Raw genomic sequence first — 53329 nt, forward strand, 5'->3', positions numbered from 1 at the left:
GCGGAAGCGCCCGCCGCGCCGCAGCCGCGCATCATCTCCGTGGGGCCTGGCGGCTTCCTGCGTCAGGGGCCGGGCGACCAGCAGGCGCCGATCCCCCCTGCCCCGCCGCGCCGCCTGGTTCCCGCCAAGCCCAGCCCGGACATTGCGGGCAAGACGTCGCTGCTGGACCTGACCGAGCGCATCTGCAAATGGCCGATGGGCCATCCGGGCGAGCCGGATTTCCATTTCTGCGGCGAAGCGGTGAACCCCGGCTTCCCCTATTGCGTCGAACATTGCGGCCGCGCCTATCAGGCGCAGTTGCCGCGCGGCACGCGCCGTCCGCCGCCGCCCCTGCCCTTCGGCGGGCCGCGGGTTCGCTGATTGCCCGGCATGAAAAAAGGGCCGCTCCAGTCAGGAGCGGCCCTTTTTCATTGGCCCCGCGCCGGGATGGGGCACCCGCATCAGACGATGGTCAGCCCGACGTCGAGGTTATTGCGCGTGGCGTTGGAATAGGGGCAGATCTGGTGCGCCGCCTCGACCAGCCTTTCCGCGTCGGCGCGCTCCACGCCCGGCAGGCTGATTTCCAGGTCGGCGGTGATGCCGAAGCCGCCCGCTGAGCGCGGGCCGATCCCGACCGTCGCGGTGACGCTGACATCCTGCGGCACGCGGATCTTCAACTGGCCGCCCGCGACCTTCAGCGCGCCGATGAAACAGGCCGAATAGCCCGATGCGAAAAGCTGTTCGGGGTTGGTGCCGTCGCCGCCGGGGCCGCCCAGTTCCTTGGGGGTGGACAGCTTCACGGCGAAACGGCCGTCTTCCGTGCGGGCTTCGCCGTCGCGGCCGCCGGTGGCCGTGGCGCGGGTGACATATTTCGCATCGATGGACATGGGCTTGCTCCTTTATATTCTGCGATAATGTTTATCGCGATAAATATCGAATAAGCGAGTCGCGCCCTCTTGTCCAGCATTTATTTATCGCGATATATATTTCCATGCCATGGAACCGGCAAAGGAGACACCTCATGCCCGCCGCCCTGCCTTTGGACGATCAACTCTGCTTCTCGCTCTATGCCGCCAGCATGGCCATCGGCCGCGCCTACAAGCCGATGCTGGACCGGCTGGGCATCACCTATCCGCAATATCTGGTGCTGCATGCCCTGTGGGAGCAGGACGGCCGCACCATCGGCCAGATCGCGGAGCGGCTGTCGCTCGAATCCAGCACGGTGACGCCGCTGGTCAAACGGCTGGAGGCGGGCGGCTTCCTGACCCGCGCCCGCAGCGCGACGGACGAGCGGCGCGTGGACGTGCGCCTGACGGAGCGGGGCGCGGCGATGCGGGAGGAATGCGGATGCCTGGGCGAGGCGCTGCTGGAACGGTCGGGCATGGACGGGGCGCAACTGGCCGACCTCAACGGGCGGGTGAAGCAATTATGGGGGGCGTTGCGCGATCCTCTGCCCTGACCTCCCTGCCATGACGAACGCGCGCTTGCGCCCGCCGCCCGCCTGCTTATAGCTTGCGTCCATGTCCGAAGACCTGTTCGCCGCCAATTCCTCCACCGCCCCGCAATATGACGCCTCCGCCATCGAAGTGCTGGAGGGGCTGGAGCCGGTGCGCCGCCGCCCCGGCATGTATATCGGCGGCACGGACGAGCGGGCGCTGCACCATCTGGCCAGCGAAGTGCTGGACAACAGCATGGATGAGGCGGTGGCGGGCCATGCCACGCGGATCGAGGTGCTGCTGGAGCCGGACAACAGGCTGACCATCACCGACAATGGCCGGGGCATCCCGGTCGATCCGCACCCCAAATTCCCGGGCAAGTCGGCGCTGGAGGTGATCCTGACCACGCTGCATTCGGGCGGCAAGTTCAGCGACAAGGCCTATGCGACGTCGGGCGGCCTGCACGGCGTCGGCATCAGCGTGGTGAACGCGCTGTCGATCAGCACGGTGGTCGAGGTGGCGCGCAACAAGGAATTGTTCCGCCAGAGCTTTACCCAGGGCCTGCCGAGCAGCGACCTTCAGAAGGTCGGCGCGGCGCCCAACCGGCGCGGCACGTCGGTCAGCTTCATTCCCGACACGGAGATTTTCGGGGAGCAGAAGTTCAAGCCGTCCCGCCTCTACCGGTTGGCGCGGTCCAAGGCCTATCTGTTCGCGGGCGTGGAAATCCGGTGGAAATGCGCGCCGGAACTGATCGCCGACGAGACCCCGGCGGAGGCTGTGTTCCAGTTTCCCGGCGGGCTGGCGGATCATCTGAAGGAACAGGTGGGCGACCGGGAATGCGCGACGAGCGCCTTCTTCTCCGGATCGCAGGATTTTCCCGACGCGGCGGGTCGGGTGGAATGGGCGGTGGCGTGGCCGCTCTGGTCGGACGGCTCCTATAGCTGGTATTGCAACACCATCCCCACGCCCGACGGCGGCACGCATGAGACCGGCCTGCGCGCCGCTTTGGTGAAGGGCATCCGCGCCTTTGGCGATCTGGTGGGGCAGAAGAAGGCGAAGGACATCACCGCCGACGACATCGTGACCTCTTCGGAGATCATGCTGTCGGTCTTCATCCGCGACCCGCAGTTCCAGAGCCAGACGAAGGACCGGCTGACCAGTCCGGAGGCGGCGCGGCTGGTCGAAAATGCGGTGCGCGACCATTTCGACCATTATCTGTCCGACCATATGGAGCGCGGCAAGGCGCTGCTCGCCTATGTGCTCGACCGGATGGACGAGCGGCTGAAGCGCAAGCAGGAGAAGGAGGTCAAGCGCAAGACCGCGACCAATTCGCGCAAGCTGCGCCTGCCGGGCAAGCTGACCGACTGTTCCAACGACGATCCGGAAGGGGCGGAGATTTTCCTGGTCGAGGGGGATTCGGCGGGCGGCTCCGCCAAGCAGGCGCGGGACCGCAAGACCCAGGCGATCCTGCCCCTGCGCGGCAAGATATTGAACGTGGCATCCGCCAATACCGCCAAGATCCTGGCCAATCAGGAGATTGCCGACATGATCCTGGCGCTGGGCTGCGGCACGCGCAAGGACTGCAATCCCGACAATCTGCGCTACGAACGCATCGTCATCATGACCGACGCCGATGTCGACGGAGCGCATATCGCGACGCTGCTGATGACCTTCTTCTTCCAGGAGATGCCGGAACTCGTGCGGCGGGGGCACCTCTATCTGGCGCAGCCGCCGCTCTATCGGCTGGTGGCGGGGGGCAAGAGCCTCTACGCCAGGGACGACGCGCATCGCGAGGAAATCCTGGCAAAGGAGTTCAAGGGCAAGAAGGTGGAGGTCAGCCGCTTCAAGGGGCTGGGCGAGATGAATCCCGGCCAGTTGCGCGAAACGACGATGGACCCTAAGACGCGCAGCCTGATCCGCGTAACGCTGCCCGACGATATCGAGGACCGGCAGCAGGTGCGCGAACTGGTCGAGCGGCTGATGGGCACCAATCCGGCGCATCGCTTTGCCTTCATTCAGGAGAATGCGGCGAATGTGGATGAGGAAAGCATCGACGCCTGAGAAGCGATTTACTTGAAAATCGCGGCGGCCGGATTTCGCGATCTACTTGAAAATCGCGACGACCGGATTTCGCGATTTACTCGAAAATCGCGGCGGCCGGATTTCGCGGTTTGACTGAAATGGCCCGGCAAAAAACTGCCGGCAATTTTTTGCCTACCGGCGCGTTAACCAGCGCGGGGCACCTGATGTTCAAATTTCGGCGCGATACCGGCAAGCATGTCAGGCTTCGCCCCGTCCTGTTGCACGGCCCCTTGCCGCACCGCGCTTCGCGCCGCCCCTGCCCTGCTGCTGGCAATCGCGAGCGGCCATGCCTTGGCTCAGGCTCCGCTGGCGGCGTTCCCGGACGCTTTCGGTCATAGCCGCGCCTATACGCCCGCCGAACGCATTTCCGCCAATCTCCTCGCCGGCGGCATGAGCCGTCTGGCGGCGATCAGCGCGCAGCAGGGCGGCGCGGCCAGTCCCGCGCCCTGGGCGACGCAACCGGCCGTTCCGGACGCTATCGTCAACGAAAGGCGCATCGGCGACTTCAGCGGCAAATTGCCCGGCTGGCGGTTGCAGGGCGTCCAGCTTTCCGTGGTGAGCTATCGCCAGCCGGAACTGGTGCCGGGCTTCATGCGGGGATTTTTGTCGGCGCCGACGGCTGCCGCTGTTCCGCAGGCGAGCGCCTTCGTCATGCCGGTTCGCCAGGTTCCCCCGCTTTCGGGCCAGGTCATGCCGCCGCGCAACGGCCAACCCGATGTGTTCGGATCGGTCGCCATGCCGATTTCCCGGACGCTGCTGGACGGCAAATGGGCCTCCGTTTCGGCGACGCTGCCCGGCAAGGGCGTGTGGAGCAGCATGTTGAACGCGGCGCGAGGATCGGCGGCGCAGCAGCAGGTCGAGATGATCAATAGCTGGGTCAACGGGCGGCTGCGCTTCGTGGACGACCGGCAGGGCGGCGACAATTGGGCGTCGGCGGCGCGGACGCTGCAAAACGGCGTCGGCGATTGCGAGGACTATGCCATCGCCAAGATGAAGCTGCTGGAGGCGGCCGGTTTCGACCGGCATGCGATGTTCCTGGTGATCGCCCGCGATCTGGTGCGGCAGGCGGACCATGCCGTGCTGGCGGTGCGGATCGGCGGGGAATTGATGATCCTGGACAATATGACCGACCGGGTGCTGCCTTCGTCCAGCGTTGGGGACTATCGGCCGATCATGAGCTTCAACGCCTTTGGGCGGTGGACCCATGGCTATCGGGTGACCACGCCCGCGAAGGTGCAGTTCGCGGCGCGGTGAGCGAGTCCTGGGTGGCGGGGCAAATTCGGGATGGTGGGGATGGGCATCCCATGACATTCCCCTCCCGTAAACGGGAGGGGCTAGGGGTGGGTGCGACCCCGGACTTGATCCGGGGGAGCTTCTGACCTAGCCGTTGCAAAACAACGCAGATGTTGCGCCGGCCCACCCCCTAACCCCCTCCCGCCTGCGGGAGGGGGAATGACGGCTAACCACCAAAATTACACGGAATTTTTCCACGCTCCTAGTTAATCGCGCTCCTGCCTGCACGTGAGCACAATTCCCATGGCGTGAAGGCTTACCGCTCCCGCAGCGCTTCTGAGCGCGCCTTCATGATGGGTTTCAGCAGATAGGCCAGCACCGACTTGCGGCCGGTCAGTATCTCCACGTCGCACACCATGCCGGGCGTGATCGGCAGCTTGTGCGCGCCCGTACCCAGCCAGGCGCGGTCCGTTTCCACGACCACGGTGAAATAGGCTTCGCGGGTCGCTTCGTCATAGACGCTGTCGGCGGAAACCTGCTGCACCGTGCCGGTCAGGCCGCCATAGATGGAGAAATCATAGGCCGTCACCTTCACCACGGCCCGGTCGCCGGTCTTGATGAAGGCGATGTCGTTGGGCTTCACCCGCGCCTCCACCAGCAGTTTGTCGCCGACGGGGACGATCTGCATGATCTTCTGACCCGGACTGACATAGCCGCCGATGGTCGTCACCTGCACGTCGTTCACCACGCCGTCGACGGGCGAGCGGATCTCCGCCCGCTGCGCCCGTCCCTTTGCGCCCCGAAGAGACTCGCTGTTGACGGCGATCTTCGCCTCCAACTGGCTACGCTCGTTGAGCGCGTCCTGACGGAACTGGTAATTCGCCTCCGACTGCTGCGCCTGCGCCTCGCGGATGGCGGCGGCGGCGCGGGAGGCCTGCTGCTGCGCGGCGTTCAGGCGGCCCTGCGCGTCCACCAGATCGCGACGGGCATCCAGCAATTCGGTCTGCGGGATGATCGATTTGGCGGCGAGCGGCTCCAGCATCGCCACCCGCTGGCGCGCCAGTTGTACGCTGCCGTCCAGGCTGTCGATGGTCGCCTGCGCCTCGCCCAGTTCGCGGCGGCGCTGGTCGACCTGGGCCGACAGCGCGTCCTGCTTGCTGCGCAGCGCCGACTGGCGGACGGCGGCGAGCGCCTGTTCCTGCGCGCATTCCGGCCCGCCGGTCGTACAGGCCGCGCCCTCGCCCGTGCCCTCCCGCTCCAGACGCCCGGCGCGGGCGGTCAGGGATCTCGTCTCCGCCTGAAGCTGGCCCAGTTCGGACGCCAGCATCGCATCGTCCAGCCGCACCAGAAGCTGGCCCTTGCTCACCTTCTGGCCGGATCGGACCAATATTTCCTCGATGGTGGTGGGTTCGGCGGACTGGATGACCTGCGCCTTGCTGGACGGGATCACCCTGCCCTGCCCGTGCGTCACCTCGTCCACCGGCGCGAGGCTGGCCCACATCAGGAAGACCAGCATGCCGCCGCCGCTGTAGAGAATGACCTGCTTGTTGCCCGGTTGTCCCCGCAGCCAGCCTATCCAGCGCGAAATCATGGTTGCACCCCTTGGAGATGATGGTCGTCCGCCGCCAGTGTGACCGGCGCGGCTTTTTGCTGGCGGGCGAGCATGTCGCTCAGCGCGCCGCCGCCTGTCGAAGGATCGGGGATGGAGAGTTTCCAGCCTTTGGTCGGGTCCATGCGGCCGCCCACGTCATTGGCCGCCCGCCGTTCGGGCAGGGCCGCGACCGGCGGATAGTCGATGGCCGGTTCGGCCGCCCTGGCGAAGCGCGACGGGTCGAAGGCGGGAATATGCTCGCCGCCCGCATAGCGGCCGGTGAACGCGCCGGGCATGCCCCAGCCGCCCGGCCAGCGGTAGAAGATATGCGCGCCGATCTGCGCCAGCTTCGCCAGATGCGGCGCCCAGCGCGGGAAGACATAGTCGGCATGATAATGGGTCGCGGTGCCGACTTCCTTCTCGACCCGGCCGGTCAGCGCGTCGGCGGCGATCCGCCTGGCCCGGTTCCAGAGGTCGGGCAGCGGACGGCGCGCCAGCGATCCGTCGCAGACGAAGCTGAACTGGCAGACCGAGGCGTCGAAGCGCTGGTAGACGACGCCGCACACCGTCTTGGCGAAGGCGGGATGGCGGACGCGGTTCAGCACCACCTGCGCGACGGCGCGCTGGCCGCTTTCGGGTTCGCGGGCGGCTTCATAATAGACGGCCTGCGTCAGGCATTGGAGGGCGCGATCATGGTCCTCGCCCACGGCCGCGAGGGCGCGGAAGGGCTTGGCCGCGCCGGTCGCGCCAGAGAAGCCGAGGCGCTGGTTTTCCTCGCGGGCCCGATCTCCCTCCAATGCGCCGCCTTCCGCCGCCGGGGCGGCTTGCTCCGTCATCTGGACCAGCGCCAGATATTGGCGGGGAATGGCGGGGGCGGATTCCACGATCTTAGCCTGAATGGCGGGCTGGGGTTGGTCGTGGTGCCACAAAACCGTCGCCGCGAAGGCTGCCGTCATCACAAGTCCTACGCCCATGATCGACGCACGCCGTACTCCTGCGAAAGCAGGAGTCCAGTTCCGCCGTCCGACCTGGGCTCCTGCCTTCGCAGGAGCACGTTGTGTTGAATGGGCAGGCCGTACTGCGCTCATTGCCCTGCCCCCCGCTGGAGCTGGCCGATGATCTCGTCACGCGGGCCGTCGGCCAGCACGACGCCCTGATCGATCACGATCAGCCGGTCCACGATCCGCAGCAGCGCATGGCGGTGGGTCGACACGATCAGCGTCTGGTCCGGCTCCAGCGCCTTTTCCAGATGGTCGATGAAGAGATTTTCGGTCTGGTTGTCCATCGCGCCGGTCGGCTCGTCCAGGAAGAGCAACTTCGCCGGTTCCACCAGCGCCCGCGCCATGACCAGGAAGCTGCGCTGCCCGCCCGAAAGGCGACTGCCGCGCTCCCCGATATGCAGGTCGAAACCCGCCGCGTCGCGCCCGAAGAAGCGGGACGCGCCCGACCGTTCCAGCGCCTCCAGCAGCTTTTCTTCGCTGGCTTCGCGAGCGCCGAGCAGCAGATTCTCCCGCACCGAACCGCTGAACAATTCGGCGTCCTGTCCGACATAGCGGAAGGCGGAGCGCAGTTCATGCGGATGATATTGGCGGCTGTCCACGTCATCGACGGTAAGCAGGCCCCCGGTGGGAGGATAGAGGCCGCAGATCACCCGGCCCAGCGTCGACTTGCCGGACGCGACGCGGCCGATGATGCCGATGCGCTCGCCCGGCTCGATGCGCAGGTCGATGCCCTTCAGGCTGGGCTGGCTGGCGCCCGGATAGGCGAATTCCAGGCCCTGCGCGACGATGGCGCCCTTGCGGATCCTGGGGATGATGCCCCGCGCCCCGTCCAGCCGCTCGTCGGGCTGGTCGATCAGCGTCTGGAGGCTGTCCAGCGTCGTCATCGCCTGCCGCGCCCGCACGATGACGAAGGCAAGCTGCCCCACCGGAGCGAGCGAACGCCCGGCCAGCATGACGATGGCGATGATCGCGCCCATCGAAATGTCGCCCGCCGCGAACATGTAGAAGCCGCCGATGACCAGCGCGATGCTCGTCACCTGTTGGCATAGCGCCGCCAGCGTGACGCTCTTGGAGGAGAGCCTGCGCAGCTTTTCCTGCGTGGCCGCGCTCATCCGGGCGTAGCGGCGCCAGCGTTCCAGCATCCGCCCCTCGGCGCGGCAGGCCTTCAGCGTCTCTATGCCGCCGATCGCTTCGACCAGCGCCGCGCTTTGCAGGCTGGAATCGGCCTGCGCGTCGCGGGACAGGCGGGCCATCGACCGTTGCAGGAACCAGCCCGCGCTCGCCATGATCGCCATCATGACGACTGGCACGATGGCCAGCCAGCCCCCCAGCAAAGCGATGATGGCGACGAAGAAGAAGAGGAAGGCGATGTCCACCACCAGCACCACCGTGGTGGAGGTGAAGAATTCGCGCACGGATTCGAATTCCGAAACCCGCCGCGCCAGCGCGCCGGTGCTGCCGGAACGGGCGGAAAGCGGCGTGTTCAGCACCTTTTCGAACAGGCGTTGCGACAGGCGTTCGTCGATTTCGCGACCGGCCTCGTCCACCAGTCTTGAACGCGCGATGCGCAGCGCGAAGTCGAGGCTGAAGGCCAGCATCACGCCGACGCCCAGCACCCACAGGCTGGAGGCCGCCTTGTTCGGAATGATCCGGTCATAGACGTTCATCGTGAACAGCGGCAGCGCGAAGGCGAGCAGGTTGATGATCGCCGCGGCCAGCATCACATAGCCGAAGCCGCCGCGGGCGCGCCACACTTCGCGCCAGAACCAGTGCTGGCGGGCGCGTTCGTCCCAGGGGCGTTCCTCCGCTCGTTCGCGGCCATGGTCGGCCATGACGACCAGCGCCTCGCCGGTGAAATAGCCCTCCAGATCGCTGAGCGGCGCCCAGACGGCCTCCTGCGCGTGCGGAAGCTGGACCAGCGCGTCGCCGCCCTTGATGTCCATGAGCAGCAGGAAGCGCCCGCCACGCAGCGGCAGGATGGCGGGCAGGTTGCCCGGCCGCCATTTGTCCAGCCGGCCCCGGACATGATCGCTCAAGAGGCCGATCTGGTCGAGCGCGGATTCCGCCTGATGAAAGGGCAGCCGCCCGGATTCATCGACGGCAAGCCCCGCGCGAAGGCTGACGATCCCCGGCGAGCGGTCGAAATGCCGCGCCGCATGGGCGATGCTTTCGACCAGCTCGTCGCCGGGCGCGCCCTGATGGTCCAGCCATTCGGCCAGACTGAGTGTGCTTCGTTCCAACATTGTTTACCCCGCGCCATCCCGGCTTCCGCCGGGATGACCCCCAATAATGAAACTCAGCCCGGATAGCGCCGCCGCTGCAATTCGGCGGGCGGCAGATCAGGGACATTATAGGTCTTCCGCGCTTCCGCCTTAGCGTCCGAAGGCGCGGCGAGACCCAGCGTGTCCAGCAGCGTGTTGGTGGCCGCCAGGATCTGATATTGCGCGAAAATCTCCGAGAAGCGGGCCGTTTCCGTCCGCACCTGCGTGTTGAAGCGGGTGTTCTGGCTGTCCAGCACGTCCAGCAGCGAACGCCGCCCGACATTGAACTGCTCGCGATAGGAGACGAGCAGCCCGTCGGACACCGTGCCCTGACGCGACAGGTCGGTCACGCGCTTCTTTTCCGTGTCCCAGCGGTTCCAGGCGGTGCGGACATCCTCCTCCGCCTCGCGCAGGCGCTGGCTGAGGCGGAAGCGCGCTTCGCTGGCACGGCGGGTCATTTCCTGGACCTTCGCCCGGTTGATGCCGCCATTATAGAGCTGCCAGCGCACGACCACCCGGCCCTGAACGTCGTTGGTGCTGCCCCGGAAGCCGTCCACATCCTCACCGATGCGGCCCGTTCCTTCCAGCGAGACCGTCGGCCCAAGCTCCGACTTCGCCTCGTCCACGACGGCGTGCGCCGCCTGGATGTCGGCTTCCGCCTCGCGCACCAGCGGATTGTGGGTGCGGGCAGCGGCGATGGCTTCATCCAGCGTCGGCGGCACGGCGCTCGTCACCGGATCGGGCATCACCACCTGATCGATGGACAGGCCGGTCAGCGTGCGGAAGGAAATGGCCGCATTGGTCATGTCCTGCTCCGCCTCGCTCTTGCGGACGAGGGCGGCTTGCAGCCTTTCCTCCGCCTGCTGCTGGTCGGCGATGCTGATCGAACCCTTGGAGACACCCTCGCCCAGATCGCCCAGCAGCTTGCGGTGGAAGGCGATATTGTCCTCCGCCGCCGCGACGACCCGCTGCTGGAGCATATAGTCCAGATATTGGCGAGTGACGTTCAGCGCCACGAATTGCGAGCGTTCGCCCACGCGCAGGGCAGCGCCATCGGTGCGGGCCGCCTGCCGCCGCTTTTCAGCGCTGCGATAGCCGGAATCCCAGACGGTCTGTTCCGCCCGGACGCTGGCTTCCAGCGGCCAGAGCGTCTGGTCGTCCAGGTTCAGCGCGCGGCGGGTGGCGTTTTCCAGGCGGCGGACGCCCGCCGACCCTTCGACGCTGACCCGGGGCAGATAGAGGCCCTTTGCCTGTTCGCGTTCGAATTCGATGGCCTGCTTGTTCTGGATCGCCTGGTTGATCTCCGGATGGCTGTCGATCGCCGCGGCGATGGCGCTCTTGAGATCCGTGGTCTGGGCCCAGCCCGTCGAAACCATGGCCGCCGCACAAAGGGCGATCAGGCTGCCGCATGTCTTGCGCATGATAGTCATGCCTTCCTCCCCTTAATTCGCGCTGGCGGTGATTTCGACCCGACGGTTCATCGGTTCGCGCACACCATCGGCGGTTTCGATCTTCAATTGGGTTTCGCCCAGGCCGGTGACGGTGATGGCGTCGGCGGACACGCCGCCCTGGCTCATCAGGCTGGCGACATTGCGCGCCCGGCGCAGCGACAGGCCGTCATTATAGCGGTTGCTGCCCGACGTGTCGGTATAGCCGGTGACGCCGAAGCGGGTCCAACCGCATTGCGCCGCCGTCTGCGTCAGCGTGGAGATGGTGCTGACGCCTTCGGGAAGCGGCGTATCCATGTTCCAGTCGAAGAAGATTGACACCGCCGGCGCCGTGCAGTCCAGCGCGGGTGGGGCTGAAGCTGCCGGCACCGGCGGCGGTGGCGGCGCCGAAAGGCGGGCCACAAAGTCGTCGCACTTGTTGATGCTGTCCGCATCCTTCGTGCCGGATTTGATGAAGCCGATGGCGATGCCGCACTGGTTCTTCGCCTCGACCGCGTAGGTCCAGCGGCTGTCCTGCGCGGCGCGCACGCTGGCGTCGCCAACGGCCTTGACCGCCGTGTCGTACCGGCTGGTCAGCGCGTCCCGCAATTCGGACTTGCCCAGTTGCAGCAAGGGCGAAGCAGGCGCCGCCCAGGCCGCTGTCGTCAGCATGACGGTCGCCAACCCGGCGGCCGCAGCCTTTCCAACTGCATTTCGCATATTCACTCTCCCCAAAATTCCCCGCGAGAAAATCGAATTGTCAGGCATGGGCGACCGCCATCGCTTCATGCGCGACCATCGCCGCTTCGAAGATGGCCGTGGCCGCCGCCAGATGCCCGCTGTCCACCGCATCGCCCGCGACCGGGTTCAGCAGGATGGGCGCCGCGGCATGCTCGCCACCCGGCAGGGCGGCCAGCAGCGCGTCGATGTTCGGCGCGTCATGGGCGCCCAGCGCTTCCTTCACGACATCGGCGGCGTTCGCTGCCGGAACTGCCTGCTGCGCGGCCAGGACCGCCGCCGCATTGCCGTCGAAGGCAGGAGGCAGGTCGATGGACTGGGCCAGCAGACCCTGATGACCGCTGAGGTCGGGCTGAGGCGCATCGGCCGTTTCGGCGGTCGAGACATGCGCATCGCCATCGGACAGGGTGGCATGGTCGGGCGCGGCCTCTTCAGCGGCGTGGCCGGTCGGCGCAGGCTGCTCATGGGTCGCCTGATCGTCGTTTGCGGCGAACGTAGTGGGCGCGCTTTCCTGCGTGGCGGCAGGCTCGGCCTCGACCGTGGCGGCCGGGGCGGTTTCCGTGACCGGCGCGGCGCTTTCGGTCGTGGTCGGCGCGGGTTGCTGTTCGGCCGGGGCCTCGGCCGCGCCTGCCACGGCGACCAGGCTGGCCGCGACCAGCGCCTGGTTGAAGCCGCTGGCGGTGCTTTCCGTCTTGCTGACGTCGCTTTCCTTGGCTCCCGTGGCGAACATGACGTCGCCGATGGTTCCCTTGGTGCCGTCGGTGCGGGTGAAGCTCGCTTCGCCCAGCACGGTGACGTCGCCATTGGCGGCGGCATAACCCTTGCCGTCGGCCGTCAGTTCGATGGAGGCGATGCCAAAATCGGCCAGCGACTTGAACTCGCCCGCATCGACCGCGCCATTGCCGTTCGCGTCCTGCCACACGCCGAATTCGGCGAATGCGGCATCCCTGGCATCGAACACGCCGTCGCCGTTGCTGTCATAGGCAAGGCGCAGACCCTCCAGGTCGCTCGCCGCATTGGGAGCGTCGTCCGCGAAGACGATGTCGTAGCCGGAACCCGTCACATGGGCGAGCAGCCCGTCGTCGGAGGAGACCCAGGCGGTCGCGACCTCGCCCTGGCCATAGTCGTGGGTCACGCCCGCCGACAGGCCGACGAATTCCAGCCCGTCGCCGTCCAGGTCGATGGCGACGGGGGGAACAGGCGCACCACCCTTGAAAGTCAGATCGATCGTCGTCGCGGCAGTCGAGCTGCTGACGACATCGCCATCCTTGTCCGTGACCGTGACCGCGAAGCTCAATATCTGGTCGTCGGGAATGACCTGCTTCGTCACGCTGAAGTTCTCGACGCGCGCCTGGTCCTTGTCGGCATAGTCGAAACGGACGACCATATGATCGAAGTCCAGCGAGGGATCGATATTCACATGCGCGATACCGCTCGCGTCCTTCGTCACCGTCAAGGTTCCGGACTGAAGCGCCGGGGCGCCGCCCGCCGGAGTGCTGCCGTTATAGGTGGACCAGCTTATCGTCACCGTCGACGTGTTCGGCTGGAAATTGACGTCGAAACCCAGCGATGCCGATTTCGGGCTGCTGAACAGGAAACCTTCATTGTCGTTGACGAGGTTGTTCGCGACGCCGAAGCCGTTGCCCGACGGGTTAATCGTCGATCCGTCGTTGGTGAACTGCTGAGCCGTCGTGGTTCCGTTGGCGAAAGACACGCCGTCGAAAATCTGACCGCCCGGCAAAGTGACCGTCGTATAATTGCCCGACGCGATATTGGTGAAGCTGAGCGGCGTTTCCACGACCGGCCGCGTCTCCAGCACATTGACGGTATAGTCGCCGGTCGTCTGGTCGATGCTGACGGTGAAATAGGGATGACCGTTGACGCTGGCGGTCACGGTTCCGGTGCCATCGCCCGAATAGGTGATGCCGGCAATGTTCGTGAGATGGGTCAGCGTGATGCTGCCGGCCTGATCCGCGCCATAGCTGAAACCGATGTGATTGCCGCTATAGGTTTGGACCGCATTGTTGACCGACAGGTCGGCGACGGAAGTCAGGGTCGGCGCATCATCCTTGAAGCTGATGGTCTGGCCGAAATTGATCTGCTGGCTCACCATGTCGCCGTCGCCATCCACCGCCGTCGCGGAGAGGGTGATCAGGCTGCCCACATCAAGGCCGATGGCTTGGTCGGGGCCGGTGTCGGGCGTATGCAGCACGGCGCGCTGCTGATCCAGCGTCACCGCGCCGAGCGCATCGACGGTCAGTTGGAAAACGACCGCCCCCCCGGCCGCATTGCCCGGACTGGTGCCTTCGCGGCCCACGACCTTGCCCGATTCCACGAACAGGTAAACGATATTGCCGGTGGCGGTATCGACGAGATTGGTGGCCGCGCCCTGTGCGCTGACGCCGAGCGAATAGCTGAGCGATCCCTTGCCGTCGGCGCCGTAAAGCGCCGTGAAATTGCCTGCGAAGTTGGCCGTGGCGTCGAGCGCCAGATTGCTTTCGTCGACAACCAGCGAACCCGCGGCAGGCAAGGTCGCCGTCACCGCCGGGCTGTCGTCGTCGATGGTGACGCTGATCGTCCCGCTGGCGCTTTCATTCTCGGCATCCGTCACGGTCACCGCGACGGTGAAGGACTGGTCGTCCTCGCTCGCCGGATCGCTGTGCTTGACGGGCGCGAGAAGTTCGAAGCGATAGGCGCCGCTGGCCACGTCGGTGATCTGCAGCGTGAAGACATTGTCCCCCGTCACCGCATCCTTGCCGGTCAGCATGTGGCTCGTGCCGTCCCATACCGTCTGGATCACATGGTTGGACAAGGTCCGCAGGCCCGTGTCGGCCACCGCGCCCAGCACGATATTGCCGGGGCCGTCATTGCCGAAGTTGAGTCCTGCCAGCGTCCCTGTCTTCACGATGTCCGCGCCGTCCACGTCGCCCGTCACCGGCTGGGTCACGCCGTTGGCGAGACCGTCCTCATCGACCGTGAAGGCCGCCGCCGCCGTGCCGATCGACGGCCCCGTGTCGGTCAGCAGGACCGAGAAGGTAGCCGAGGAAGCGTCCCCGTCGCCATCCTTGATGGTGTAGGTGAACGTCTCGCCGATGGAGGCGTAAGGCGCCGCGATATTGTGGTGCGACGTGTAGACGAGGTTGCCGCCGACTATGGAGATGGTGCCGCCCAGATTGCCGGGGCCGATCGCGATGGCGGGCGAGCCGGGGCCGTCCGCGCCGAAGACGTCATTGCCGAGCAGCCCGGCGACCGTGCCGACGACCACTCCATTCGCATTGTCGTCGACGATGGCCAACTGGCCGTCATTGACCGCTTGCGGCACGTCGTCCGAAACGGACAGGTTGACCGTCGCGGTGGCGCTGTCGCCGTCCTGATCGGACGCGACGACGCCGACGCTGCCCAGGGCGACGCTGTCGTCCAGGGCGATGTTCGGATGACTGTCGTAATTGTCGAGCAGCGTTGCCGTCACCTGCACATTGCCGCTTAGGCCCGCGCCGATGGAGGCGGGCGCCGTCAGCGTCAGCGCGACGATCTTGACGCCCGTGCCGACCGGGCCGTCCCAGCCCTCGATCAGCGTGTCGCTGACGCGGTCCCAGGTCAGGCCGCCGCCCAGAGCGGACAGGTCCGTGGCGAAGGCGAAGCCGGTCAGGGCGTCCGATCCGGCCGTGAAGCTGACGTTATCCTGCGCGAAATCCGGATTGCCGGCGCTGGTGCCGCCCGCCAGATTCTGGTCGTCCAGCGCCAGGCTGATCGGGTCGCCAGCGGTGGGGTTAACCCCGTCCGTGACCGTGATCGGCTGCACGGCGGTCGACTGGTCCCCGTCGCCGTCGGTGATGACGTAGGAGAAGCCCGCGCTGACGCCGCTGGCATTGTTGAGGTTGGTCGACGGGTTGAAGGTCCACGCGCCCGCCGCCGTGAAGGTATAGGCGCCGAAGGCCCCGCTGACGTTGGTCGTGCCCACCGCGTTGATCGCCGTCGTGACGCCGCCGATGGTGACGGAGGTCAGGGTCGCGCCGTCCGCGCCGGGCGTGTCGTTGGTCAGGACGTTGCCGCCGATGTCGGCGCCATCCTCCGCCACGCTCAGGCCAGCGTCGTCCGCCGCGGTCGGGACATCGTCCACCACGTCGATGGTGATCGTGCCGTTGGCGATATTGCCGGAGCCGTCGACCGCCTGATAGGTGAAGACCTCCGCGCCCGCGAATGTCAGCGGACCGTCATTCGCCGTCGGGCCGTCCACCGGCGAGGTCAGCGTGTAGGTGTAGCTGCCATTGGCGTTCAACTGAAGCTGGCCGTGGCTGCCGGTGGCGGAACTGGTCAGCGTGTAGCTGACCGCGCCCGCGACGTTGAGCTGGCCGGTCGCGGTTTCGGTGGGCTGGCCCGGCGCGCTGCCCGTGACGCTGCCCGCCGCGATGTCCGATCCGGTGATGCCGGTGTCCAGCGCGGCTTCGAAAACGGTCTTGGTCTGATTGTCCGGGGCCAGCGCGACATTGGCGACGTCGATGGTCAGCGTCGTGGTCGCCAGGTCGCCGTCCGCGTCGCGGATGGTGTAGACGAACATGTCCTGCTGATCGGCCGAGATGGCGTTGGGCGTCGCGTCATAGCGATAGCTGCCGTCGGCGAAGAGCGTCAGCGTGCCGTAATCGCCCGCGACCGCCGTGCCGACCTGGCCGCTGACGGGGCTGGACGGATCGCTGCCCTTGGCCACGCCGACCACGCCCGGCGCATAGCCGTCCGCGCCCGGCTGGTCATTGTCGAGCACGCCGTCGACTGCCGCGACGATCAGCGAGCCGCCCTCGCTCACCGAACCGCTGTCGGCCGCCGCGATGGGCGCGTCGTCCAGCACGGTCACGTTGATCGTGTCGGCTGGAGAGACGTCGCCGTCGCTGTCGGTCACGCGCACACCGAAGGCGTCGCCCGCCTTGGGGTCGGCCGCGCCGCTGATGCCGTCGCCGTCGCTGGTGACATTGTCGGGATGGGTCGGGTCGTTGACCGCCAGGGTGTAGCTGTAGCTGTAATGCCCCGCCCCGTCCGAGGTCACGGTCAGCGCGCCCGCAGCGCCCGCGACGACCACCGGCGTTCCCGCCGTCGCGCCGGTCACGTCGACCCAGGCGCCGTTCTTGTCCTGCACCTCGACCTTGGTCAGCGCGTCGCCGCCGGTCGCGATGGTCATGGAGCCGGTCGCGGTCTCGCTGTTCCCGGCCTGCTGCGTGCCGCCGGGCAGGCCCGCTTCGGACACGGTCATGTCGGTGACGCTGACGGTCGGCGTCGAATCCTGGAGCAGGTTGATCGTCACCGTGGCGGTGGACTTGTCGCCGTCGCCGTCGGTGATCGTGTAGGTGAAGCTGTCGCTGCCCTCCGCGCCCGCATTGGGGGTGTAGAGGAAGACGCCATTGCCCTGATAGACGACGGTGCCCTTGGCCGCGCCGCTCTCCAGCGCCACGCCGCTGGCGAGGTTGACGCCGTCCGCCCCGGCCACGTCATTGGCGAAGACGTCGATCGTCACCGCCGCATTTTCGGTAAGCTGGCCCGCGACGTCGTTCACCGCCGTGGGCACATCGTCGACCACCCGAATGTCCAGGCTGGCGCTGTCGGTCGACCCGTCCGTGTCGGTGACGACGACCGCGAAACTGTCCGTCAGGCTGCCGTCATTGACGCCGCTGTGCAGCAGCGTGTTGTCAGTGAGGACATAGCTGTAGCTGACGGTTCCGCCGATCACGTCGCCGTCCGCGCCCAGCGTCGGCGTGAAGCCGGTGATGCTGAGCGTGCCATAGGCGTTGGCGATGGTGACGCCGCCGATGAAGCCGCCCGCGCCGAAGATCGGCTGGCCGCCGACCGTGACGGTCGCCACGCCGTCCGGCGCGGACAGGGTGAAGCCGCCCGTCTGGGTCAGCGCCGCCGCATTTTCCGAACTGCCGCCCGGCAGGTCGTTTTCGAAGACGGTTTCCTCCGCCCCTTCGCCGTCCAGGCCGTTGATGGTGACGCCATCGTCGCTGCCCTGGATGGTGATGGTGATGGTCGCGGTGCGCGCATCGCCGTCGCCGTCGGTCAGCGTGTAGGTGAAGGTCTCGGTCAGGGTCTCGGTCTTGTCCAGGCCCTGGACCACGCCATTTTCATTATCCAGCGTATAGGCGTAGCTGCCGTTCGCCTGGATCACGAGCGATCCGTACAGCCCGGCCAGCGGTGCGCCGACGGTTCCGGCCGTCGCGCCGAAGGCGATGGCGCTGACCTGCGCGCCGTCGGCGCCCTGCACGTCGGCATTGCCGTCGGTGCCGTTGGCGTCGCTGCCGCCCGAGCCGGTGATGACGTTGCCGTCGGCCACCAGCGGGCCGTCCTCGCCCACCGAGTCCGTGTCGTTCGTCGCGGTCGGCACGTCGTCCAGGATGGTGATGGTCAGCGTGTCGGTCGCCGTGTCGCCGTCCACGTCGGTGACGGTGACGACGAAGCTGTCCGTCACGTCGTCGCCGTTCGTGTTGGTCGTCAGTTCATAGGTGTAGTCGATCTGGCCTTCGTTAAGGCCGGTGATCGTCAATATGCCCTTGTCGGTGGCGATGGTCGTTCCGATGACGACCGGCTGGCCGTTGATCGTCACGGTCGCCGGGCCGTCCGGCGCGGTGTAGGTGATGGTGCCGTCCGTCGTGTCGACGCCGCTGCCCGCATTGGACCCCATCGGGTTGACCAGGCCGGATTCGTCGACGATCGTGCCTTCGCCCACCTTCGGGATGGAGATGATCATGACATTGCTGTTCGCGATGTCGATCCGCAGCGTGGCGGTGGAGGTGTCGCCGTCGCCGTCGCGCAGCGTGTAGCTGAAGCTGTCGCTCACCCCGCCCGGCGTTCCGGCCGCGCGGACATAGACATAGCTGCCGTCGGCGTTCAGCGTCAGCGTGCCGTAAGCGCCCTCGAACGTGCCGGTGGTCGACACGACCGCGCCGTCCGCGCCCTTGACGTCGGCGCCCGCCGCGCCGGAGACGGTGCCCGCCCCGGTGATGACATTGCCGGTTTCCGGGCCATAGGTGCCTGCGGCAACGCCGTCGACATCATTGTTGGCGGTCGGCACGTCGTCCACGATCCGCACGTCGACCGAGGCGTTGGCGGCCGACCCGTTGCGGTCGGTCGCCACCACGGCGAAGCTCTGCAAGATGCTGTCCGCGCCCGCCGCGCCATGGCCCAGGCTGTTGTCGGTCAGCACGAAGCTGTAGGTGAAGGTTCCCGCTATGGGCACGCCGCCCTGCGTGGCGGTGGCGGTGAAGCCGGTGATGGTCAGCGTGCCGACCGGCGTCGTCACCACCTGCCCCGCGACGAAGGCGCCGTTCGCCAGCACCGACACGCCGCCGACGGTGACGCTCGACAGGCCGTCAGGGCCGTTGACGCCGAAGGAGCCGGTCTTGGTGAGGCCAGCCGCATCGGGCGAGCTGCCGTCCGACAGGTCGTTTTCCAGCAGCACGACTTCGGCGCCCTCGATCCCCGGCGCGCCGTTCAGGCCGGTGATGGTGACGCCGTCGTCCGCGCCGTTGATGGTGATGGTCAGCGTCGCCGTGGAGGTGTCGCCATCGGCATCGGTGATCGTGTAGCTGAAGCTGTCGGTCAGCGTCTGGCCGGGCACCAGGAACTGCACCGCCGCATTGCCGTTGGCCAGCGTGTAGCTGTAGGCGCCCGACGCGGCCAGCGTCAGCGTGCCGTAGCTGCCCTGGAAGCTGCCGGTGGTCGACACCACCGCGCCGTCCGCGCCCTGCACGTCGGCGACGCCGTCGGTCGCGTTCGCGTCGCTGCCGCCGCTGCCGGTCAGGACATTGCCGTCCGCGACCAGCGGGCCGTCCTCGGTCACGCTGTCGGCGTCGTTGACGGCGGTGGGCGCGTCATCCGCGATGGAGATGGTCAGGGTGGCGCTCGCCTGGTCGCCATCGCTGTCGGTGACGACGACGGTAAAGACTTCCGCAGGCGGCGCGCCGACCACATTGTCGCTCAGCACATAGCTGTAGCCGATGGCGGAAGGCGTGATCGAGGTGATGGTGAGGACGCCAAGCGGCGTCGTGACCGTCTGGCCGACCGTGGCGATCGCAACGCCGTTGATGGTGACGCCCGCCAGCCCGTCGGTGGCGGTGATGGCGATGGTGCCCGTGGTGCGCTCGCTATCGCTGGCGGCCGCCGAACCGGCAGGCTCGCTGCCGCGCGCAGGAAGGCCAGCTTCGCTCACCCCGGCCGTGGCGGCGGTGGCGCCGGCCGGCTGATTGGGGGTGATAATGGTGACCGCCGGTTCTTCATCATCCTGCGGCGCGATCGGCAGGATTTCCCGCGTTTCGGGCTGGGTGAACAGCAATTCGGTGGGCGGCAGCAGGTCGCCCAGGCCATGGGGATCGCCCACATTGCCGTCCGGGCCGATGAAATTGCCGCCGGAGCTGCGCGGCGGACCGGCGGCGGGCTGCGGCTCCTCCCCGATCAGCAGGGCCGCCAGGTTGACGGAGGGAATTTCGACGTCGCCCACGACCAGGCGCGGCATGACCACCGCGCCGTCCAGGATCACCATGTCGGTGCCGTCGGGCAGGTGGACGATCAGATTGCGTCCCGAAACCTCGATCTGGTTGATGTCGGTTCCGGCGGGCAGCACGACGGTGCCGTCGGGATTGGGCGCGACCGTCCGCACGACGTCCGCATGATGCATCTTGCCGGGATGGACCGCCTTGCCCTTCGCCTCCAGGGCGGCCGCTTCCGGATGAAGGGCCTGCTGATGGTCGACGGTGCCTTTGCTATCCCAATCGCGCTCGAAATCCATTGTCCATCCCACCTGTCGCCATGGGGGCATGGAAGGAGCGCGCAAAAGGCCTTGCCCCGAATGCATGTGCACGCGGACCTGTGCCTTCACCGACATTGCGGCAATCAGCGGATCAGCTATTGCCCCTAGTCACGTTCTCCCGCCGGCACGATCTCTTTTGCCAAGATCGACTGCCGCCCCGGATTAACCATCTGCTTTTGTGTTTTTACTGACCCGATAGCTGATCTTATTCGCCGCGCTGCTAAATGAGTCACGCAGAATCAAGTTTTGTTAACCATTTTAATGCGATAGACCCGAAAAAATAACTTAAGGATTATTACGAAGGATATAGTTTCGGAAATTCCGATATATCCTTGCACCTATGTTCAATTGGGATTTGGTTAACAAACAAGGCTTACGGCATATGCGACTCGGACGAGTCGACTGCCTGCCGGTTCATCCGAACCGCGTCGATGGAAATGAAATGCGACAAGAGGCATGGGGAAACGGGCGACCGGCTTGTTCAGCCAGCCGCCCGTCCGAATTGCGACCCATAGGCTTATCGTGCGGAGCCGTGCTTTCCTTTCCCCGGCTTCGTCCGGCCAGCCTGCGACCGGCGATAAGCTATGGAAAATCAACCCCCTCCGACGAGAATCACGAATAACCGCCGCATTATTTTAATCAATTGTCCCGACGACTTATATCCAAGGTTAATTTTTCGAGACCGGGCAAGAAAAAGCAAGGATATCCGCGATCAAGGGCGGTTTTCGTCTGTCGATTCCATTGCGGGAGGCGGCATTTTTTCCACATCATCCTCTTGCCGCACCGCTTCGGGAGGGGACGGCGGCGGCGCGGATGTAGCCAGTTTCGGCATGGCGGCGACGATCCGTTCCATGCGCTGGCTGCGCGCGCTGCCCGCGCCGGTGGTCCGCCGGAAGCTGCGCAGCGCATAATCGGCCAGCGGCCCCGCCGCGTCAGGGCGATTGCGCGCCACATAGAAATCGACCAGATTTTCCAGGGCAAGCTGGCTATTGGGATCATCCTCCCCCCGCGTCCGCAAATAGCTGTCGAAGACGCGCCGATACAGGCCTTCCGCCTCCCGGTAATGGCCGGTCGATTCCAGATGCAGCGCCAGGTCGTTGGCGGAAATCAGCGTGCGGGGATCGTCCGGGCCGAACAGATCGTCCGCCAGCGTCAGCCCCTTGCGCGCCGGATCGATGCCGTCCGCCGGCTTGCCCGATGCATAGGCCGCCTGGGACGCCGCCACCAGCTTGCGCCATTCCTTTTCCCGCGCCTCGGTGACGTCGGGCACATAGGGCGCCTGGGCATGCAAGGGCGGCGTCAGGCAGAGCAGCAAGGCGCTCCGCAATATCCAGCCCGTCCTGCCGCCGGTCATCGCCCATCCTCTCCGCGCTAAGCCCTACCGGTACAGGCTATGCGCGAGAGGATTAAGAAAGTGCAAGTGGCGTGGGGGCGGGTAGATGTGGAATGGGGGGAAGTTTTGGCCAATTCCCGTCATCAGTTTCCCGTCACCCCGGACTTGATCCGGGGTCCCGCTTTCCTTTCTGAGTGCCCGCCYCGTCCAAGGCAGCGGGACCCCGGATCAAGTCCGGGGTGACGAATAGGGGAATGACAGCTCTCCACCCCAATCGGGCGGTCTGACGGACCCGCAAGCCATGGCGGAACCCTATCCCGTCAGCGCCTCGACCAGCGCCTTGACCTTCTTCTGCCGCCATTGCGGCAAAGGCGCGATCAGCCAATAGGCCAGCGGCGAAGGCGCGGCGTCGCCCACTTGCCGGACCCGTCCCGCTGCAATATCCGCCTGCGCCAGCAGGAAGGGCACGCAGGCATGGCCGAAGCCGTTGGCCGCCGCCTCGATCGCCAGCCCCGCATCGGCCACGCGGATCGTCGCGGGCGCGTCTCCCTTGGGGCAGCCGGGCCATTCGATGTGGTGGTCGGGGCCGCCTTCGGCCGCTTCCACAGTGACGAAGGAGGCTTCGCCCAGCTTGATGCCCTCATTCTCGCCCGGCCCTTCGGCAAGGCGCAGGGCTATATCCAGATTGGCCTCGGTGAAATCCAGAGTCTCGTCCGCCGCGACCAGCGCGAACTTCAGGTCGGGCTGGCTGGCGGCATAGCCCGCCAGGCGCGGCTGGAGCCATTTGGCGGTGATGTCGCGGGGCGCGGCGATGGTGAGCGAGCTGCTGGACTGGCCCGCCTGCATGGCGCGCACAGCTTCCTCGAACTCCAGGAAACCGGCGCGCAGGGCGGCGAGGCCCGCCTCCGTTTCCGGCGTCAGTTCCAGACCCTTGGGCGTGCGGCGGAAGAGGACGACGCCCAGCAGATCCTCCAGCGCGCGTATCTGTTGCCCCACGGCGGCGGGCGTCACCGCCAGCTCGTCCGCGGCGCGGGTGAAGGACAGATGCCGCGCCGCCGCATCCAGCACGCGCAGGCCGTTGAGCGGCAAATGGGTACGCTTCATTCGGCCACCGCGGGCGCGATCAGCGCGAAGTGAGGGATGGCGATGTCGAACGTCTCGCCGCTGGCGCCGATCATGTGATAATGGCCCTTCATGGAGCCGGTCGGCGTGTTGAGCGGGCAGCCCGACACATAGTCATAGCTCTTGCCCGGCTGCACCACCGGCTGTTCCCCCACGACGCCGTCTCCGTCGACCCGATGCTGCGCGCCCCGCCCGTCGGTGATGATCCAGTGGCGGGTGAGCAGTTGCACCGGCTGATCCCCGTCATTCTCTATGCGGATATGATAGGCCCAGAACCATCGGCCCCGGTCCGGTTCCGACTGTTCGGGCAGGAAGGTGACGGCGACGTGCACGTTGATGTCGCGCGTCGTCGCGTGGAAGGGGAAAAGTGCGTTCACGGCTTAAGAAATGCGCCTTTCACCCCTGCCCCGTCAACGGCCTATCGACTTGAGGGCGCGATCCAGATCCCCGATCACGTCGTCCGGGTCTTCCAGGCCGACATTGAGGCGCAGCATATCCTCCGTTATGCCGACCTCCAGCCGCGCCGCTTCCGCCATGCCATAATGGGTGGTGGAGGCGGGGTGCGTCATCAGCGAGCGCGAATCGCCGATATTGTTGCTGATGTCGACCAGTTCCAGGCCGTTGAGCAGGCCATGCGCCTCCGCCCGGCCGCCGCCGACATAGAGGGAGAAGATGGGACCGGCCATCTCCATCTGCCTGGCGGCAAGGGCGTGCTGCGGGTGGCTTTCCAGGCCCGGATAGAGCACCTTCGCCACGCGGCCTTCCAGGAATTTCGCGACCTTCAGCGCATTCTCGCTCTGGCGGCGGATGCGCAGGTCCAGCGTCTCCAGCCCCTTCAGCACCACCCAGGCGTTGAACGCGCTCAGCGTCGGCCCGGTATTGCGGTGGAAGGGGAGCAGCGTGTTGAGGATGAAATCCTCCGTGCCGCAGATCGCGCCTGCGAGGACGCGGCCCTGCCCGTCCATCATCTTGGTCGCGCTATAGGCCACCACGTCCGCGCCGAACTCCATCGGCCGCTGGAGCGCGGGCGTGGCGAAGGCGTTGTCGACGACGCTGACGATGCCATGCGCCTTCGCGATGCCGCAGATGGTGGCCAGATCCGCAACGTCCATCGTCGGATTGGCCGGGGTCTCGAAGAAGAAGACCTTGGTGTTGGGACAGATCGCCGCTTCCCAGGCGACATTATCGGTCGCATCGACCGTCGTCGTCTCGATCCCGAACTTGGGCAGCAGCGTGTCGGTCAGCCAGCGGCAGGAGCCGAACAACGCCTTGCCCGCCACCACATGGTCGCCTGCCGACAACTGGCAGAGCAGCGCCGCCGTCATCGCCGCCATGCCGGTCGCGGTAGCGCGGCAGGCCTCCGCGCCCTCCAGCAGCGCGATGCGCTGCTCCAGCATCTCCACCGTGGGGTTTTGGAGGCGCGAATAGGTCATGCCCTGCTGCTCGCCCGCGAAGCGCGCCGCGGCATCCTCCGCCCGGTCGTAGCTGTAGCCGCTGGTCAGGAACAGCGCCTCCGACGTCTCGCCATATTCGGTGCGGGCGCTGCCGCCGCGCACGGCAAGCGTCGCGGGACGCCAGTTCCGGGTGATTTCGGGATTCTGCCCGCTCTTGCGCTTCATATTCCTACCCTCAGTTGAGCGCGGCCAGCACGGCGTCGCCCATTTCGACCGTGTTCATCGTCCCGCCCAGATCGAAGCTGCGCGCCCCATCGGCCAGCGCCTTGGCGACGGCGGCCTCGATACGGTCGGCCTGTTCCGGCAGGTTCAGCGAGTAACGCAGCATCATGCCCGCCGACAGGACCGTTGCCAGCGGATTGGCCTTGCCCTGCCCGGCGATGTCCGGCGCGGAGCCGTGGATCGGCTCGTACAGGCCCTGGTTGCTGTCGTTGAGCGTGGCCGACGCCAGCATGCCGATGGAACCCACGCACATGCTCGCCTGGTCGGACAGGATGTCGCCGAACATGTTGCCGGTGACGATGACGTCGAACTGGCCGGGATTGCGCACCAACTGCATCGCGGCATTGTCGACATACATGTGGCTCAATGCGACGTCAGGATAGTCCGCCGACACCTCTATCACCACGTCGCGCCAGAGCTGGCTCGTCTCCAGCACATTGGCCTTGTCCACCGAGCAAAGCTTGCCCCGGCGGGCGCGCGCCGCCTGGAAGCCCTGATGCGCGATCTTGCGCACCTGCTCCTCATTATAGCACATGATGTCATAGCCTTCGCGCAGACCCTCCGGCGTCTTGCGCATGCCCTTTTCGCCGAAATAGACGTCGCCGTTGGTCTCGCGCACGATCAGCAGGTCGATGGCGCTCGCCACCTCCTGCTTGAGCGCGGAGGCGTCGGCCAGTTCGGGGAAGACCTTGGCCGGGCGCAGGTTGGAGAAGAGGCCCAGTTCCTTGCGCAGGCCCAGTATCGCCTGTTCCGGGCGCAGGTGCCGTTCCAGCGAGTCGCAATCCGGATCGCCCACCGCGCCGAACAGGATCGCGTCGGCGCGCTTCGCCAGTTCCAGCGTTTCGGGCGGCAGCGGATGGCCCACCGCCTTGTAGGCCGCGCCGCCGACCAGCCCTTCCTCATAGCGGATGCCGGGGATCGCCAGCGCGTCCAGCACGCGCTTCGCCTGGGCGACGATCTCTGGACCGATACCGTCTCCGGGAAACAGGGCGATCAACATGGGGCAACTCCTTCAAACGCGTCGCCGCCCCTTATGAAGCCGCCGCCGCCAGCGCAAGCGTTTAGGCGACCGCTCTTTTGAGCCTGTCCACCAGCCGCTCCCGCGCCGCCAGCACATCGACGCGCCAATCGGTGAGGACGGAGCGTTCGAGGAAGAAGCCGGTCAGCCGCAAGCCGTCCAATATGGCGGGCCATTCCCCTGCCCCGCCCTCCAGCAGGAAAGCGGGCAAGGGCAGCAGCCGGTCCTCATAGCCGACGGCGCCCGCCCGGCTGACCGCCGCCGCGCTGCGCGGGGAGACATAGGCCAGATCGTCATTACCGCCGGTCGCCGCGCAACGGCCAAGGTCCAGCCCGAAGCCCAGTTCCGCCAGCAGCAGCAATTCGTAACGGATCAGCGCCGTGGCCCAGCCCCGCGCCGCCGGCGCCGCCTCCACCGCGCCCAGCACGCCGTCCAGCGCCTGATGGAGCGCGGGATAGGGCGTCCCTTCCGGCAAGGCGACCGCAGTGAGCGCGCAGGCCCAATCGATCGCCGCCGCCGGCAACGGCTCCGCCAGGAGCGGGGCGCGGCTGTGCTCCAGTTCGACGGTCAGTCCGGCCAGTTGCTCCTCCGTCCGGGCGCGGAACTCGGCCTTCACGGCATTGCCCGGCAACAGCACGGGGCGCAACCGGCGCGAGCGCCCGCCCCGCACATAGCCGGCGAGCAGGCCATGGCCAGGAGTCAGAAGACGCGCGATCGCCCCATGTTCGCCATGTGGGCGCAGCGCGCAGACCAGGGCCGGGGTGATCAGCGTCGCCATGCCCCTTTCATATCGGCCAACGGCCCGGCGCGCCATCCATGTCCGCTCGCAGCCGGACTGTCCCGAAATCGCGCAAAATCGCCGCGCAAGGCCCTGCGGCCCTTTCGATATAGGTTGCTTTTCCATCAGGTCATGCGCACAATTATCGATGGGGACTTGTCGGGGGACAAATTTCGCCATGTATCACATGCCCTTGGCGTCATCTTCCGCGATGGATCGCCTGGTGCTTTGGCTGGGACGTTCGCCGACGCTGGGTTTTGCCATATCCCGCGTCGCCTTTTCGGCTGCCGCGACCTGGCAGGTCGACGCGATGTTCAGCAACGAACCGGATTTCGCCCATACGGCCTTGCTGCTGAAGGCTGCCGTGTGGACGTGGACGGCGATCAGCATCGCGCAGAATTCGCTGACGCCGCCGCTCGGCCTGCTGCTTCGCCCGATTTTCCTGATATTCGACCTGATCGCCTTCCTGACGGTCATCGTGCTGTGCGAACCGTTGCAGATCGCGGCGCTGGGATGCCTGTTCTTCGTCGCATGGTCGGCGTCCGATCGGTTCGGGCGCGGGGCCGTCCTCATCCTGGGGGTGTGCCTGATCTTCGCCTTCATCGCGCGCGGCTATTATGAAAGCTGGGCTTCGGTCCGCCATGTGCCGGCGGTGGACCGCGCCACGGACAGCCTGACCATCGTCATCGGCTGCGTCATCGCGGCATCGATGTTGAGCATGAACATCCTGGAACGGCGACTGATAAGCTGGTCGGAACGGTTGCAGGGCGTCGGCCTGTCCTTCCAGAAGTCGCTGGCGCAATTCCTGGTCGAGCAAGTCTCCCAATTGATGAACTCCCGCTATTGCGCGTTCGTGTGGGAGATGATGGACGACACCGACGTCCATTGCGAACTGTGCGACGCCGATGGCGTGCGGCATGTCATCCTGCCGCAGAAGCAGATCGACGGCCTGTCGAACGTGACGCCGCGGGAGGCGCCCTTCCTCTATTCGACCCAGTCGCCGCGGCTGTTGCTGCGCAGCCGCCTGGGCATATTGCGGAACGAGCGCGCGGCGGACCTGACCGACAGCATATCGGACGTGTTCGGCCCCGGCCAGGGCGCCAGCATCCACATCCAGGCGGGCGAACTGCGCGGGCGGCTGTTCATCGGGACCAGCCATGGCTGGTCGCCCGCCGTGCTGTTGCGATGCCTGCGCATACAGGAGGGGATCGACCTTTTCCTGGAGCGGCATTTCTTCTTCCTCGCCTGGCGCCAGCGCACCTTCGCCGAGGCGCGCCAGGCGCTGAGCCGCGACCTGCACGACAGCGTGCTCCAGACGCTGGCGGCGCTGCGCGTCCGGCTGGCGACCACGATCCACGGCCTGTCGGACGCCGCCGTTCCGGACCAGTTGACGGAACTCAAGTCGATGGAGGAACTGGTGACGGCGGAACAGGCGCATCTGCGCCGGCTGCTCAGCCAGCAAAGCCCGGTGTCGGCCGAGACCGACGTCGACCTGGGCCGCGAAGTCGAACGCTGCTGCCGCTTCATCGCGCTGCAATGGGCGATCGATTGCCGCCTGCACCTGGTCGAACGCCCCATGACAGTATCGGCGGAAACCGCGGCGGAGATCGAATATCTGATCCGCGAAGCCGCCGCCAATGCGGTCAAGCACGCCAATGCGCGCCACATCACCGTATCCATCGCGCAGGTCGACGATGAAATATTGATCGCGTTGAAGGACAATCCCGGACCGCAGGCGGTCGCCCGCGAAAACTATACCGGCGACTTCGAACTCCAGTCGCAATCGATCATGAAGCGACTGGGCAAGATCGGCGGAACGGCGTATTTTCACAATCTCAGCATGAACTCGCTGATTTCGATCAGATTACCCTCCTCTCTACCAAGGTCTCCCATATGATGGCCCAGATAGCGATAGTCGACGATCATCCGATCTTCCTGGACGGCATGGCCCAGTTCCTGACCTCCCACGGCCATGACATATTATTTTGCGCCCGGTCGGTAGAAGAGGCGCTGGAACGGATGCAGGCGGAGGAACCCGACCTGCTGATCCTGGACGTCAGCATGAAAAGCGGCGGCGGCCTGGCGATCCTGTCAGCCATAAGGGGCAGCGGCAGCACGGTGCCGGTCATCTTCATGACCGTGCATATCCGCCCGGAACAGACGCTGGAAGCGATCAAGCTGGGCGTTGACGGCGTCGTGCTGAAGGACAGCGACCCCAACGAACTGCTGAGCTGCATCCAGCAGGTCATGAGCGGCAACAAGAGCATCGCCCCCTTCGTCATGGAGCAGGCGCTGGTGCACAGCATTTCCGCGCCCGCCAGCGAGGCCAATGCGCTCGCGGCGCTGACGGAACGGGAATTGGAGATCGCCGGTCTGATCCGCGCAGGCCTTCGCAACCGGGAGATAGCGAGCCGGTGCGGGCTGACAGAAGGCACCGTGAAGGTGCACCTGCACAGCATCTTCCAGAAGCTCAACATCAAGTCGCGCTCTGAACTGATCATCATGATGATGTCGATGGACAGCGAAATGCCCGCCATGGGGGTGGAGCATTAAAGGGGCTGTGGTGGATGATGGTTGGAAGCGGACGTTCCCCTGTTCGTCACCCCGGACCCTTCGACAAGCTCAGGACAGGCTTGATCGGGGGTTCCGCTTTTCCCTCTACACTGCACCTCGTCCAAGGCAGCGGGACCCCGGGTCAAGCCCGGGGTGACGGTGGGGCAAACTGGCCGAAATCAAGACAGCCTTATCTCTGGCGCAGGCCTTGGACGAAATCGGGCATATGGGCGATTCCGCTGGGATTCGGCCCGGCCATATAGAGCGCCATGATCGTCCCCAGCGCGATCGCAACGCCGTAGGGGATCGGCCCCTTCTTGTCGAACAGCGCGATGGACGAGCCTTCCCGCACGCTTTGCGGCACCAGCCGCCGGCCGGCCATCAGCACCAGCGCCAGCACGCCGCCGCCCACCGTGACATAGACCAGCCACGGAACCGCGCCCGCCCAGTCGAACCACAGCGCGCAGGCGCTCATCAGCTTGACGTCGCCGCCGCCCATGGCGCGCATGGCGAACAGGCCGCATCCAAGTGCAAACATGCCCAGGAAAACGGTGCCGTTACGCCAGATGTCATTTTCCCACCCCACCACAGCGACCCAGGCCGCATAAAGCCCGATGACCAACAGGGGGAAGATATTGGATATGCGCAGCCGGGCCATATCCTCCACCGCCGCCGCGACGAGGACGAGCGAAACGGCAAGCAGAACCAGATCCTTCATCATTTCCCCGCAGCCTTCATGCTGTCCAACGCGGCCGCGGCTTCGGGCACGAAGCTGTCGGCCTCGCTCACGGCGCGGCTGAGATAGGCCTGCGCCTTCGGCAGATCGCCCATCCGCATCGCCGCCTGTCCGGCATTGCTGAGCCGGCGCGCCCATTCGTCGGCGGTGTCGGCGGGCCGGCGGCTGATGTCCCGTCCCGCCATGACATAGGCCGTGTCGCCGTTGGCGATGATCCGCGCATCGTCCGGGGCGCTTTCGCGCGCTTTGTCGAAGATCGTCGCGGCCTTGCCGGCCTTGCCCTGCTTGAGCAGCGACAGTCCGTAATTGTTGAGAACCTGGGAAGGCTTGTCGGTGAGCTGGAACGCCCGTTCATAAGCGGCGTTGCTGAGCGCCCAGGACTCCGCCTGGTCATAGGCCACGCCGAGCGCGTTCCACGAGCGCCAGCGCCCCGCGCAATCGGCCACGGCCCGGCGCAACGGCTCCAGCGCCTCCTGCGCGCGGCCGAGGCGCAGCAGCGCGATCCCCCTGCCCTCCCCGACGCGGCAATCCCTGAGGCCGCCTTGCTCCAGCGCGGCGAAACGCGCCAGCGCTTCCTCATCGCGCCGCTTTTCCAGCGCCATGCGCGCATCCGCCATTTCCATCGCCTGCCGGTCGTCCGGTTGCGCGGCGGCGCGCCACTGGCCCAGCATCGCTTGCGCCTGGATGATCCGCCCGCCGTCCATGGCCTCTTCCACCAGCCGCGCATAATCCAGCGAGGACGGCATCGCCCCGGCGGTCGGCGCGGCGGTCGCCAGAAGCAGCGCCCAGATCATCCCCGCGTCCCCTTCCGGGCGGGCCGCGCCATGCTTTTCCACAGCCGTTCGAACAGCCCGTCGTGAGCGGGCCTTGTTTCTTCGCCCGCCGCGAATTCCGGCGGAGCCTTCGCATCCGGCGTGCCGACGGTGATGATCGGCGCCATCAGTTCGGGCCGGGCCTGCGTTTCGGCCACGGTGACGATCCGGGTTGTCAGTTGCGGATTGGCGCGGGGCGCGGACGCCCCCGCCTCCATCGTCCGCAACCGCACCTCGCCCAGCGAAACGCGCTCCAGTTCCATCCCGGCCATCGGCGCCGGGCGTCCGGCCGAAACGGCCGACGCCAGTTGCGCCAAGGTCGGGCGAGCGGCGACGGGCGCACCCGCCGGCGCTCCGCCCGACTGGGCAAGCAGCGCGTCGGCCTCGCCGTTCAGGCCTTGCGCCGACAGGCTCCGCGCGAAGTTGCGGGCGATGCGCGCATCCTCCGGCGCTCGCGACAGCGCCAGTTCGAAAAACTCCCGCGCCAGATCGTGCCGCCCCATGGCCGCATAGCTGATCGCGACGCCGTTCAGGCCATGCGCATCGGTCGGATCGTTGCGCACGGCGCGGCGGAAGGCGTCCAGCGCCAGCGCATATTCCCCCCGCGAAAACAAGAGGTCGCCCCGCGCCAGCGCATCCTGCGCCGGCGCGGCGGGCTGCCGATCGACCGGCCTGATCGAAAGCACGCCCTTTTGCGGCCCGCTGCACGCCGTCGTCGCAATGATGAGAGCGACTGCCACTGCCCCTTTGTTCATGGTCCCCCCTCCCCCTTTCCTAACGAGTCATGACCGGCAGGATGTCGCGCACAACCCGCACCACCGCCGGCAGCATCAGCACGCCGATCATCACCGGCAGCATGCAGGCGACCAGCGGCACCGACAGCAGCACCGGCAGGCGATGCGCCTTCTCTTCGGCCCGCATCCGCCGCTTTTCGCGCATCTCCGCGGCGTAGACGCGCAGGGTCTGCCCGATGCTCGATCCCAGTTGATCGGACTGGATCAGCAGCGTCGCGAAGGAGCGTATCTCATCCACGTCGACATCGTCGGCCATGCGCCGCAAGGCGTCCTGCCGGCTGCGCCCCGCGCGCAGTTCCAGAACGACCTTGCCCAGCGCCGCCGACACCAGCGGATGGGACAGCGCCAGTTCCCGGCCGACGCGATCCATCGCCGCCTCCAGGCCCAGGCCCGCCTCGACGCAGACCAGCATCAGGTCCAGCGCATCGGGAAAGCCGTGGACGATTTCTTCCTGCCGCCGCGAAGCCTTGGCCGAAATAAAGAGGTTGGGCATGTAAAGCCCCAGGACCGCCAGCAGCGATGCGACCATATAGAGGGTGAGCGCAGTGGGCGGTTCCGGATTGCCGAGCGATGTGATCACGAATATCGCGGGCAGGGCAAAGGTCAGCACAAGGCGAAAGAGAGTGAACAGCTTTGGCGCTTCCGGCGACATATAGCCGGCCGCGATCAGGCGCCGGCGCAGGTCCACATTGTTCGTGTCGACCAGCGAAACCCCCATCTTCTCGATGCGGTCGACCAGCTTCTTCCACTCGCTGCTGTTGCGTTCGCCGCGCAGCGTCTGGCTGCCATTCTGGGACGCCCCGCTTTCTCCCACCAGGTCGAGCCGGCTGCGCACCCGCGCGTTGCGCATCACGACTTCCGACAGGCCGAAGACCAGCGCGACGATGGCGATGAACAGAAAGCCGAGAATGAACGGCCGCAACTGGATCAAGAACGCGGAATTCAGCATCGCATCATACCTTCAGGTCGACCATGCGGCGTATCGTGAAGAAGCCGATCAGGTAGAGGACGATCAAGCCGACAAAGCCGATGATGAACATGCTGTCCTGCGCGACGTCCAGATAAAAGGCCGGATTGACCAGGAACAGGCCGACAAAGGCCAGGATCGGCAAGGCGGTCAGCATCACCGCCGTCATCCGCCCTCCGGAACTGAGCGCCCGGACCTTCATGAACAGGCTCGCCCGCTCGCGGATCACGGTCGAGAGATTTTCAAGGATCTCCGCAAGATTGCCCCCCGTCTCGCTCTGCACCGACAGGGAGATGACGAACATGTGCATCTCGTTCATGTCCCATCGTTCGGCCATGCGCTGCAACGCGTCGCGCAGGTCGGCGCCATAGGTGACTTCATCGACGACGATGCCGAATTCGCTGCCGATCGGATCGCGCATCTCCTTGGTCAAAAGGTCCAGCGCGGCGGCAATGGGATGCCCGGCGCGCAGGCCGCGGACGAAGGTGTCCAGCGCCACGGGAAACTGCTCCTCCATCTTCTTGCGTCGCCGCTGGGCGAGGCGCGTCAGCACCATCATCGGCAACGCAATGCCCAGCGCGCCCGCAAAGGCCAGCGCCATCACGAACATACCCGCGGTCAGGGCATAGCCCGCCGCCATTCCGCCCACCATCACCAGCAGGAACAGCGCGCTGGTCGCGATCAGCATCAGCGTCAGCACCGTGCGCGCCGGGAAGGTCAGGCCGGCGCCGTGCAGCACCCGCATCACCCCCAGCCCCGCCCGTCCGAACAGGGAGGAGCGGTCGAAGCTCACCGCCTCGTCGCTCCGCCGCAGCTTGGAAAGGACCGTGCTGCGCTCGAAACCCGCGGCGATCATCTTCAACCGCCGGTTCACCACGCGATCGGTCGTGGCGCGGGCGCGAAGCCAGCCTGCAATGCCCTCGATCGTCAGGATCACCGCCGCGAACAGCAGGACGAGGACGAAGACGCGGATGTAGAGCGGGTTCATCAGTGGATCACCGCATCGGGACGGAACAGTTCGGCCGGCAGGGCGATGCCCCGGTCGGCCAGTTCCCCCATGAATTTGGGTCGGATGCCGGTCGCCTCGAAATGGCCGCGCACCATGTTGTTCTCATCGCGGCCGGTCATCTTGAAGCGGAAGATTTCCTGCATGGTGATGACCTCCCCCTCCATGCCGGTGATTTCCGACAGGCTGAGCAGGCGGCGGCGCCCGTCGGCAAGGCGCCCCACCTGCACGATCACGTTCAGCGCCGAAGCGATCTGGGCGCGGGCGGAACGCGGCGAAATGTCGATGCCGCTCATGCCGATCATCTGCTCCACGCGGGACAGCGCGTCGCGCGGCGTGTTGGCGTGCACGGTCGTCATCGATCCGTCATGGCCGGTGTTCATCGCCTGGAGCATGTCGAACGCCTCCCCGGCGCGGACTTCGCCGACGATGATGCGGTCGGGCCGCATGCGCAGCGCATTCTTCACCAGGTCGCGCTGCGTGACTTCTCCCTTGCCCTCGATATTGGCGGGACGGGTTTCCAGCCGCGCGACGTGGCGCTGCTGCAATTGCAGTTCGGCCGAATCCTCGATGGTGACAATGCGCTCATGCTCGTCGATGGCGGCGGACATGGCGTTGAGCAGGGTCGTCTTGCCCGAACCCGTGCCGCCGGAAATCAGCACGTTGCGCCGCGCCGCCACCACCGCGGAGAGAACCTGCGCCATCGGCGCGGGCACGCTGCCCAGTTCGGTGAGGCGCGCCATGCTGATCGGCACCTTGGCGAACTTGCGGATGGAAAGCAGCGATCCATCGATGGCCAGCGGCGGAACCACGGCATTGACGCGGGAGCCATCCGCAAGGCGCGCGTCGACAAAGGGGGAGGATTCGTCGATCCGCCGTCCCACCGCCGCCACGATTTTCTGGATGATGCGCAGAAGATGCTTCTCATCCTTGAACCGGGTCGCGGTTTCGACCAGCCGGCCGTTGCGCTCCACGAAGACGATCTTGTGCCCGTTCACCAATATGTCGGTGATGCTATGGTCCTTGAGCAGCGGCTCAAGCGGCCCCAGTCCCAGCAGCTCATCCAATATGTCCGACACCAGCCGGCGGCGCTCTTCCAGATTGAGGGCATGCTTCTGCAGCGCGAGCTGCTCATGGACGATCTCGCCCACTTCGGCTTCCACCTGCGCCCGCGACATGGTTTCCAGCGCGGAAAGATTGATGATGTCGATCAGCTTCTGGTGCAGCGCCACCTTGAGTTCGGTATGCCGGTCCTCCTCCAGATGGGCGGCCTCGGTCTCTACCGGTCCCACCTCGTCCCTAGGGTCGCCGCGTTCGCCTTTTCGGATCTGCCACATCAGCCTTTCTCCGCCTGACCTTCGGCCTCAGCAGCCTGGATGCAGCAATCGACGATGTCCTGCATATCCTTGCAGATGCGGCTGCGCGCCTTCAGCTCCTGGATCAATACGCCCTGGTCCAGCGCCGAGCTGACCAGCGGGAAATCGTTGGCGATGCTGAGCTTCACCGGATGATCCAGCGCCGCCGCCGCATCCTCCAGACCGATGGCGCGGAAGAATTTCTTCTCCACGCGGTTGGCGACGACATGGATGCGCGCGGGATCGATGTCCTGATCGCGGAGCAGCGAAATCTGACGGCGCGCCTGCCGCAAGCTGGCGATGGTGAGTTCGCACACCAGAAACACGACCTGCGAACGCGCCACAAGCGACATCGACCAGTTGGTCCAGTTGCCCGGCAGGTCCAGATAGACCGTATCGAAACTGCGCTGCGCCAGTTCGACGATGCGGAAGACCTGATCGGCGTTTACCGCCTCGATCGGCATGATGTCCGCCGGCGCGGTCACGACCCTGAGGCCGGTCGAAGTTTCCACGGTGACGGTCCGCAACAGCTCATTGTCGACGCGGCTGCCCGCGTTGAGAAGGTCCGCCAGTGTCAGGGGCGAGGAAATCCCCAGGAAGGTGCCGGCATTGCCGAACTGTATGTCGAAGTCGAACAGGCAGACTTCGCCGCCGCCCTGCTTTTTTGAGCGGGCGTGAAGACTCGCCGCCTGCGTCGCGATGGTCGTCGCGCCGACGCCGCCGACGCTTTTGATGATGGAAACGATCTGGCCGGTCCTGACGTCGTCCTGGCGGCTGGCCGCGATGCGGCTGCGCAGATCGTCCAATATCGCCGCCAGGTCATGGGCGCGCAGCGGCAGTTCGATGACGTCGTTGATCCCGCTGCGCAGCAGGGCGCGCACGACCGCGATCTGCGCATCGCGCACCGCCGCCACCAGCATCAGCTTCGGATTGGCGGCGCGCAACCCGGCCAGCCGCGCCATGGATGCGTCATTGTCGGGCTGAACCTCTATGATGATCGCTTTGGCATCGGCGGCCAGTTGCGGCGGCACGGGCGCGCCGGCGGCGAGCATGGAGAGGGTGAGCGACTGGCCGGTCAGGCGGTCCCCCAATATGTCGGACGCCTGCACCTCCTGCTCCGACAGGATGAGATGAAGGCCCTCATCCCCGATATTGAGGGTCCAGCTCTCGGCGGGTTCCGCTGCGTTCGTCACGATGCCCACGATCTTGTCCCTCAATTTGATTTGGACCATTTGGAGCCTTGGCCGTCTTCCATAGTAAGGGCGGCGCTGAAGCTCGGAAGGGTAATGCTACCGTTAAAAAGCATGAATGTGATAGGAGTGAAGCTAAGATTTTGTAGCTTGACGGTTACTAAAGGTGCGACGCCTGAGCCGTTAGGATCACCAGCAAAACCTAAACCCACATTCCGATATTCGACCTCCACGTTCTCAGAACCAATCTGGGGAAGCATATCGTGCATTCTCGCGACCAAATCGTCGAATGCAGTTGTGTCTAGCGAAGGCTCCATGTCTTCACAGACAGTCCCTGTACAATCCGAGCAATTATTATCCTGCGTACAAATCAGATGATCGAAAACAAGGTTAGGGACCGCATTTCCCTGACCAACCCCACCCTTTGTAGTAAAGGGATAATCAAATAACCCATCGGAGATAAACTTGGTCACAACAGCATATCGAACCCCCGCTTGGGTCGCCTTTTCTGCTCTGTTCCATGTCCACATCAGCCGACCGACATCGAGCATCCCTAAAAGGAAAATCAACAGCAGCGGCAAAACCAGTGCAAACTCCGCGGCCGAACTGGCTCGCCGGTCAAGAGCAATACGGGATACTATCCGCATCATATGCCCATTACCGCAGATTGAGCTTCAGCATTCAACTTAATGGTCGAACTTGTGAAACCCAAATTATTGAATAATGAAACATAATCGAGTTCATTCACTTTGACGTGAACAACCGGAACATAATTAAGCCCTGTATAAATTCCGCCATATGGAGGGTCAACATTGCCTACTGCAATACAGTCATAACCAACATCAATTGCTGTTGCATCCGTCCACCCGCGTAATCTGGCTTCTCCATCGCTATTAATGATCCCGGTGCGAACCAAATTTTGAATTTGGTCCTCCATCACTGTATCAGTCAGCGGATTATCAGTGGACGCCGAGGTGCAATTATATTTGGCAAGATTCATTCGTGAAGCATAGCGAACACCGTCTCGTACGGCTTTGACTACCACGTGCTCGCTTAGAAAATAGTTTCCTAGTTCAAATGCACCGAACATAAGGATGATGAGAAATGGCGTAACTAGAGCCATTTCGGCAGCGGCAGCGCCTCTCCGACAGAAGACCGGTGCCATAAGCAAACGAAATAGCATAGAGCTACCGAATCAGGTACGGAACATCGCGGCGAATTACCTGCGCGCCCGTACTTTCATTACCAGAGACCTTATTATTGGAAACGACTTCAAGGTATATCTCGGTTCCATTTACGCCATTTCCACGATCAAATGCGGGTTCAACCAAAAACATATCTACCCACTTACTAATTTTGGCAGGTTTGGAATTTCCCGTGAGTTCGGCGCAATTGTCGACAACTGCGACGGTAAGAAGTCGCCTGTCTCTATCCGTATCCAACGCACCGGTCGAACATTGGGGAGCGCCATATTGGCGTAAGGTTCCACCGGCGCTAACATTGTTCGGCAGGTTACTTGGTGTGGCAGATTTCTGCTCCCAACGATACGTTTCGTATCGAGTGATCGTTTGCCAATTAGTTGGCCGAGTAGTGTTATGGTACTTGGTAAAATAATCCTGTCGCGCCCAATTACCGTCCCCTATCCGCTGGGCATTTTCGTCTGAACCCGGGCAAGCGTGACCGTAGCTGGTATAGTGGCAATTATCCCTCGGCAGACCCATTGCATCTATCGAGCCATCCGAATCCATAGTGGTCGTCGCATTCTGGCTTATATTGTAAACTTTTGGTGAAAACTGATGTGTCGGAAGTTGCCAGCCTTGATTATGCAACTTGCATCCGTTTTTGGAATTATCTGCACCTGATGGCCGAACCAAATCCTTGACTACATTCGATGCAGCGGGACACGATCCGTTGAAGCAGGCACCTAGCGTTGAGCCACCACCGCTACCGAAATTATAAATGTCGAAGCGGGTGTTGATAGCATCAAACGCCGGCGCGGTAACACCAGGATCCACGCCGTTTGTCTCAAGATTAAGACATTCGAGCGTTGGATTCTGATATGCTAGAGCCGACAGCAAATCTGGAGCACCTACGTCATCCTGCCCTACGTCGAGAAAGCCGAAATTTCCCGGCGACCATGAGCTACCTGACTGGCCTACGACCTTAATACCTACGCCTCTCAATGCGCCAAATCCAGTTACTGGGTCTTCGGCATTGAATTCCGTTCCAGACTTGGGATTGCAAATCATCAAGGGTGGCACTTTGCAGATAGCACGACCAAGTCCAGCGGTTGCAGTTCTGGAAACCAGACCGGAGCGAATCGCCGCCACGATAGGCGTCAGGGCATAAAATGCTTCCCGGCCGGCAACAGTGACCTTAACGACGCGGGCATTTTCATCAGCATCCTCGTCGCCAGGATCTATTTCGCCGACAAAATCATCCGCCGCTTGATCATAGCTTTCAAAAAACTCCAGGGTCGGCACTGTGACGGCAGTTCCAGCATCGCTGCCGTCATTCGAAAAACGTGTCCTGTTGGTAATCAGATCCTGTGCCGCTTTTGTCGCTCGCTCGATGGCATCCTCTTTTCCGTCAAGCTGAGTTACCGCCGCCAGAGCGGCCTGATCTGCTGCATTTTGCAGTTCCGTGTCCATTGCTGCCAATCGTGCATAATCAAATGCGATACCCCCTGCCGCTATCAGCGCAAAAAGCGACAGCGCGACCGTAGGCGCCACCGCACCTCCAGTAGCCTGCAACAAACTTCCCCGCCGGGCAGACATGATTTTCACTGCTCCTCCGAATCAATTGCTTCCACTACCGGAACCGCCGCCGGTGCCGCTGGTCGTGCGGATCGACTTCGGTTTCTTCACCTTGTCGGTGCGATAGCGTTCCACAGCCGCGGCTGAGCGCTGACCGTCGCCGCCCTCCACCAGCGCGCCTTCATATTGCGGATCAGGATTGATCACCTGCATCGCGTAATTGCTGCGCACCGCGCCGCCGAAGGTCGGGTCGTTCGCCGTGCAGCCCGCCAGCAGCGGCAACATCAGGGCGCTTCCAATATAAACAACGCGCATCGTCGGCCTCCTGCTCACAATTCATATCCGCTGGGCGCCTTGCCCGAAGCGGGCGCTTCCTTGGCCGGGGCCGGCGCATTCTTGGGCGCTTCCGGAGGCATCGCGTTGGGATCCAGCGGGTTGATGCCCACAGCCTTGTCCGTCCGTCCCATCAGGAAAAGGTCCAGTTCATGCGGCGGCTTCACGCGGTCGGTCGGCAAGACGACATCCTCAGCCCGCATCGGCTTCACCAGGCGCGGCGTCACGATGATGACCAGTTCGCTCTCATTCTTCTGGAAACCGCTGGACCGGAACAGCGCGCCGATGATCGGGATGGAGCCCAGGATCGGGAACTGCCGCACCGTGTCCTGAAAATCCTTGCGCAACAGCCCGGCCAGGGCGAAGGACTGCCCGTCGCGCAATTCCAGCGTGGTGCTCGCCCGGCGCGTTTGCAGGCCCGGAATGGTGAGGCCGTTGATCGTCACCGAAGCCGAAGGATCGATGGAACTGACCTCCGGTTCCACCACCAGATTGATGATGCCGTCCTCCAGCACCGTCGGCGTGAAGCCCAGGCTGACGCCGAAGGGCTTGAATTCGATGGTGATGGCGTTGCCGCCATTGCCGCCGCCGCTTCCGCCGATATTGCCCTGCGACACCGGGATCGGGAACTCGCCGCCCGCGAGGAAGGACGCCGTCTCGCCCGAAAGCGCCACCAGCGTCGGTTCCGCCAGCGTCGTCACAACGCCCTTGCGCTCCAGCGCGTCCAGCGCGGTGGTGATGTTGAGGCTGCCCACGGAATAATTCGCGGCGCCGATGCCGAAGCTGTCCAGGATCTTGCTCAGGTCCACGATGGGACGGCCATTGGTGTCGGAAAGGATCGCGGAGGATTGCGCCGCATTGCCGATGCCGCCCACAACCCTGCCGCTGTCGGACAGGAAGGCGGTGTTGATGCCGAACTGCTTGGCAGCACCCCGCGACATTTCGGAGAAGCGCACCTCCAGCATCACCTGCTGCGCCGCGCCGACGGACATCATGTTGACGACCTTGTCCCCGGCATAGGTCTTGGCGATCTGCACCGCCCGGTCGACCGCCGCCGCGCTGGACACGGTGCCGGTTAGCACCACCGAGTCATTGGATATGCGCGCGCCGATGGGCTGGCCGGGCAGCAGGTCCGACAATTGCCGCTTCAGCGTCACGACATCCGGTCCGACGGCGACGTCGACCACCGCGATCATCATGTTGCGGCTGTCGTAGAGGGTCAGGCTGGTCGTGCCCATCTTCTTGCCCAGCACATAGACCGAACGGTTGGTCATGGGCAGGACATCGGCGATTTCCGCATTGCCGACCAGCGCCTTGGCGAAGGGCCGGTCGACTGTCAGCACCTGGCTCTTGTTGAGCGGCACGTCGAGTTGACCGGCATGATTGGCGTTGCTGACGTTGAGGGAGGCGACCTGTGCCTGGGCCTGCATCGGCAGCAGCGACGCCCCGGCGCCCAGCGCCAGCAGGAACGCCAGCATGGGCAAGGACTTAGCGGGAACCATAGCGCTTCACCTCATAGCTGGTGCCGGTCGTGCCGCGCACGATTTCGACCGATGCGGTTGACGGCAGGGCGTTCATGTTCTTCGGCACGGCGCGGCGCGCCGGGCGGAAGGCGGAGGCGGGACGCGGCGGCAGATAGGCCATGTCGGCGACGCGGGCGCGGGGACCGGCATAGCCGCCGACATAGGCGCCGTCGCGCAAATCCTCTATCCCCACGGTCTGCACCGCCGGATTGGGCTTGTCGGTCAGGTTGCGCAGGACCAGCGTGAGCTGCCCCACCTGCTGGGCCAGGACCAGCTTCTGCGCGTCGACCTGGTTGACCTCCAGCGTGGCGGTCTTGCCGACGGCCGGGTCTTTCGACGTGTCGTTGGCGTTCTGGTCGATGGCGATGACGCGGGTGCCTTGCAACAGCACGTCGGTGATCTGCTGGCTGGCGCCGCCCATCGGGTCCTGGAGCGTGCGCGTCACGAAGACGTCGACCGTATCGCCTGGAAGCACGAAGCCGCCCGCGGCGGCCACATCGCTGACGCGGACGGCGACGGCGCGCATTTCCGGGGCGAGCACCGCCGACATGGTGGCGCGCCCTCCTTCTCCGGAGAGCTTGGAGGCCAGGATCGGCTCGCCCGGCTCGATCTGCCGGAGGACGACGCGGCCCTTGCCGAGCGAGGTCAGTTGGATGGGATCACGGAAAGCGCCGGGCGGCACCGAATTGGCGGGCCAGTCGACCACGCGGATTTTCTCTGCCGTGACCGCCGATCCGAAGGGCAGCGAGACGGTCGCCACTACGACCTTCGCCATTCCGCCTTCCGCCTGGGGCGCCTTTTCAGCGCTGGTCAGATAGGAGTTGGCGATGAAAACAGCCGCGAGGCCCAGCAATATCGCCAGGCCAAGGACTATGAGAGATCTGCGCTGCCCCACGACAACTCCCCCCGGAATTGAAGTTTACGGGAAGGCCAATCAGTAACCGGCCTTCCTATTTCATTGATTAGCAATTTGCTGCCGGAGCATTACCGGTGCCGACCGTCGCAACGCAATTGGTCGCCGCATTCATCGAGTTCTTGATCGCGCCGCCCAGATTCCAAGCAGCCAGTGCGATGCCGGTGCCGACAATCGCCAGGATCAACGCATATTCGGCGGCCGACGCACCACTTTCGTCAGCCCACAAATTTTTGAGAAAAGTCATGTCTTTTATCCCTATAGCTGTTGCTTAACAGGTCGGCGCCGTGTTCGTGCCCACCGTCTTGATGCAGTTGGTGGCAGTGTTCATCGAATTCTTGATCGCGCCGCCCAGGTTCCAGGCAGCCAGCGCAATACCGGTGCCGACAATCGCCAGGATCAACGCATATTCGGCAGCCGACGCACCACTTTCGTCAGCCCACAAGCTTTTCACAAAAGTCATCACTTTTACCCCTAGTAGCTGGGAGCAATTCCCAGTTGCTCTTGCACAGCTCCACGGTAGGGGCCTGTCCACCTCGCGACCCCGGCGTCGGTATGCTCCGATCGCCAGGCAGTTGGCAGTTCCCGTAGAACTTGCGATCAAATTGAAGCAAAGCTGATGCAAGTCAACATGGTAAAAAATATGTTTATTTATCAGTATCTTATGGCAATTTTTTGTTAACCTTTTCCTTCAACCAATTTCATTTCCATAAGTAAATGATAGTAGTTGCTGAATATATCTTTGGATATATGCTTTTAGGAAATTAGGGATTTTTGCCAAGTTTATTGAAATTTTTATTTTTTATATTTTTGATATTTGCAATAAATTCAAAAATATCAAGAATATTTCTGTATTTATATTTAAAATAATATAGGAATTACACCTGTTGCAACAGCGCTTATTTGAGCAGAATAGTTGCACTCGCAAAGCCGGATTACCCGTTCGGCTAATACCTTCGCTCTAGGCTATTCGGGACAGGCCCATCTCATGACTTGAACGGCGCCGCCGCCCGCATCTCTGGAAATCGTCGCGAATCAGCCACGACTCGGCTTGCAAAGCCCCGTAAACAAAGCGGTTTGCATCTGTCCCATTCAGGAACAATATCGAGCTTGCCACCCTGCCGCGGGGGAATTTGGCTTGGAAGGTCCAATGGAGATGTAAGCGCGCCGTGCTCCCCAAGAAGGCTGGCGCTTCTTGATAGCCCCGGTTCAAGCAATAGGAGGAGCCGCCCGGGACGGAACTCCTGCTTTCGCAGTAGCACGACCTGCCCCGGGGACGAGTTTAGAGGTCGCTTTCCATCCGAATTTCCGGCCTGAAGCCTGATCCCGCATGCCTAGCTCGCGCTCACCCGATGACGGAAGGTCAGATTTACGCGATCGGACAGCAGCAGATAGGGCAGCCAGATGGCTGCGCTGATCAGCACCTTCTTCACATTGCCCGTCAGCATGTTCAGCAACGCGGCATCTACGCCATGGGGCACATTGTCGATCCCGGCGACCAGATGCGCAATGCTGATCTGCGCCAGCAGATCGATGCCCCATACCATTACCAGGAAGCGCGGAAAGAGCGGCGCCAGCCGCAGCGCCATGGCGAAGGCGAACATGTAGAGGCTGGACAGGATCACCACGTCCGCCAGCATCACGCTGTACAGACCGACGAACCACGGCGGCGAATAGCTGCCCAGGGCGGGAATGGAGCCGAGAAATTCCAGCGTGCGCACCGGCACGTTCAGCGCGATCCCCACCAGCAGCGACGCCATCACGCCATAGAGGCCGAATTGCGACATCTCCCGCGCCTTCAGGCAGTCCACCTTGCGCCAGCGCCCGACCTGCGCCAGCCGAAAGGCAGGCTGGGCATGGATGCGTCCGGCCGGAAACAGCTTCAATCCCAGCAGCAGCGACCCGACGGGCGCACCGACGACCAGCAGGTAGGGCAGCAGGCCCGTCCCGCTTCCCCAGGGCGTTCCGCTGTAGGGCGTCGCGGGAAAGGCCAGGCGCAGGCCGCAGGCGAAGGCGGCGGCCATGATCCAGATGGCGACGATCCGCTCCAGATTGACCTGCATCGACAGCACGACGGCCACGCTCTTGCGGTAGAGACGGTCCCTCACCATTCGCACCATGGAACCGGACCTCCTCCGAACGCCAACCTCTCCGCGACTATCTGCGATGTTGGTAAACGCCAGGTAAATGCGCGGCCTGGGGAAAAGTTCTACGGCGCCGAACGGATATGGCGAGCCATCGGAAAAGATAAAGTCCGGCCGCCCCTCACTTGCGCGGAACGGTGATGCGGATGGTCGTGCGCCCGCCGATATTCTGGAGGAACACCTCCCCGCCCAACATCTGTATCCGCCGCATCAGCGACCGCGAAGGCACCGCCCCGCTCGACCCCAGCCGCGCCATGTTGGGGACGCCGTCGTCGCTGACCTGGAGGGCGATGCGGTTGCCGTCCGGCTCCAGCGCGAAATTCACCATGGTCGCCCCCGCATGGCGCACCGCATTGGCGACGATCTCCCGCACGGCGAAGCTCAGTTCCCGGCCGATCAGCGCGCTGGTCGCGCAATTGCCGTCCTCCACCTTCAACTCGCAACCTATGCCCCATTGCTCCCCCAGGGAGCGCACCACCATCGCCAGCGTTTCGGGCAGATAGGCGAAATCCTCCTCATCGGCTTCCGGATTGATGATCCAGCGGATCGTGGCGATCTGGTCCTTTGCGATGCGGTCGACATTCTGGATCACGGCGCGCGGCTCAACCTGCTGCCCGCCCAGCAGCGGCGCGATCTGGAAACGGATGCTGGCCAGCGCCTGCAGGACGCTGTCGTGCAGTTCGCGCTGCAACCGTTCCCGCTCCCGCGCGCCGGCGATGACATGGGCAAGGTCCAGGCTGTTGCGGACGGTCAGTTCCTCGCACGCGCTTTCGAAGACCCGCTGGGCGATGGCGACGCGGTCCTCATGGCAGGGATCGCCCAGGCGGGCCGCTCCCACCGCCTCGAAAGTCCCGATGGTCACCCTGACGGTCAGCAGCGTTTCGGCGTCCAGCAGCGACGTCCATGCCCGGCCGCCCGCGGACAATGGCCGCAGCACGGCTATTCCATCGGCCGACAGGGAAATCGACGCATGTCTCTTCCGGTCATGCCAGCCGGTCTCCGCCGTCAGCAGGTTGCCGAAACCCACTGACGGCATTTCCCGCGCCGCGCTGCTGGCGAAGCGCGGGGGCTCATGGCTGGCAAGGCGGAACAGCACCGCAACACCCTGCCCGCCGGTCGCAAGCCGCAGGGCATGGAGCAGGAACGGGCCGTGATCCCCGCCGGCGGGCGGCAGCTCGCCCTCCAGCAAGCGCCGGTCCCGTTCGAATTCCAGCAGCGTTTCCCGGCGCGGTCCCAGCAACACGCCGGTCACCAGGATCGCCACCGCCAGAAAGCAGGCGCGAAGCACGATCCGCTCCGCTTCGGGTTCCGAAGGCAGGGAAATGATCTGGTCGGCCCATGTGGTGCCGACCGCCACCAACCCGGCCATCAGGGCGACCAGCAGGTGCAGCCGCCGCCGCACGATCAACGCCACTTCGATGGCCACGAAGAAGCTGCCGGAAAAATAGGGGCTGTTGGACGGGTTGGTGACGACCAGCAGCGCCAGGAACAGCAGCGTGTCCAGATAGATGACCGGCCGCCTGATCCGCATGTCCGTCACCCAGGAACGCGACGACAGGAACACCGCGGCCAGCGCCAGCAACAGCATGAGCAGGATCAGCGCATGCTCCGCGATCTCCGCCCAGTGGCGGGCGCTGGAGAAGCCGAAGCTCACCACGGCATAGATGACGGCCAGCAACAGCCGGGTGAAATTGAGCGTCTGCCAGGGGCGCAGGGCCGACAGCGTCCGCGCGTCCCACCAGCTCAAGCGCATCGCGATTTCGCCCGGCCCATTCATCGCGTGACGCACATCCTTCATCCGGCCCGATGCATATTGTCTGGCGGGCCGCTCCTTATGGAAAGGAAATCATGCCCCGGTCAAATGGCGATGGTCAAACGGGGATGGCTCCGTTCGTCGCAGGGAATGCCCTGACGCCGATCAGCCGTGGAAATAGTCATAGACCTGCTGCGCCACAGCCTTGGAAACGCCCGGCGCCTTCAGCAGGTCTTCCAGCGCCGCGCTTTTCACCGCCTTGGCGGTTCCGAAGTGCATCAGCAGCGCCTTCTTGCGGGACGGGCCGATGCCCGGCACCTCGTCGAGCGAACTGACGGTGATCGCCTTGCTGCGCTTCTGCCGGTGCGCGCCGATGGCGAAGCGGTGCGCCTCGTCCCGCAGGCGCTGGAGGTAGAAGAGCACGGGATGGTTGAGCGGGAAACTGATCTCCCGCCCGTCAGGCATGTGGAAGACCTCCCGCCCTTCGCGCCCATGGTGCGGCCCCTTGGCGATGCCGATCATGCAGACATCCTCTATGCCCATATCCTCCAATATGGCGCGGGCGGCGGACAATTGCCCCTTGCCGCCGTCGATCAGCACCAGGTCCGGCCATTCGCCGCTGTCGCGATCCGGATCCTCCCGCGCCGCCCTGCCGAAGCGTCGCTCGAACATCTCGCGCATCATCGCGAAATCGTCCTGGGAGGTTTCGGGGTTCTTCATGTTGAACTTGCGATAGGCGTTCTTGCGGAAACCCTCCGGCCCCGCGACCACCATGGCGCCCAGCGCATGGCTGCCCTGGATATGGCTGTTGTCGTATATCTCTATCCGGTCGGGCACGCCCTCCAGGCCGAACGCCTCCACCATCTCCTCCAGCACCTTGGCCTGGGTGGTGGTTTCAGCGAGGCGGCGGTCGAGCGCCTCCACGGCATTGCGCTGCGCCTGTTTGATCAGGCGGGTGCGCTCGCCGCGCTGCGGCACCTCTATCCGGACCCTGGAGCCGATGCGTTCGGTGAGCGCCTGCGCCATCAGTTCGCATTCCGCCGGCGCGCGATCGGCAAGGATCAGCTTGGGCGGCGGCACCTCCTCGTAGAATTGCGCCATGAAGCTGGCCAGCACCTCATCCTCCGCCACTTCGGCGGTGTGGACGGGGAAGAAGCTGCGATGGCCCCAATTCTGCCCGCCCCGGATGAAGAAGGCCTGGATGCACATCGCACCGCCCCTGGCCGCGAGCGCGAAGATGTCCGCATCGCCCAGCCCTTCGGCATTGATCGCCTGGCTGCCCTGGATGAAGGTCAGCGCCTTCAGCCGGTCTCGCAGCACCGCCGCCTGCTCGAAATCCATGGCGTCGGATGCCGCCTGCATCGCCTCCCCCAGTTTCTTCTGCACGGCGGTCGACTTGCCGCCCAGGAAATCCTGCGCGTCCTTCACCAGTTCGCCATAGGCGGCGTCGTCGATCCTGCCCACGCAAGGCGCGGAACAGCGGCGGATCTGATAGAGCAGGCAGGGCCGCGAGCGATTGGCGAAGAAACTGTCGGTGCAGCTTCTCAGCAGGAACAGCTTTTGCAGCGCGTTGATGGTCCGCGTCACCGATCCGGCGCTGGCGAAGGGGCCGTAATAGCGACCCTTATATTTGCGCGCGCCGCGATGCTTCTGGACGCGGGGGAAGTCATGATCCTCGCGCAGCAGGATGAAGGGGAAGCTCTTGTCGTCGCGCAGCAGCACATTATAGGGCGGGCGGAACCGCTTGATGAGCTGCGCCTCCAGCAACAGCGCCTCCGCCTCGCTGTTGGTGGTGACGATCGTCATGGAACGGGTCTGGGCGACCATGCGCTGGAGCCGCTTGGGCAGGCGGTCCACCTGGGTATAGCTGGTCACGCGGTTGCGCAGCGCCCGCGCCTTGCCGACATAGAGCACGTCCCCTCGCGCATCCTGCATGCGATAGACGCCGGGGCGCGTCGGCAGGGCCTTAAGCGTGGTGCGGATCGCCTCCACGCCCGCCTCCATGTCGGGCTGGCTGCCGGTGACGGTGAACGCCGCCTTGTCTTCATGGAAACGATCGGGAGATTGCGGGCCGGACATGCGGCAGAAATAGCGGGCCGGGCGAGGATCGCAATGGCGCCGGCGGATTGAGATGGCAAAATAGGGGGGGTCGGGTGGAGAGCGGACCTCTCCTATTCCTCCCCATCTTTGATGGGGAGGGGGACCGCCGCTGAAAGCGGTGGTGGAGGGGATGGGGCACGACCTCCGAATTTCCCCTCCACCATGCTTCGCATGGTCCCCCTCCCCACGCTTCGCGTAGGGAGGATTTAGGGGCCGCTAATGGCCCACCCAAACCACAAACGCCCACACGACCAGACAAACAAAAAGGCCGGCGCGACGATCCGCACCGGCCCTTTTTCCACCCCTGGAACAGGCTCAGACGCTGGGGCCAAGCCCCTTGATCGCGTCGTCGACCAGCAGCTTGTCGGCCTTGGCGTCATGCCCCTGCGCGATCAGCGACGCGGCGGCGCCGGTGGCGGCGCGCACGGCTTTCGTCCGGATGTCGGCGATGGCCGCGCGCTCGGCCGCGCCGATCTTGTCCTCCGCCATCTTCTGACGGCGCGAGACGAGAGCGGCCGCATTGGCCTTCGCATCCTCCAGCAGCGTGGCCGCCTCATGCTCGGCCGACTTGCGCATCGTCTCAGCCTCGCCGGCGGCGGCGGCCAGCCTGGCTTCATATTCGGCCTTGAGCGCTTCGGCTTCGGCGCGCAGCTTGGAGGCTTCCTCCAACTGCGCCTTGATCTGGGCGATCCGGCCGTCCAGCGCGCCGCCGATCAGGCCGGGCACCTTCTTGACCAGCAGGATCAGGATGAACACCGCCATCGCCAGGCTGACCCAGGCCGTGGCGTCCATGCCGACGGCCTTCGGGTCGGTATGCGGGGCCACGCCTTCATGGGCGACGGTGCCGACCGGCTCCATCCCCTCGGCATGGATAGCCTCGTTCAGGTGCGGGGCTTCCGCCCCACCCTGCTCTCCAGCTTTATGCTGTGCTGCCTCAGCCATGGGCCAGTGCCGCCTTTACTGCGTTGCGGGCTGCATCTTCCGACGCGTTGACGCCGGAAATGCGAGCCACCATGTCGCGCGCTGCGTCAGCGGCAACGGTTTCAATCTCTGCCATGGCTGCGTCGGTTGCAGCCTTGATGCGGGCTTCGGCCGCGGCGATCCGGCTTGCGATGTCCGCATCGGCGGCGGCCAGCCGGACTTCGGAAGCCTTGGCCGCCTCCGCCTTCGCCTTGGCCAGGCTTGCCTGGGCGACGGCGCGGCTTTCGGCATCGCGGGCGCGATAGTCGGCCTCCGCCTCGTCAGCGCGGGCGAAAGCCGCCTTGGCGGCATCCAGATCGCCGGTGATCTTCGCGTCGCGCGCATCGGCCGTCGCCTGGACCTTCGGCACCATGCCGAGACCGATGACGAAGAAAACGAAACCGAAGGTCAGCAGCAGCCAGAAGATCTGCGATGAATAGGTTTCGGCAATTTGCGCGATTTGAGGCATTTTTCGGGTCCGTCCGATCGGGGCGCGGTCAATCAGGGAACGGGCATGGATGACATGGAGTCATCTATGCCCGCCCCAAAGCGGCTGTTCAGGCCACGAACACCAGGATCATGGCGATGACGAACGCCAGCAGACCCAGAAGTTCCGCGGCGGCGAAACCGATGAACAGGCGGCCCTGCTGACCGTCGGCGGCGCCGGGGTTGCGCAGCGCGCCTTCGAGGAACGAGCTGAAGACGTTGCCCACACCGAGGGCGGCGATGCCCGCACCGATGGCGGCCAGGCCAGCACCGAGCAGCTTTGCGGCTTCTGCGTCCATGTTCTAAACTCCTTTTCTAAATTCTATTCGAACGTTGAGGTAATGACGGAAAATCAGTGCAGGTTCTCGGCATCGTTGATGTAGACCGAGGTCAGCAGCGCGAACACATAGGCCTGGATCACCGCGACCAGCACTTCCAGGGCGCTGATGCCGATCATCAGGATGAAGCTGGCGCTGCCGACGGTCAGGCCGTAACCGACGCCCGCATTCGATGCGTTGATGACGAAGCCCGCCAGCACCTTCAGCAGCACGTGGCCGGCGGTCATCGCAACGAACAGTCGCAGCCCCAGGCTGAACGGGCGCACCATGAAGGAGATCAGCTCGATCGGGAAAATGACCGGGATCATCGGCAGCGGCGTGCCGTGCGGCACGAACAGCGAGAAGAAGTGCAGGCCATGCTTGTAGAAACCCACCGCCAGCACGATCGAGAAGCTCATGATCGCGAGCACGCCGGTCGCGGTGAAATGGCTGGTGAAGGTGAAGGGGTGCAGGCCGACCAGGCCGAGCGGCAGCAGGCCCAGCAGGTTCGCCAGCAGGATGAACATGAACAGCGAGAAGACATAGGGTATGTACTTCTTGCCGCCCTCGCCCACATTGGCGATCAGCAGGCTCTTGATGAAGCCGGTCATATATTCGACCGCCATCTGCCAGCGGCCGGGGACCAGTTCCCGCTTCATGCCGCCGACGACGAAGATCCACAGCACGACAGCGGCGGCCACCATATAGAGGGCGCTGTTGGTGAAGGCGATGTTGAAGCCGCCGATCGACAGATGGTCCGTACCGAACAGCGGTTCGATCGCAAACTGGTGCATCGGATCGATTTTGCCGGATTCTGCCACGCTGGACCCCTGTAACGCCTAAACCTTCGGACCAAGATAAAAGCGTCCCTGTCAGTCGGGACGCTTCGTCGTCGTCAATCTGATGATGTTCCTGAACGCCGCCACGATCCCAAGACCGAGGAATGCCAACAGGAGCCAAGGGGATGTCCGCAGGAAGTAGTCCAAAGTCCCACCCACCACGGCACCGCCGGCAAGACCGCCGATCAGCTCCGCGAGAACCCTGTTGCCCAGGCGCGACCCATCGTCCGCCTGCTGCACCTGTGTCCCCTGTCTGACCTTTTCGGCTTGTTCGGCCTGTGCGATCCGCTCCTCCAAAGAAGCGATCCGCGCATCCTCCCCCGCCGGGTCCTGCCCCGGTGCATCCGCTGCCATGCCGCATCCCTCCGTCCAGGCTTTAGAAGCCAACGTCAGGCGGCATGGCGGTTACGGCTGCACCCGTCAAGGCGCGGCCCGTTTAGAAAGGGCTTTGGGGAGTGTCAACCGTCGTTGGGCAGGAGATTTTCCCGCCCGAACGAAGCTGGGTCCAAAGTCCACTAGCGCGGCCGGGCGACCCTTGGCAAATCAGCCGGCCGTGGCGCAATAGCCCGGCAGCGCGATGGGGCCGGCGCCCTTGGTCTGCCACGCGCCGGCGCCGATGCGATAGACCTGGCCGGGCTTCACCCGGCTGCTGAGCGTCTGGCATCCCGTCGCCGCCGCGACATCCTGCACCGTCACGCCGCGCTTGCCGGCAAGGTCGGTATAGGCGGCCCTGCGCTTGATGTTGATCGATTCGACCTCCTGCCGCACCGCGTCGCTGACCGATCCGGCAATGCCGAGATAGCCGTCGGCCTGTTCGCCCACCGTCCCCGCGCTCATGGCGGCGGCGACGGCGCCGGATTGCGCCCGCGCGGGGGAGGTCATGACCAGGCCGGTCGCCAGCGCCACCGCGGCCGAGGCAGCGATCATCAAGAACTTGCGTGTCATTGCGGGAACAACTCCGGATTATTCTGGATCAAATCCTGCGCGTCGCGTTGCAGGCGGACGACGACTTCCTGCTGCACCTTCACATTGAGGTTGATCTCTATGGGCTTGTCAGGCGCCTTCACCTGGATGCAGCCCCCCAGGGCCAAACCGGCGAAGCCCGCCGCGATGATCGTTCGCTTCTTCATTTCTGCTCCCCGTTTCGCATAGTTTCGCTTTCGGCAGGCTGAACTGCAACCCCCTGTTGGCCCATCCTGGACCGCATCGCCTCCTGCATCTGGTCGCCTATGCTGTTCTGTATGAGGGTCGATGGGTCGATGAAGGATTGCGCCGTTCCCAGGAGGCCCCGGAAAGGCGCGGCGATCCGCACGTTGAAGATGAAGGGAAGGCCGGTGAAATTCCGCGCCAGACCCGCCGGCGCCCCGCCAATCTGCCCGCGATTGACGCCGTTGAAGACGACGTTCGTCACCATTTCGCCGTCCAGCGCGCCGTCCATCAGGATGGTAAGGCATTTATATTGGAGATTCTTGAGCGCATCGAAGGCCAGCCGGCCCATCGCGCCCAGTTGCTCGTTGGACACCGGCCCCACATAGGACAGCGTCCCCGACTGGCGCGTCGGATCGCAGGGGATGGTGGGCAGAACGCCCTCCGGCATCATCAGGGGCGGCATGCCCTGCTGCCGCGCGGTCAGCACGCCGCCCGCCACGCGCCCGCCCTGCGCGTTAAAGATCAGAGGCATGATGCCGTCGAACGTCCCCGTGGCGGAAATATTCTTAAGGTCCATCGCCTGGATGAAGGCGCCCGCGTCCAGGCCGATGACGCGGAAGGTCATGTATCGGTCGACATCGGCGCTGAAATCCATGGTCGTCGGCAGCAGGACCAGTTGCCCCCCGGAAAAGGGCCATCCGCCCCCTTCGATCCGCACCTTCTGCCCCGCTTCCAGCCGATAGCGCACATGGCCGTCGCGAACCTCCACGCCCGGATTGACCGACCTCATCCGCACTTCCTGCCCCGGCGCGCTGACCAGGCCGAGCAGGTCGGTGAAGCGCAGTTCGCCCGACAGCCCTTCCACCGGGCCGAAAGCCGCCGCCAGGGCGACATTGTCGGTCCGGAACAGGCCGTCGCTGGTCACATGCGTTCCGTTCCAGCGGATATGCCCTTCCCCGCTGACCTGCGCGGTCACATTGGCCACCACGCCAAGGGCGAGGCGGGTCACATCCTCCGGCTGCAGACCCGGACCAAAGGACAATCCCGGAACCGCCAGATCCGCCTTGCCGCGCCCGCTGCCCAAGTCGTGCGCGATCACGGCACGGGCGACCAGCGCGTCGTTGCGCGGCGCCCGCAGCGATCCGGTCGCGGCGATCCTCGAATCCTTCAGCGTCAGCGCGAAGTCGGGGACGTTCAGCGGTTCGAACCGGCCCGGCGCCTGCGCATCGCGCACCGTCATCCCGGCGGCCAGCTTCAGCGCGCCGTCGGCGAAGCTCCAGTCGCCCGCGCCATTTTCGACGATCAGCGGCACGGACCCGATCCGTCCGCCCGCGCCAGTCAATCGGCCGCCCAGCCCCTTGGCCGTCGCCTTTCCGGTCAGCGTCGCCGCGCTCAGCCGAACCGGCGAATCCTGCGGCCCGATCGCCAGTTCGGCATTGGCGAGCGCGAAGCCCTGCCGCCCCATGGCAAGGCGGGCGCTGTCGGCGGAAAGGCGCATCGGGCTATCCCCGCTTTTCCCGGCCAGTGCGAGCTTGCGGATTTCGGCGCCGCCGCGCACGCCGCCCGGCCCGACCGCCAGCAGCGACCGCCCGACGGGGCACAGCGTCTGCCGGGTCCGCCCAAGCGAGAAATTGCCATAGCGCGCCTCGATCAGCGAGATCGGCACGCAGCGCGGGTTGATCGCCAATGCGCCGTCGGCGCTCATCTGCCCTTCGACGGGCGCCGCCAGCCCGCGCAGCCTTCCGCCGGGAAGCGGCCCGTCGAGCCGCAGCTGCGTCGAAAAGCGCGTATCGCCCTTCGGCCCCGCGACGAACCGCACCGGCTCCAGCGACAGCCTGGCATCGCCCGCCGCATAGGGTTCAACGAACAATTGTCCGCCCAGGCCTCCGCCCGGCCGACGCGCCAGCCGCAGCGCCGCCCTGGGAAATCCGCCGCCCTCCGTCGTGATAGCCCCGTCAAGCGCCCAGTCGACCGGCTGTCCGCCCTTGCCCGGCCAGCCGACCGTCACGCGGCCGCCCCCCGGAATGGCGATCCGCGCACCGCTGCGCGCCGAAAATCGGGCATCGGTCAGGGCCAGGCTGCCTCCCTTTCCCCGCTGCGCAAAGGCGAGGCCCGTTTGCAGGACATTGTCCTCGCCCGCCCGCCGCACCGCATCGGCGAGGCGCGCCGCCAAGGGG

General features: G+C 65.0%; 45 protein-coding genes. 6 read left to right on the plus strand and 39 right to left on the minus strand.

Annotation, left to right across the window (positions count from 1 at the left end):
- Positions 1-360, plus strand: a 360-nt coding sequence (locus L286_RS29315; RefSeq protein ID WP_021223135.1) for a GcrA family cell cycle regulator, incomplete at its 5' end; no start/stop codon positions are given.
- An 80-nt stretch (positions 361-440) separates the two neighbouring features.
- Here L286_RS29315 and L286_RS29320 read toward each other — a convergent pair.
- Positions 441-866, minus strand: coding sequence for an organic hydroperoxide resistance protein (locus tag L286_RS29320; RefSeq protein ID WP_020821163.1), 426 nt, complete (start codon positions 864-866; stop codon positions 441-443).
- Between the two features lie 134 nt (positions 867-1000).
- Between L286_RS29320 and L286_RS29325 the strand changes: the two genes are divergently transcribed.
- From L286_RS29325 to L286_RS29335, 3 genes are all read left to right on the plus strand, one after another.
- Entirely contained in the window at positions 1001-1438 is a 438-nt protein-coding gene (locus L286_RS29325) for a MarR family winged helix-turn-helix transcriptional regulator (protein ID WP_020821162.1), read from the plus strand.
- A 61-nt stretch (positions 1439-1499) separates the two neighbouring features.
- Positions 1500-3476 (plus strand): DNA topoisomerase IV subunit B, encoded by a 1977-nt coding sequence (parE, locus tag L286_RS29330; protein WP_020821161.1) that lies wholly within the window; start codon positions 1500-1502, stop codon positions 3474-3476.
- 216 nt (positions 3477-3692) lie between these two features.
- A complete protein-coding gene (locus L286_RS29335; RefSeq protein ID WP_020821160.1) occupies positions 3693-4751 on the plus strand; it encodes a transglutaminase-like cysteine peptidase in 1059 nt (352 codons plus the stop codon).
- A 295-nt stretch (positions 4752-5046) separates the two neighbouring features.
- Here the strand turns inward: L286_RS29335 and L286_RS29340 are convergent, their stop codons facing one another.
- The 12 genes from L286_RS29340 to recO all read right to left on the minus strand — a co-directional run bounded on the left by L286_RS29340 (position 5047) and on the right by recO (position 26466).
- Positions 5047-6321 (minus strand): HlyD family type I secretion periplasmic adaptor subunit, encoded by a 1275-nt coding sequence (locus tag L286_RS29340; protein ID WP_020821159.1) that lies wholly within the window; start codon positions 6319-6321, stop codon positions 5047-5049.
- Positions 6318-7277, minus strand: coding sequence for a cell wall hydrolase (locus tag L286_RS29345; RefSeq protein WP_020821158.1), 960 nt, complete (start codon positions 7275-7277; stop codon positions 6318-6320). Before L286_RS29345 ends, L286_RS29340 begins: the two co-directional genes overlap by 4 nt.
- Before the next feature lie 128 nt (positions 7278-7405).
- Positions 7406-9565 carry a type I secretion system permease/ATPase gene (locus L286_RS29350; protein WP_020821157.1) on the minus strand — a complete coding sequence of 720 codons (2160 nt, stop codon included), beginning with the start codon at positions 9563-9565 and terminating at the stop codon, positions 7406-7408.
- A 53-nt stretch (positions 9566-9618) separates the two neighbouring features.
- The gene (locus L286_RS29355; RefSeq protein ID WP_020821156.1) at positions 9619-11013 is read right to left on the minus strand and encodes a TolC family protein; all 1395 of its coding nucleotides are present in this window, start codon (positions 11011-11013) and stop codon (positions 9619-9621) included.
- Between the two features lie 12 nt (positions 11014-11025).
- Positions 11026-11682, minus strand: a complete 657-nt coding sequence (locus L286_RS29360; RefSeq protein WP_233431869.1) for an OmpA family protein — start codon at positions 11680-11682, stop codon at positions 11026-11028.
- An 88-nt stretch (positions 11683-11770) separates the two neighbouring features.
- Positions 11771-20518: an Ig-like domain-containing protein gene (locus L286_RS29365; protein ID WP_020821155.1), complete on the minus strand. Its 8748-nt coding sequence runs from the start codon at positions 20516-20518 to the stop codon at positions 11771-11773.
- 733 nt (positions 20519-21251) lie between these two features.
- Positions 21252-21893, minus strand: coding sequence for a tetratricopeptide repeat protein (locus L286_RS29370; RefSeq protein WP_020821154.1), 642 nt, complete (start codon positions 21891-21893; stop codon positions 21252-21254).
- Between the two features lie 291 nt (positions 21894-22184).
- Complete coding sequence (locus L286_RS29375) at positions 22185-22976, minus strand: LysR family transcriptional regulator (RefSeq protein WP_021223138.1); 792 nt, start codon at positions 22974-22976, stop codon at positions 22185-22187.
- The gene (gene apaG / locus L286_RS29380; protein ID WP_007685418.1) at positions 22973-23371 is read right to left on the minus strand and encodes a Co2+/Mg2+ efflux protein ApaG; all 399 of its coding nucleotides are present in this window, start codon (positions 23369-23371) and stop codon (positions 22973-22975) included. The genes L286_RS29375 and apaG overlap by 4 nt, the downstream gene beginning before the upstream one ends.
- 33 nt (positions 23372-23404) lie before the next feature.
- Positions 23405-24613, minus strand: coding sequence for a trans-sulfuration enzyme family protein (locus L286_RS29385; protein WP_020821152.1), 1209 nt, complete (start codon positions 24611-24613; stop codon positions 23405-23407).
- Positions 24614-24623: 10 nt separating this feature from the next.
- Positions 24624-25670, minus strand: coding sequence for a 3-isopropylmalate dehydrogenase (gene leuB, locus L286_RS29390; RefSeq protein ID WP_020821151.1), 1047 nt, complete (start codon positions 25668-25670; stop codon positions 24624-24626).
- A 61-nt stretch (positions 25671-25731) separates the two neighbouring features.
- Positions 25732-26466 carry a DNA repair protein RecO gene (recO, locus tag L286_RS29395; RefSeq protein WP_025160879.1) on the minus strand — a complete coding sequence of 245 codons (735 nt, stop codon included), beginning with the start codon at positions 26464-26466 and terminating at the stop codon, positions 25732-25734.
- Positions 26467-26689: 223 nt separating this feature from the next.
- On the opposite strand from recO, the gene L286_RS29400 reads away from it, so the two are divergent.
- Positions 26690-28363: a sensor histidine kinase gene (locus L286_RS29400; protein ID WP_013040498.1), complete on the plus strand. Its 1674-nt coding sequence runs from the start codon at positions 26690-26692 to the stop codon at positions 28361-28363.
- Positions 28360-29019, plus strand: a complete 660-nt coding sequence (locus tag L286_RS29405) for a response regulator (protein WP_007685429.1) — start codon at positions 28360-28362, stop codon at positions 29017-29019. Before L286_RS29400 ends, L286_RS29405 begins: the two co-directional genes overlap by 4 nt.
- Before the next feature lie 190 nt (positions 29020-29209).
- Here the strand turns inward: L286_RS29405 and L286_RS29410 are convergent, their stop codons facing one another.
- The 26 genes from L286_RS29410 to L286_RS29520 all read right to left on the minus strand — a co-directional run.
- Entirely contained in the window at positions 29210-29740 is a 531-nt protein-coding gene (locus L286_RS29410) for an A24 family peptidase (protein WP_007685431.1), read from the minus strand.
- Complete coding sequence (locus L286_RS29415) at positions 29737-30549, minus strand: tetratricopeptide repeat protein (RefSeq protein ID WP_021223140.1); 813 nt, start codon at positions 30547-30549, stop codon at positions 29737-29739. The genes L286_RS29410 and L286_RS29415 overlap by 4 nt, the downstream gene beginning before the upstream one ends.
- The gene (locus L286_RS29420) at positions 30546-31322 is read right to left on the minus strand and encodes a tetratricopeptide repeat protein (protein WP_021223141.1); all 777 of its coding nucleotides are present in this window, start codon (positions 31320-31322) and stop codon (positions 30546-30548) included. The genes L286_RS29415 and L286_RS29420 overlap by 4 nt, the downstream gene beginning before the upstream one ends.
- Positions 31323-31341: 19 nt before the next feature.
- Positions 31342-32310, minus strand: a complete 969-nt coding sequence (locus L286_RS29425) for a type II secretion system F family protein (RefSeq protein WP_020821146.1) — start codon at positions 32308-32310, stop codon at positions 31342-31344.
- 4 nt (positions 32311-32314) lie between these two features.
- Positions 32315-33316: a type II secretion system F family protein gene (locus L286_RS29430; protein WP_021223142.1), complete on the minus strand. Its 1002-nt coding sequence runs from the start codon at positions 33314-33316 to the stop codon at positions 32315-32317.
- Positions 33316-34671, minus strand: a complete 1356-nt coding sequence (locus tag L286_RS29435) for a CpaF family protein (RefSeq protein WP_020821145.1) — start codon at positions 34669-34671, stop codon at positions 33316-33318. Before L286_RS29435 ends, L286_RS29430 begins: the two co-directional genes overlap by 1 nt.
- Positions 34671-35921, minus strand: coding sequence for an AAA family ATPase (locus L286_RS29440; protein ID WP_020821144.1), 1251 nt, complete (start codon positions 35919-35921; stop codon positions 34671-34673). Before L286_RS29440 ends, L286_RS29435 begins: the two co-directional genes overlap by 1 nt.
- Positions 35903-36529: a TadE/TadG family type IV pilus assembly protein gene (locus L286_RS47815; RefSeq protein WP_084498500.1), complete on the minus strand. Its 627-nt coding sequence runs from the start codon at positions 36527-36529 to the stop codon at positions 35903-35905. The genes L286_RS29440 and L286_RS47815 overlap by 19 nt, the downstream gene beginning before the upstream one ends.
- Positions 36526-37062 carry a TadE/TadG family type IV pilus assembly protein gene (locus L286_RS47820; protein ID WP_084498501.1) on the minus strand — a complete coding sequence of 179 codons (537 nt, stop codon included), beginning with the start codon at positions 37060-37062 and terminating at the stop codon, positions 36526-36528. The genes L286_RS47815 and L286_RS47820 overlap by 4 nt, the downstream gene beginning before the upstream one ends.
- A gap of 4 nt (positions 37063-37066) precedes the next feature.
- Positions 37067-38611, minus strand: coding sequence for a pilus assembly protein TadG-related protein (locus L286_RS47825; RefSeq protein ID WP_157838171.1), 1545 nt, complete (start codon positions 38609-38611; stop codon positions 37067-37069).
- A 66-nt stretch (positions 38612-38677) separates the two neighbouring features.
- Complete coding sequence (locus L286_RS29445; protein WP_020821143.1) at positions 38678-38950, minus strand: hypothetical protein; 273 nt, start codon at positions 38948-38950, stop codon at positions 38678-38680.
- A gap of 14 nt (positions 38951-38964) precedes the next feature.
- Entirely contained in the window at positions 38965-40446 is a 1482-nt protein-coding gene (locus tag L286_RS29450; protein WP_020821142.1) for a type II and III secretion system protein family protein, read from the minus strand.
- A gap of 10 nt (positions 40447-40456) precedes the next feature.
- On the minus strand, positions 40457-41386 hold the full coding sequence (gene cpaB, locus L286_RS29455; RefSeq protein ID WP_029986686.1) for a Flp pilus assembly protein CpaB: 930 nt from the start codon (positions 41384-41386) through the stop codon (positions 40457-40459).
- A gap of 67 nt (positions 41387-41453) precedes the next feature.
- The gene (locus tag L286_RS29460) at positions 41454-41651 is read right to left on the minus strand and encodes a Flp family type IVb pilin (RefSeq protein ID WP_020821140.1); all 198 of its coding nucleotides are present in this window, start codon (positions 41649-41651) and stop codon (positions 41454-41456) included.
- 24 nt (positions 41652-41675) lie between these two features.
- Positions 41676-41867, minus strand: a complete 192-nt coding sequence (locus L286_RS29465) for a Flp family type IVb pilin (protein ID WP_021223144.1) — start codon at positions 41865-41867, stop codon at positions 41676-41678.
- 871 nt (positions 41868-42738) lie between these two features.
- The gene (locus L286_RS29470; protein ID WP_013040515.1) at positions 42739-43524 is read right to left on the minus strand and encodes a DUF2569 family protein; all 786 of its coding nucleotides are present in this window, start codon (positions 43522-43524) and stop codon (positions 42739-42741) included.
- Positions 43525-43669: 145 nt separating this feature from the next.
- Positions 43670-45346 carry a sensor histidine kinase gene (locus L286_RS29475; RefSeq protein WP_020821137.1) on the minus strand — a complete coding sequence of 559 codons (1677 nt, stop codon included), beginning with the start codon at positions 45344-45346 and terminating at the stop codon, positions 43670-43672.
- 120 nt (positions 45347-45466) lie between these two features.
- A complete protein-coding gene (gene uvrC, locus L286_RS29480; protein WP_020821136.1) occupies positions 45467-47380 on the minus strand; it encodes an excinuclease ABC subunit UvrC in 1914 nt (637 codons plus the stop codon).
- A 336-nt stretch (positions 47381-47716) separates the two neighbouring features.
- Positions 47717-48343, minus strand: coding sequence for a F0F1 ATP synthase subunit B family protein (locus L286_RS29485; RefSeq protein WP_025160884.1), 627 nt, complete (start codon positions 48341-48343; stop codon positions 47717-47719).
- Complete coding sequence (locus tag L286_RS29490; RefSeq protein ID WP_020821135.1) at positions 48336-48830, minus strand: F0F1 ATP synthase subunit B family protein; 495 nt, start codon at positions 48828-48830, stop codon at positions 48336-48338. Before L286_RS29490 ends, L286_RS29485 begins: the two co-directional genes overlap by 8 nt.
- A gap of 88 nt (positions 48831-48918) precedes the next feature.
- Positions 48919-49146: a F0F1 ATP synthase subunit C gene (locus L286_RS29495; RefSeq protein WP_004207392.1), complete on the minus strand. Its 228-nt coding sequence runs from the start codon at positions 49144-49146 to the stop codon at positions 48919-48921.
- Positions 49147-49199: 53 nt separating this feature from the next.
- Positions 49200-49985, minus strand: coding sequence for a F0F1 ATP synthase subunit A (locus L286_RS29500; protein ID WP_013040519.1), 786 nt, complete (start codon positions 49983-49985; stop codon positions 49200-49202).
- Positions 49986-50036: 51 nt separating this feature from the next.
- Entirely contained in the window at positions 50037-50357 is a 321-nt protein-coding gene (locus L286_RS29505; protein WP_007685346.1) for an AtpZ/AtpI family protein, read from the minus strand.
- 189 nt (positions 50358-50546) lie between these two features.
- The gene (locus tag L286_RS29510) at positions 50547-50948 is read right to left on the minus strand and encodes a YdbL family protein (protein ID WP_007685344.1); all 402 of its coding nucleotides are present in this window, start codon (positions 50946-50948) and stop codon (positions 50547-50549) included.
- Positions 50945-51133 carry a YnbE family lipoprotein gene (locus L286_RS29515; protein ID WP_007685342.1) on the minus strand — a complete coding sequence of 63 codons (189 nt, stop codon included), beginning with the start codon at positions 51131-51133 and terminating at the stop codon, positions 50945-50947. Before L286_RS29515 ends, L286_RS29510 begins: the two co-directional genes overlap by 4 nt.
- On the minus strand, positions 51130-53329 hold a 2200-nt coding region (locus tag L286_RS29520; RefSeq protein WP_037492981.1), incomplete at its 5' end, for an intermembrane phospholipid transport protein YdbH family protein. The genes L286_RS29520 and L286_RS29515, both read right to left, overlap by 4 nt.

It is taken from the genome of Sphingobium sp. HDIP04, assembly GCF_000445085.1.
Taxonomy (GTDB): domain Bacteria; phylum Pseudomonadota; class Alphaproteobacteria; order Sphingomonadales; family Sphingomonadaceae; genus Sphingobium; species Sphingobium indicum.

Excerpts from the sequence above, each read along its gene's own strand:
- L286_RS29320 (WP_020821163.1), bottom strand. The coding sequence starts at position 866 with ATGTCCATCGATGCGAAATATGTCACCCGCGCCACGGCCACCGGCGGC.
- L286_RS29325 (WP_020821162.1), top strand. The coding sequence starts at position 1,001 with ATGCCCGCCGCCCTGCCTTTGGACGATCAACTCTGCTTCTCGCTCTAT.
- parE (WP_020821161.1), top strand. The coding sequence starts at position 1,500 with ATGTCCGAAGACCTGTTCGCCGCCAATTCCTCCACCGCCCCGCAATAT.
- L286_RS29335 (WP_020821160.1), top strand. The coding sequence starts at position 3,693 with ATGTCAGGCTTCGCCCCGTCCTGTTGCACGGCCCCTTGCCGCACCGCG.
- L286_RS29340 (WP_020821159.1), bottom strand. The coding sequence starts at position 6,321 with ATGATTTCGCGCTGGATAGGCTGGCTGCGGGGACAACCGGGCAACAAG.
- L286_RS29345 (WP_020821158.1), bottom strand. The coding sequence starts at position 7,277 with ATGACGGCAGCCTTCGCGGCGACGGTTTTGTGGCACCACGACCAACCC.
- L286_RS29350 (WP_020821157.1), bottom strand. The coding sequence starts at position 9,565 with ATGTTGGAACGAAGCACACTCAGTCTGGCCGAATGGCTGGACCATCAG.
- L286_RS29355 (WP_020821156.1), bottom strand. The coding sequence starts at position 11,013 with ATGACTATCATGCGCAAGACATGCGGCAGCCTGATCGCCCTTTGTGCG.
- L286_RS29360 (WP_233431869.1), bottom strand. The coding sequence starts at position 11,682 with ATGCTGACGACAGCGGCCTGGGCGGCGCCTGCTTCGCCCTTGCTGCAA.
- L286_RS29365 (WP_020821155.1), bottom strand. The coding sequence starts at position 20,518 with ATGGATTTCGAGCGCGATTGGGATAGCAAAGGCACCGTCGACCATCAG.
- L286_RS29370 (WP_020821154.1), bottom strand. The coding sequence starts at position 21,893 with ATGACCGGCGGCAGGACGGGCTGGATATTGCGGAGCGCCTTGCTGCTC.
- L286_RS29375 (WP_021223138.1), bottom strand. The coding sequence starts at position 22,976 with ATGAAGCGTACCCATTTGCCGCTCAACGGCCTGCGCGTGCTGGATGCG.
- L286_RS29385 (WP_020821152.1), bottom strand. The coding sequence starts at position 24,613 with ATGAAGCGCAAGAGCGGGCAGAATCCCGAAATCACCCGGAACTGGCGT.
- leuB (WP_020821151.1), bottom strand. The coding sequence starts at position 25,670 with ATGTTGATCGCCCTGTTTCCCGGAGACGGTATCGGTCCAGAGATCGTC.
- recO (WP_025160879.1), bottom strand. The coding sequence starts at position 26,466 with ATGGCGACGCTGATCACCCCGGCCCTGGTCTGCGCGCTGCGCCCACAT.
- L286_RS29405 (WP_007685429.1), top strand. The coding sequence starts at position 28,360 with ATGATGGCCCAGATAGCGATAGTCGACGATCATCCGATCTTCCTGGAC.
- L286_RS29410 (WP_007685431.1), bottom strand. The coding sequence starts at position 29,740 with ATGATGAAGGATCTGGTTCTGCTTGCCGTTTCGCTCGTCCTCGTCGCG.
- L286_RS29415 (WP_021223140.1), bottom strand. The coding sequence starts at position 30,549 with ATGATCTGGGCGCTGCTTCTGGCGACCGCCGCGCCGACCGCCGGGGCG.
- L286_RS29420 (WP_021223141.1), bottom strand. The coding sequence starts at position 31,322 with ATGAACAAAGGGGCAGTGGCAGTCGCTCTCATCATTGCGACGACGGCG.
- L286_RS29425 (WP_020821146.1), bottom strand. The coding sequence starts at position 32,310 with ATGCTGAATTCCGCGTTCTTGATCCAGTTGCGGCCGTTCATTCTCGGC.
- L286_RS29430 (WP_021223142.1), bottom strand. The coding sequence starts at position 33,316 with ATGAACCCGCTCTACATCCGCGTCTTCGTCCTCGTCCTGCTGTTCGCG.
- L286_RS29435 (WP_020821145.1), bottom strand. The coding sequence starts at position 34,671 with ATGTGGCAGATCCGAAAAGGCGAACGCGGCGACCCTAGGGACGAGGTG.
- L286_RS29440 (WP_020821144.1), bottom strand. The coding sequence starts at position 35,921 with ATGGTCCAAATCAAATTGAGGGACAAGATCGTGGGCATCGTGACGAAC.
- L286_RS47815 (WP_084498500.1), bottom strand. The coding sequence starts at position 36,529 with ATGATGCGGATAGTATCCCGTATTGCTCTTGACCGGCGAGCCAGTTCG.
- L286_RS47820 (WP_084498501.1), bottom strand. The coding sequence starts at position 37,062 with ATGCTATTTCGTTTGCTTATGGCACCGGTCTTCTGTCGGAGAGGCGCT.
- L286_RS29445 (WP_020821143.1), bottom strand. The coding sequence starts at position 38,950 with ATGCGCGTTGTTTATATTGGAAGCGCCCTGATGTTGCCGCTGCTGGCG.
- L286_RS29450 (WP_020821142.1), bottom strand. The coding sequence starts at position 40,446 with ATGCTGGCGTTCCTGCTGGCGCTGGGCGCCGGGGCGTCGCTGCTGCCG.
- L286_RS29460 (WP_020821140.1), bottom strand. The coding sequence starts at position 41,651 with ATGACTTTTCTCAAAAATTTGTGGGCTGACGAAAGTGGTGCGTCGGCC.
- L286_RS29465 (WP_021223144.1), bottom strand. The coding sequence starts at position 41,867 with ATGACTTTTGTGAAAAGCTTGTGGGCTGACGAAAGTGGTGCGTCGGCT.
- L286_RS29470 (WP_013040515.1), bottom strand. The coding sequence starts at position 43,524 with ATGGTGCGAATGGTGAGGGACCGTCTCTACCGCAAGAGCGTGGCCGTC.
- L286_RS29475 (WP_020821137.1), bottom strand. The coding sequence starts at position 45,346 with ATGAAGGATGTGCGTCACGCGATGAATGGGCCGGGCGAAATCGCGATG.
- uvrC (WP_020821136.1), bottom strand. The coding sequence starts at position 47,380 with ATGTCCGGCCCGCAATCTCCCGATCGTTTCCATGAAGACAAGGCGGCG.
- L286_RS29485 (WP_025160884.1), bottom strand. The coding sequence starts at position 48,343 with ATGGCTGAGGCAGCACAGCATAAAGCTGGAGAGCAGGGTGGGGCGGAA.
- L286_RS29490 (WP_020821135.1), bottom strand. The coding sequence starts at position 48,830 with ATGCCTCAAATCGCGCAAATTGCCGAAACCTATTCATCGCAGATCTTC.
- L286_RS29495 (WP_004207392.1), bottom strand. The coding sequence starts at position 49,146 with ATGGACGCAGAAGCCGCAAAGCTGCTCGGTGCTGGCCTGGCCGCCATC.
- L286_RS29505 (WP_007685346.1), bottom strand. The coding sequence starts at position 50,357 with ATGGCAGCGGATGCACCGGGGCAGGACCCGGCGGGGGAGGATGCGCGG.
- L286_RS29510 (WP_007685344.1), bottom strand. The coding sequence starts at position 50,948 with ATGACACGCAAGTTCTTGATGATCGCTGCCTCGGCCGCGGTGGCGCTG.
- L286_RS29515 (WP_007685342.1), bottom strand. The coding sequence starts at position 51,133 with ATGAAGAAGCGAACGATCATCGCGGCGGGCTTCGCCGGTTTGGCCCTG.